This window comes from Fulvivirga lutea (assembly GCF_017068455.1).
Lineage (GTDB): Bacteria > Bacteroidota > Bacteroidia > Cytophagales > Cyclobacteriaceae > Fulvivirga > Fulvivirga lutea.
Genome location: NZ_CP070608.1, coordinates 3,842,501 through 3,900,171, shown reverse-complemented (window position 1 = coordinate 3,900,171; position 57,671 = coordinate 3,842,501). Strand labels below are relative to the sequence as shown.

Sequence of the window (57,671 nt, the reverse complement as noted above, 5' to 3'; positions counted from 1 at the left end):
GCTGAATGTAACGATACTGCCAGGTTGAATTTCACTTCATCATCGGCCATTTTCTTTATGAGCTTAGGTATACCCACAGTGGAAAGAGTAATTCGTTTAGCTGACATTCCCAATCCCTTATCGCCTGTAATTTTGTCAATGGCAGCAATCACATTATTATAATTCAATAATGGCTCGCCCATGCCCATGAAAACAATATTGGTCAACGGTCTTCCGAAGAATTGCTCGCCTTGCTCTTTAATGGCAACCACCTGATCATAAATCTCGTCAGGGTTAAGGTTGCGCATGCGTTTTAGTCTGGCTGTTGCACAAAAATGACAATCAAGGCTACAACCTACCTGGCTGGAAATGCAGGCCGTAATCCGTTTCTCAGTTGGAATTAATACAGATTCTACAGTCATTCCATCATATAGCTTAACTGCATTTTTGATGGTGCCATCAGAGCTGCGCTGCATCTGATCAACCGCAATATGGTTTATTACAAAGTCCTTTTTTAACTGCTCTCGAGTGGCCAACGAAAGGTTAGTCATCTGGTCAAAATCTTTGGCTGATTTCTTCCATAGCCATTCATCTACTTGCTTGGCGCGAAAGCGCTTTTCACCTATCGACTCGAAGTAATCGCCAATATCCTCTACGCTAAGTTGCCTGATGTCTTTTGCTGCCATAGCTGCAAAGATAGTATCTTAATTTCCTTGCTTTATTATTTGAAGAAATTTCGTTGGAATTGAGGCAATCTTCTTTTGCTCATAGTCGAAACAAACAATGCCGGTTTTGCCAAGCGCGGTTATTTTACCTGAGGTATGATTTTCGATAACATACAGCATGTCAAATCCAACTTTTGAGATGTTCTCAATGGCTATCTTAATCACCAGTTCATCTCTATAAAATGTTTCCGATTTATAGGTTATAGCTGCATTAGTTACAATAATACCAACATTATTTTCTATCGAAACTTCATCTTTATAGCCATGATGTTGAAAAAACTGCATCCGTGCCTCCTGCATAATGGTGAGTACTTTGTCATTACCTACATGACCGCCATAGTTAATGTCTGATATGGCAACCGTGTAAGAAGCTGTGTGAATGAACTCAGAAGGGGGGACTATTTTGTTATTACTCATATGCGATTTATTAAAGACATATTGACATATTTTAAGGTAATATTTAAATATAATATGCCATTATGACCTGATTTAATAGTTGGATTACTATTTGACAAATATCTATTGAAAGAATAATTAAAAGAAATATGAGGCAATTAATTGATCGAGATTGAGATAACTGATTGCCGACTACAAAAGTTATAAAAAAATGAATTTTGATAAGTACACAATAAAATCGCAGGAGGTTTTGCAAAAAGCAGCAGAAGTGGCTTTGGGCTTTGAGCAGCAGGCCATTGAGCCTGGCCACCTGTTAAGTGCTATTCTCAGCACTGATGAAAACTTGGTTTCATTTATTATTAAAAAGTTAAATGTAAATCAGGTCCATTTAAGCGCCAAACTGGAAGAAATTATTCAGAGCTACCCTAAAATAAGTGGTCAAAAACCTTACTTGTCTAACGATTCTGCCGCAGCACTTCAAAAGGCAGAAAAAGAACTAAAAACGTTCAATGACGAGTACATAGCCGTTGAGCATATAGTTATTGGATTATTACAAGGTAAAGATAAGGTGGCCTCCTTATTAAAGGATGTTGGTTTTGAGTACAAAACGTTGTTGGCTGCTATTAAAGAGCTAAGAGGTAATAGCAGGGTAACGGATCAGAATGCAGAATCTAAGTACAAATCATTGGAACGCTATTCTGTGAACTTGAATGAGCAAGCCAAGAAAGGTAAAATAGATCCGGTAATAGGTAGGGATGATGAGATCAGAAGAGTGCTTCAGATATTATCCAGACGAACAAAGAATAATCCTATACTACTCGGTGAACCGGGTGTGGGTAAAACGGCCATTGTGGAAGGTATGGCACAGCGTATTGTAGATGGCGATGTTCCGGAAAACTTAAAAGACAAGATTCTTATCTCATTAGATATGGGTCTTTTAGTAGCTGGCGCCAAATATAAAGGTGAGTTTGAAGAGCGTTTAAAGTCCGTAATTAAAGAAGTAGTAGATTCTGATGGGCAAATTATTTTGTTCATCGATGAGATTCACACTTTAATTGGAGCAGGTGGAGGAGAAGGAGCCATGGACGCTGCGAACCTCTTAAAACCTGCGCTGGCAAGAGGCGAGTTGCATGCAATTGGTGCAACTACCCTTAAGGAGTACCAAAAGTATGTTGAAAAAGATAAAGCGTTAGAGCGTAGGTTTCAATCAGTTACAGTTGATGAGCCATCAACACCTGATGCAATTTCTATACTCAGAGGTATTAAGGAGAAATACGAACTGCACCACGGTGTAAGAATAAAAGATGACGCTGTGATTGCATCCGTAGAGCTATCTAATAGATATATCTCAGATAGGTTTTTGCCCGATAAGGCCATTGACTTAATGGATGAGGCAGCTTCTAAACTCAGATTAGAAATGGACTCTATGCCTGAAGAGCTTGATGAGTTGAACAGACGAATTATGCAATTAGAAATTGAACGAGAGGCCATTAGAAGAGAAAAGGATAAAGACAAGGAAAGAGATCTTACCAAGGAAATTGCCGAACTCACTGACAAACGAAATGATCTGAAAGCCAAGTGGGAAAATGAGAAGGCAGTTGTTCAGGGTATCAGAAATGAAAAGGAAAAAATTGATAAGCTTAAGTTTGAGGCGGAGCAAGCAGAGAAGGCTGGCGATTTTGGTCTGGTAGCAGAGATTCGATACGGTAAGCTTGTAGAAGCGGAACAAAATCTTGAAAAATTCCAGGCTAAAATGAAGGAGCAACAAGGGTCTTCTATGCTAAAAGAAGAAGTAGACTCAGAAGATATTGCAGAAGTTGTTTCTCGCTGGACGGGCATACCACTCTCTAAAATGATTCAAAGTGAGCGTGAAAAGCTGTTGTATCTTGAAGAGGAATTAGGAAAACGAGTTGCCGGACAAGAGGAGGCCATTCAGGCTCTTTCAGATGCAGTGAGAAGGAGCAGAGCCGGATTACAAGACCCTAAAAGGCCAATCGGTTCGTTCATTTTCTTAGGTACTACAGGTGTTGGAAAAACCGAGCTTTCTAAAGCTTTGGCCGAATACCTGTTTAACGATGAAAATGCCATGGTACGCATTGACATGTCGGAGTATCAGGAAAGACATTCAGTGAGCCGTTTGGTAGGAGCGCCTCCGGGATATGTAGGGTATGATGAAGGCGGCCAGTTAACGGAAGCTGTAAGAAGAAAGCCTTACTCAGTTATTCTCTTAGATGAAATTGAAAAGGCGCACCCCGATGTGTTCAACATCTTGTTGCAGGTGTTAGATGAAGGTAGATTGACCGATAATAAAGGGCGCGTAGCCAACTTCAAGAATACGATCATCATCATGACAACCAATATGGGCTCGCACATTATTCAGGAGAATTTTGAAAATATGACGGATGATAACCATGAAGAAGTTCTTGAGACTACTAAAAATCAGGTATTTGAATTAATGAAAAAGTCGATGAGACCAGAGTTCTTGAACAGGATTGATGAAACCATTATGTTCAGACCACTCTCTAAAGCCGATATCCGAAAAATTGTGGATATACAGTTCAAGTCAATTCAGAAGATGTTGGAGGACAATGGAGTGAAGCTTGAAATTTCTGATAAGGCATTGGATTACTTAGCTAAGCAAGGTTTCGATCCTCAATTTGGTGCAAGACCATTGAAGAGAGTGTTGCAGAAAGAGATTTTAAATCAACTTTCTAAAGAAATTTTAGCAGGTAAAGTCAATAAAGAGAGCCTTGTTGGCGTTGATATAAATGACGATGGTCAAATTGAGTTTCTCAATTTAGATCAGGTTGAAATTTAGCACTAGTTTGATAAGTGTAGTTTGGTAGAGGCCCTGACCCTGAATAAGGTGTCAGGGTTTCTTATAAATAGCCTTCATCAACATTAAAGAATCGTTTTAGCTTTTTAACAGAGTTCTTATTAATGATCATTATCAAATAATCTTCCTCTGAGATTTTTACTGTTTCTTCCGGGTTCTTCATCAGAGTTCTTTTGCCATCTTCAATTTTCACTATTCCAATCAAAACAACATTAAACTCCTTTTTAATGTCATAGAAAACTTTGTCGTAAAATTGCCCATTGTAAGGGTTATCCTTTAAAACTTTATACTGCTTTATATCATAATGCTCGTCTGTTTGCGGGTAGGATAATATTTCTTCAGAATATTCAGCCACATCGGGCTCAAAAATATAGCTGGCCAACAAACGGGATGCTATTTCATGTTTACTTACAGCATAGGTTACCCCTGCACTTTGGAAAGTGGTTTTAAGGTTGGCATTGTCTAATGTTACCACATATTTTAAATCGCTAAACTGCTTCTTTAAATTAAGTATGTACACTAGTTTTTCTGTGTCATCATCCAAATTCACGAAAATAATGGAACATTCTTCTACATTCAATTTGGTGAGCATCTCCACATTACTGTAGTCAGAAAAGAGCGTAAATACATTTTTGTTAGGGTAGAACTCCCTTATAATATCGATGTTGTCTTTTTCCTTAGTAACAACGGCTACTTGCCTTCCTGCTGCTATTAGCTGATCAATAACGGCTTTTCCAAAATCTGACCAGCCTACCATCACTACATGATTCGTAAAGTTTGTTCCGTTCATACCCAGTTTGTTATTCTCTCTTATGGTGTTCATTATGCTACTTATTTGACCGATCATGACACCATAAAAACCAAGACTAGCCAACAAAAAAATAGAACCAAAAATGCGCCCCTCCTGCGTAACAGGAGTCAAATCTCCATAACCAACAGTGGTCAAGGTAACCATGGCAAACCAAATTGCATCACCATAATCTTTAATGGTAGCATTAGGGTCCTGCGACTCGAAATAGAACAAGATGGCAGTGAGCATGGCATAGCCAACCATAAAGCCTAAAATAATAATGCCTATTCTTAATACATTCGAGAGTTTAGCCATAATTCTAAACTTGAATATAAGAAAGAAAATCAATTAAAACCCATCTGTAGACATCTGTTTAACAGACTCTTATAAATAGTTACGTGAGTGGTATGAAACTATCTACGAAAAAATTCGTATTAAAATTTGTTTTCTAAAAATCAAAATTTACATTTGTCTACGAATAGTTTCGTATATGAAAATTAAACCCACTGATAAGGAATTAGAAATACTTCAAGTGCTTTGGAAGCAAGGCCCTTCAACGGTTAGGGAAGTAAATGAACAACTATCCACCGAAAAGGAGGTAGGTTACACCACCACTTTGAAGTTCATGCAAATCATGCACGAAAAGGGAATTGTGTCCAGAGAGTTGTTTGGTAAAACACATCGGTATACGGCAATTATTAATCAAGAGTCGATACAACAAACACTGGTTGAGCAGCTTATGGAAACCGCATTTCAGGGTTCAGCTATGAAAATGGTGATGCAGGTTTTAGGTAACAAAAAATCTGATGCTAAGGAGCTTAAAGAGATTAAGGAGTATATCGATAAACTAAATGATGAACAAAAATGACTGGAGTAATTGAAGCTATCGGGTACACACTTCTACATTCAATGTGGCAAGGTTTGTTCATGGTTTTGGTGCTGTTTGGTTTCAAGGCACTTTTTAGGGTCGAGTCTTCTTCCATTAAATATCTGTTGGCATGCATCGCACTATTGATGCTATCAATAAGTGCATTGGCCACATTCTGGTATTACCAAACCAGCTCAATTCAGTCTGGTGAGTTGAATCAAGTTTACTTTGTATTCTCAAGTAATCTGGTAGAAGATGTAAGTACGATAGCATTCATAAGTTGGATACAATCACATATTCAAAGTATTGTTTTTATTTGGCTTGCCGGTGTTGGCGCCATGCTTCTGCGGTTTACAGGCAGCATTGTGTATCTCAAATGGCTTGTGAGTAAATCTGTTTTGGTAACTAATGATAAATGGCATGAAATTACAAATACACTTAGTAGTAAATTGGGTATATCAAAACCTGTACAATTAAAATTTTCTACAAGGATTGATGTCCCGTGTGTAGTAGGAATTTTAAAACCGGTTATTTTATTTCCAATTTCCTATGCATCCAACCTAAGTTTGAGTCAGCTTGAATTGATCATTTCACACGAACTGGTTCATATCAAGCGATACGATTTTCTGGTTAATATTTTACAGCATTTAATTGAATCGATTTTCTTCTTTAATCCTTTTGTGTGGGTGATTTCAGGCATTATTCGAGCTGAAAGAGAGAATGCTGTGGATGACGAAGTAGTGTCAATTTTAGAAAATAAGAATGAATATATTAAAACTCTTGCAGCGGTAGAGGAGGTGAGATTACGTCCTCTATTGGCCACTCAATTTGCAACCAATAACAACTTAATAACACGAATAAAACGATTAACAGGTATGAAAACTCAAAACAAAATGGAAGTAAAATTAATAGCGCTATTGGTCATGGCGGCTATTATTATGAGCTTTAGTTGGTACTCCAAAAAAGACAAGCCAACTCGTTTACATCAGAATGATGTAATTAAAAATACAATTGTAGACGCTCAACAGAAGAAAGTCAAAGTGAAAAGTAATAATGATGTAGCGTTTGCTGACGATAGGGAGAATCCGAAAGAAGATGACGATAGAGTTGTGCAAACCAGAACCAACGTAAGGGTAGAAGAAAAAAGAGCTGTAAAAGAAACTCGAGTGGTAAAGAAGGATTCGTTAGAAGAAGATGATGACTGGAGAAATGATGATTGGCCGAGAAGAAACTCAATCCATTTTGACAGGTCTGAAGAACTGACAAGATGGTCGGAAGAATTTATGGAAGAGTTTTCTAAAAAGTTTGAAGATTTCTATGCAGAACACGGTGAAGAACTCAACAGAATGTCAGAAGAGCTGAGTATTAAAATGAGCAAGTTCGATGATAAGCGATTTGAGGACATGATTCAGGCTGAAGTATTACGTGCGAAGGAAATGGCTCAGCGGGTTTTAGTTGATGAGGAACGCATTCATGCAGAGCTTGAGCGAGCCAAAGAAGTAATGGAAAAGCAGCTAAAAGTAGAAGAATTGAGAGTGAGAGAAATTGAAGCCATGGCTCATAATATTCAAAAGAGAGTGGAGGAATTTGAAAACGAGCTAGTGGATGAAATTAGAAAGGATGGCTACCTCAAAGGCAGTGAAAGACTATCAGACTTAGAATTTGAGAGAAATGGAGATGTGCTGGTGAATGGAGATAAAGTTTCAGATTCTGATGCCAAAAAATATCGTGACATCTATGAAAAACACTTCGATAATGAGCCTGATGGGGTGATTTATAAAAGATAGTGGAAGGAGGCATTAGCCTCCTTTTTATTTCAACTCCAATACGGCAATGTTCTCAACATGATGCGTGTGCGGGAACATATCTACCGGCTGCACTTCAGTTACTCTGTACTTTTCATTGAGTAAAGCCAAATCCCTCGCTTGAGTGGCAGGGTTACAACTGATATAAACAATTCGTTTAGCATCACTCTTTAATAGCACATTGCACACATCGGGATGCATACCTGCACGAGGCGGATCGGTAATAATGATATCTGGTTTACCGTTGGCATTAATAAAATCAGCCGTTAGAATATCCTTCATATCACCCGCATAGAAGGTAGTATTTGCAATACCATTTATTTCAGAGTTGATTTTGGCATCTTCAATGGCAGCTTCTACATACTCAACGCCTACCACCTTTTTAGCAGATTTAGATACATAATTAGCTATTGTTCCGGTACCCGTATATAAGTCATAGACAGTATCTTCTGAACTTATTTTAGCCAACTCCCATGCACGCTTATACAATACTTCGGCTTGTTCTGAATTAGTTTGATAAAAAGACTTAGGACCAACTCTAAATGTTACTTTTTCATCAGAATGAGGGAAAGTCATTTGCTCTTCAATATAGGGCTTGCCACCAACGCATATTACTTCTAAATCATGAAATGTATCATTTCCTTTATTGTTCACCACATAATTGGTAGAAGAAACTTCATCAAACGATGCAATAAGGTCTGTGAAAAGCTGGATAGTTTTCTGGTCATCTTCAGTCACTTGAAGAATCACCATTACTTCACCCGTACTTGCCGTTCTAATTATCAGGTTTCTTAAAAAACCAACTTGTTTTACCAGATCAAAAAAAGATATCTCTTTCTCAAGCGCCAGATCTCTTACAGCCAATCTGATTTTGTTGGAGGGATCTTCCTGAAGGTAACAATGATTAATATCCAAAATCTTGTCAAATCGACCTGGAATATGGAATCCTAAGGCATTTTTTTCAAATTCTTTACCAGAGGCAATTTCTTCTCTGGTTAACCATCTTGAATTCGAAAAAGTGAACTCAAGCTTATTACGATAATACTGTGTTTTTTCACTCCCAATGATCGGATGTAGTTGGTCATACGCTACTTTTCCAATCCGTTGCAGTTGATCTACAACCTGCTGTTCCTTACTCTTGGTTTGAGTAGCATAACCAATGTGCTGCCATTTACAACCACCACACGTACCAAAATGCTCACAAAATGGCTCTTTACGTAACTCAGAATAAGAGTGAAAATGTGTAGGAACAGCCTGCAGAAAACTCTTCTTTCTCTTTGTAATTCTTAAGTCGCACACATCCCCCGGAGCCACATTGCCAATAAAAATGATTTGTCCATCCCATTTAGCGTAGCATTTTCCTTCAGCAGCTAACCCCTCAATTGTTATACTTTTTAGAATTTTATTTTTTATCTTCATGTTTCAATCAATTCGCAATTAATCAGACTTACCTTTGACTTTACTTCTATATTTAAGGTAGCTTATGCGAAAACTTCTACTTCTGTTTTTTCTATTGGTCGGCAAACTTACTGTTTTTGCTTCGCATATCGTAGGTGGCGAATTTGAATTGTTGCATGTCGAGGATTTCGACTACCAATTAAATATGGTACTCTACTTTGATGAATTAAATGGCACACCTGGTGCACGCCAAAATTCGATTACTGCCTACATCTATAGAAAGTCTGATAATGCTCAAATGCGGAGCATTTTACTTAATGTTACTGAAGATGTATTCGTTCCCTACAGTAATGTAGAGTGTGACGATGGACAATTGGTGACATCCAGAATATTTTACACTGCGCCATTAACATTATCTGCGGAAGAATATGATGACCCTGAAGGGTATTATGTTGCTTGGGAACGCTGCTGTAGAAATTACACAATCACTAATATTTTCAGCGATAACCCAGCAGGGGCAGGTACTAGTGCTGGTCAAACGTTCTATTTGGAATTTCCACCTGTCGTACGAGATGGCCAACAATTCATAAATTCTACACCTCGATTATTTCCTCCATTAAGGGATTATGGCTGCGTAGATAATTTTTATTTTGCTGATTTTGGCGGCATTGATGACGATGGAGATTCATTAGTATATTCGCTTGTAACGCCTTACAGCACTGTTGATACTCAAAATGCACTTCCAGTTACGCCCAACCCTGGCCCATACCCGGAAGTAATTTGGAAGCCAGGTTTCAGTTTAGAAAATATTGTAGGTGGTGATCCCGACTTGGCGATCTCTGACAAAGGTTTATTAACACTAACACCAAGATCAACAGGTTTATATGTTTTTGCTGTAGAGTGTAAAGAGTTTAGAGATGGTGAGCAGATAGGCGTGATGCGCAGAGATTTTCAAATGTTGGTGGTAAGCAATTGCATTAACGAGCCACCTGTGGTAAGAGCAAGAGAAAAAGGGGCGAGTGGCTTTTATTCTGAAGGAACTCAACTGTTTTTTCCTTTTGGAGCAGCAGAGCGTTGTATTGAAATTTTGGTCAATGATATTCCAGTAAGTGGAGATGTTTCTGAAGATGTAAATATTCAGCCTATTCCTATCAACTTTGATGCAGATCTTGAAGGAATAACCATTGATGTTTCTCAAAACGTTTCAATTGTCAATGAACTGGATACTGCACGTTTTGAAATTTGCTTTCCAGAATGCCCTTATGTGCGAAATAAACCTTACCAAATTGGTATAATCGCATTAGACGATGCTTGTCCGCAACCAGCATTAGATACGGTTATTGTTACCCTCAATATTGAGCCACCGCCCAATACTACTGCCTACTATGCAGAAAGCAGAAATGGGACACGTATCAATTCATACAACAGGACTGTCATTTCTCAGGCTAATGGTTCTCTGACATTTGATATTAACGGTTACGATGCAGAAGACCCTGTAACTTTTGAAATAACACCACTAGGTTTTGATTTAGAAGAGGTAGGTATGTCATTCACTGAACCCGTATTTGGCGATAGAGAAGTTACTACTACTTTTAGCTGGAATTATGATTGTAATGCAAATAATATTAATCTGTCCGCAGGTAGGGATGTTGAAGTCCCAACAGGCATAAGAAAGGCCTTTGATATTTTATTGAGTTTGGATGATGAAGATCAGTGTTTGTATGAAGATCCAAGAAATACAATCATGACGCTCAATATTGATTTTCCTGATCAAACCAAGCCACGAGTATTTGAATCGCAACGACCGGCAGATTCCTACCTAAAACTCAATTATAATTATGGCCAAACTGTAGACTTAGATATTAGGGGTAGGGATAATGATAATGATCAGATCAACCTCTTTGGAAGAGGAGCCAACTTCAATTTTGGAGATGTGGGCGCATCATTCGAAAATAAGGAAGGTTCCGGCAATCCTGGCCTTACCAGTAAGTTCCTTTGGGAAATTCCATGCCAATATGAAGCTGAACTGGACTCTTTCAGGCTGGAATTCTTTGTAGAAGATTTGGACGATTGCCAGTTAACAAATATCGATACATTGGAAATTGATATATTACTGAGTCCGCCAACAAATGCACCGCCAGATATTTTTATCAACAGTTTAAACAGTGTGCCAATCATTGGTGACAGTATTGGAGTAATTGTAAATACTGAAATTGAATTGAACATTCGTGCCTTGGATGCCGAGGGTGATACAATCTTATTGGATTTGTTTGAGCGTTCATCAACAGACCCTTTTGAATTTGCCGCAGCCAGGGAAAAAGGTACTGCCCAGTCTGTGTTTAGATGGACACCGGATTGCACTGACTTAACAGGTGCTAACCTAACCAGAACAATTGACCTTACGTTCATTGCAAGGGATTTGAATTGTTATAACCCTCAAGGAATTAGTAAAGACTTTACAATACATGTGATAGATCAGAACGCAGGAGAAACCGATATTCTTCCACCGAACTTGTTCACTCCTAACGGTGATGGCCTCAATGAGTATTTTGGAATGTATAACATGAATGAGGCTACCAATGAGTTAGAAAATATTTTACCTATCGATAACTGTGCAGGGCAGTTTGAGGAGGTAGTGATATTCAATCGATGGGGAAGAAAAGTATTCAGTAGTACGGACAGAGATTTCAAATGGACAGGCGATGGTGTACCATCAGGTGTTTACTTCTATCAAATTAATTATACCAATAGAGAATACCGAGGTTCTGTAAGTGTGATGTACTAATGTTAAAGTTCTACTTCTTTTAACTTTTCTGTTTTGATATAACCCACTTTGGAGTTGGACTCAATTTTAGTCCAGATGTCAGTAGTTCCTTTGGTTTCTACTCGGTTGCCTTTTTTAATGATGGTTAACACCTCTGCTGCAGATGAAGGGCCACTCATTAAATAGGCATTAGATTTTGTTACAACAGCTCTGTTATATTGCTTTCCAAAGTTGATCAGAACAAAGGTAAGGGCTAATACAAATACCATAAAAATAGATGGTACGGCCGGACTTACACCCTTTCTGAATTTTAAATAGAACGAAATTGCAAGTAACAGTATTCCAATGGAGATAAGGGTTAATACAATTGTGTTAAAATATTTAAAGAATACCGTTTGAATGAATTCGAAATCATTGTACTCATAACCATCTGCACCAGCCTTTTGAGCCAGTTCTTCCATTTTAAATAGAACCTTTTTATCGGCTGTTTTCAAATAATACAGATTTAAATAATACAGGGCGTCTGAGGTTCCTCCAAGTCCTTCTTTAATGTAGGCCATTTTAAGTAGCATGGAAGGGCTTACAACTTTCTCCTCTTCCAGAAGGGTTTTATAAATTTCGAATGACTCGGTATACTTACCTTCATTAAATAGTGAGTCGGCAGTGGCTAAACTTTGCGAGTAAGCGCCAGTGCTGCACAGTAAAACAATGATTAAACCCAGGATTCTTTTCATGGAACAAATATATGGTTGTGAAAAAACATTTACCAAGTAGTTTAAATCAATTACACGAAAGGTGGGTAAGAAAGTTTTTGCTAAAAAATGTTAGGAATGTTTGCAGTTATAATCCGACCTATTATCTTTGCAACTCCATTGAAAAAACGGTGTCAAAAAAGAGCCAATTTCAATGGATTTTTAATGAAAGATTCCGTAGCTCAGTTGGTAGAGCATCTCCCTTTTAAGGAGAGGGTCCTGGGTTCGAGCCCCAGCGGGATCACAACATAAAAGCTATCTTCGGATAGCTTTTTGCATTTATAGAAGTTGGGGCGAGAAGTCTATCCTGACTTTGCATAAGCAAACGTCAGGAAGCCCCAGCGGGATCACAAAGAAAGCCTCTGAATTTCAGAGGCTTTCTTTGTTTTACTTCACTTAGCATATTGAAGATCAATCGCTAAAAAAATTTAACAAATGCGATACTATATGCTAATTGTAAATAGTGAGGAACTAATCTTGACTGCTCCATGAAATGTTAATATCATCTAGTTTTTTCCAGATTGTCCTTAGTAAATGGTTTAGAATGACGGTAGAATACTCAATCACTGTGAGAGTTGAATTTGAATTACATTTCAATTTTGTCAATAATGGATTTTAATAGCTTATTATTCATTTGATACCACCTGTTCCATACTTCTTGATTAACAATTGTATCCTTCTTGTTAATCATAGCATCAAAATTAATAGAAGCGCTGGTTGAGCTAAATTCTTGCTTATAAATTTCAATTTCATTTAGCTGATCAACCAAACCTTGATCATAGTCATATGTGCTTAGAGCTTCAAGTAATTGTTTATCATACAATCTCTTCTTTGCTTTTGCAGTTGAATCATATAACTCAAGAGGCAATTTTATGCTTAATGTATAATCAATTCCTTCTACCTTAATTACATGAATAAACTCTGACAAATTCAGGCCAATCAGGTTTATAAAGGGTTTATACTTTTTATTGTTATGTGCTATTGTTGATTTGGCTTTCAGTTGTCCATTTGGAAAATTAGATAAAAAGGAATTATTTGCATTAAATAATATTAGCTCTCTGGCTATAGATGAAGAATCCAGTGACACACTTCTTACAAACTCAATTGATTCGGACTTAAATTTTACATCACTAGATTTGCTTTTTAGGTATGCTACATAGTGATAATTATAAAGGATTGCGGATCTATATCTTTTCCCAAACTTTTCGTAGTCAATGATGGCAACAAATGGATATGAATCTTCCTCACGGCATACTTGACATTTGTAAGTGTCTAAATTGAAATAATAGTTATAAACATTGTTGAGCTCATTTTTTAATTCATATGATCCAATCGAATTTGAGCTATATTCATAAACTGACAATCTTTCTGCACCAAAAAGACAAATGGTAACTTTTTGAATGTTGTAAAGGTCATTTAATGCAGTGAATTTTAATTCATCTTGTAAAGGATTGGAATCCGCTCGAATTACATCAGTACGCCACATTGGGTTGTCTTCTAATTTGTCTGTTGAATTTATTTCCAAGTAATTAAAATATAATCCTACTAGAATCAATATAATTCCCACTGCATTTATGATAGGAGAGTATTTTCGAAGTGATTTATTGATTTTTTTTAGCATTCTTAAATTTATCAAAAAAGGAAGATCAACGTCTTCTTCTAAATGTTATTATTTGAACAGTGCTAAATTGACATTGGGGCGTAAAGCTTGTTGGTGAAGAATAATATTTCTTTGCTAGATTTCAATAAATGTATTTAATTGTGCTTTTAAACATCTATTTTGACTCCTATGCTCTTTAATGACGATGCCAAGAAAAATGCATTCCTCTTATATTGCTACTTTCAGTTTTTGTTAGGGCTCTTTATAGTTGCGCTCACATTTCGTCATCCTGAAAGTGAGGTATATCTCATCCCTTCAATAATAATTAACCTCTGCGTTCCTGCTATACTCATGTATATCTCCAGATTTCGATTTAAAGAGGCTGTAATGGCTTTAATAGGAATCAGCTTCGTCTGCACTACAGCTTATGTGGTTACTACCGCTATTGATAATCAAAATGCCTTAGCGGCAATGTTGTTTATTACTTATTTTATTCATGCCTGTGTGCTAAGTATTGTATTTGGGCAAAAAGTAGGGCTCATTTATTTCTTTGTAGGCTTTCTGTGTGTGCTACTTAAGCAGCTGAATGTATTCAAGGCTTATGAATTTGAATTTATTTACAGCTACTCAAAAATGGAATACATGCTATTTCTCACGTTGTATCTGGGTACATTGATGAAGTTCCTGCACATTGCCCAGAATAGTAAGCAATAAAAAAACCGCTCTGATTGCTCAAAGCGGTTTCCTGTATAATCTTCGTACAGATTAAAGACTGTTAACCAACTTAGTTAATTTAGACTTGTTGTTCGCAGCTTTATTTCTGTGAATAATATTTTTCTTTGCAAGCTTGTCGATCATTGAAACCACTGTTTTCAATAAACCTTGAGCTTCAGCTTTGTCAGTCGTTTCTCTCAATTTCTTGATAAACGTTCTGGTAGTTTTGTGCTGATACTTGTTTCTTAATCTTTTTGCGTTGTTTGATCTAATTCTTTTTAACGCTGACTTATGATTTGCCATATGCTCTTATTTCAACTACTCTATTTAATTTTGAGTGTGCAAAGGTAATGTTATTTTATTTTTATACAAAACAACACTTTAATATTATTTAAATATTTATCGTTACCAGAAATTAGAATTATAATTGTCATCCATGAAAAAAACCGTCCTCATACTTCTTTTTACATGCATTTTCACCTGTTCTAATGCGATATGGGGCTTTTTTGCGCATCAGAAAATTAATAGACTAGCGGTTTTTACTCTTCCTATAGAAATGGTTGGCTTTTATAAGTTTAATATCCAATACATTACTGAAAATGCGGTAAATCCTGACAAAAGACGGTATGCAGTGGAAAATGAAGCCCCAAGGCACTATTTAGATGCGGATGTCTATGGTGACAGTGCGGTATACAAACTTCCACGCTATTGGAATGAGGCAGTTGAAAAATATACAGAAGATACTTTACAGGCCTATGGCATTGTTCCATGGCATATTTACAGAGTAAAGCAATGGCTCACAGATGCTATGCGTATACAGGATGCAGAAGCTATTCTCAGGTTATCTGCCGATTTAGGCCATTACATTGGGGATGCTAATGTGCCGCTACATACTACTGAGAATTATAATGGGCAATTGACCAATCAACACGGTATTCACGGGTTTTGGGAATCGAGGTTACCCGAACTGTATTCCAATGACTACAATTATTTTGTAGGAAATGCACAGTATATCACCAACACTCAAATTGCAGCCTGGGATGCACTGATTCAGGCTCATGAAGCCTTAGATTCAGTATTGTTTTTCGAAAAACAGCTCAGTGAGAAAATGGGCGCTGATAAGAAGTCTTCATTTGAAACGCGAGGCGCGAGCACGGTGCGAGTATATTCAAAAGATTTTTCAAGGGCCTACCACAAAGAATTAGATGGTATGGTGGAAAGACAAATGACCAGGGCTATAAAAATGATTGGTGATTTTTGGTACACCTGCTGGATTGATGCCGGTCAGCCCGATTTAGATCAATTAATTGATTTTGAATTCAGTGATCAGGAACTACAAAAACGAAAGCAGGAATTGGAAGAGTGGAAAGAAAAGCGCTATCAAGCCAGAGATCATGAATCTGGGTAATAAAATGAGTCTGAAAAGTAGAACGTCATTGCGAACAAAGTGAAGCAATCTTTACAAATGTGTCGAATCCATTATAAGATTGCTTCGATTCCTCGCAATGACGAAATTAATTTAATTTTAAGACGTCTCTATTTTCGTATAGATCATCCTAATACTTATTCCCCTTCAGCCATCTCTTCTTCCATAGCTGTAGAGTCAGATTCCATCATTTCCTCTTCAACTTCAGGCTTAGGCATAGGCTGAGATTCTACATATTCCTTTAGTTGCTTTAAACCAGTCACGTATTGATCGCCCACCATACCCTCAGCATCCATAGCAGAGGCAAAAAAGGCGCCCATCAAGTCTAAATCCTTATATCTGTATGTCCAGGTAACCTCAGTTCCATTTTCAACTGGTTTTAAAAACATGTCAGAATAATATTCACCAGCAAAACCGAAATCTAATTGAAGCGTAACACTTTTATTTTCATCTGCCTCAATGATCCATTGAGAACCTGCACCTACCTCAGGGTGGTCGCTTTCCCACGCCATTTTTGCTCCCACACCACTTTCCGGGCCCTCATAGGTATACTTTGTTTCTGGGTCAATCGTAAACCAAGGAGACCATTCATTGAAACTTTTCATAGTGGTAATTACAGGGTAAATAGCCTCGGGGCTCCTCTCAATTACAATAGATCTTTCGGTTTGCCCTTCTTTGGGTTGAAATGCAGCATAGATAACTGCTAAAACGACAATAGCTAATAAGCCGAGTCCAATAAATTTTAAAACTTTCATGTTGGTTTGATTTTAATGATTTCAACACAAGTTAAAAATAATTCCTAAATGTTGCTAGATACTATTTAGCTAGTTTTGCACCCATGAATTACTTGTCAGTTGATAGCATTTCCAAATCGTTTGGTGAAAGGGTACTTTTCGAGAACGTAACCTTTGGGATAGGCCAGGGCCAAAAAGTGGCGCTTGTAGGTGTAAATGGTAGTGGAAAAACTACTTTACTAAAAATTTTGGCCGGAGTAGATGTACCTGATAAGGGTGAAGTAGTAGTGAATAACGAAGTAAGTATTGCTTACCTGGAACAGCAACCTGAGTTTGAAACAGACCATGTAATTGAGGCCGTTTTGTCAGGAAATAAGGAGTTGGCCAAACTTATAGAGGAATACGAATACCATCTTTCCAAAGCCGAGAGTGATCCTAAATCCATGGAAAGGCTTACGGAGTTAATGAGCAAAATGGATGAAGCGGACGCCTGGACGTTTGAATCTCAGATTAAAGAGATTCTGGGTAAGTTAGGCATTGAGGACCTATCTCAGAATATCTCCAGCATGTCGGGCGGACAGAAGAAGAGAGTAGGGTTAGCAAAGGCCTTGATGGAAAAGCCTGATTTAGTAATTCTTGATGAACCCACTAACCACCTTGACTTGGAAGCTATCGAATGGCTGGAAAAGTATCTGGCTTCAAGCCAAATGGCCATTGTAATGGTAACTCACGATCGTTATTTCTTGGAAAATGTAACCAATGAGATTATTGAATTAGATAACCAGCAGGTATATTCTTATTCTGGTAACTATTCTTATTTCCTCGATAAAAAAGCGGAACGCGAGACGATTGCCCAATCGGAAAAGGAAAAAGCCAGAAATCTATATAAAACTGAGCTGGAGTGGATACGCAGACAGCCGAAGGCAAGAGGTACGAAAGCCAAATATAGAATCGATGCTTTTGAAGATACAAAGAAGAAGGCGCATGTAAACCTCTCTAAAAGTGAGGTTAATTTAGATATCGAGCAAAGAAGGCAAGGCGGAAAAGTGTTGGAACTGGAGCATTTAAATAAATCTTTTGGCGATAAAAAGCTCATTAATGATTTCAGCTATACATTTAAAAAAGGCGATAGAATTGGGATTATTGGTCATAATGGTTCGGGGAAATCTACATTTCTGAAAATAATCACAGGTAAATTAGCTGCAGATAGCGGCAAAGTGGATAAAGGGCAATCAACAGTATTTGGCTATTATGAGCAAGCAGAGCCCAACTTTAAGTCGGGTATGAAGGTGATTGAAGTAGTTCAGGAAGTAGCTGAATTTATATCTATCGGGAAAGAGGAAGTATCTGCTTCAAGGCTCTTAACCCAGTTTAATTTTGCACCAAAAGCCCAGTACGATTACGTAGATAACCTTAGTGGAGGAGAAAAACGCAGATTGCAATTGCTAAAAGTACTGATGGGCAGGCCTAATTTTTTAATTCTCGATGAGCCAACTAATGACCTGGATTTAATTACTCTGAGAACATTAGAAGAGTTTTTGCATCAATTTCAGGGATGTTTAGTGATTGTTTCACACGATCGTTATTTCATGGACAGGCTTGTGCAGCACCTGTTTGTTTTTGAAGAAGGTAAGGCCATTAAAGATTTCCCTGGCAATTATTCAGTTTATCGTGAGTCTAAGGCTGTAGAAAGAAAGGAAAACAAACCTGACGTTATCGAAAACAAAGATAAAACGGAGAAAGTAAAGGACGCTACTAGAAAGCTCACCTACAATGAGAAACGGGAATTTGAGCAGTTAGAAAGTGAAATTGAAAAACTAAATGAGAAAATAGCAGAAATGGAGCAGTTGCTAATATCCGGAGAAACCGATCATGCCAAGTTAATTAGCTGGGGTGAGGAGCTGGACAAGGCTAAGAGTGATTTAGATGCAAAAGAACTAAGGTGGTTAGAGCTGTCTGAACTGAACTAAGAAAAATTTCCAACAAATTTGGAAAAATTTCCGTACCTTAGAATAAACACTGGGAAATATGGAAGCTAATGAACCACAAGTTATTTATGGAAGGTACAGGTCAAAAATTGCCGATCCTACAACTATCGTTCTATCTGCTCAAAAAGGCGTTTCAGCTGATATTTTTACAGATGTCGTAAAACTTTTTGGCCATAATGATTACATGGCGGAAGTGATTGAATTAACACACAAAACCATTAATAAGTACCAGGTCAATAATATTAAGTTCAGCCCGATTAGAAGTGAACTTATGCTCAAACTGGTTGCACTTTATCACAAAGGAGTATCTGTTTTTGGTGATAGGTCTTCATTTATAAATTGGATGTCAAAATCTGCTTATGGGCTCGGGGGTTATATTCCGTTTGATTTGATAAAAACATCTGATGGTATAGATCTAATATCAGATGAGTTAGATCGTATCAAATATGGAGATACTGCATGATCGTATATCGCATTGTTCATGCAGAATTTGCCAATAAAATTGTAGCATCAGGCAGGCCTGCCAGATGGAATTCTGCAGGAACGTTTGTCGTTTATACAGCCTCATCAAGGTCGTTGGCTTGTTTAGAAAACTTAGTGCATAGGAGCAGTGAAGGACTTAATGCTCAATTTAGAACGTTAGTGATTGAAATTCCAGAGACTATAGTCATTGAAGAGGTTACAGTAAATGATCTACCGAAAAACTGGCCTAGTTTCAAATCGCAATTACAAACTCGGCACATGGGTGATAAATGGGCTGTTACGCAAGAAACATGCGTTTTACGGGTACCTTCTGTAATTATACCCGAAGAATCTAACTACCTCATTAATCCCCAGCATTTGGATTTTAAGAAGATCAAATTATTGGCAACAGAGGAATTCTTATTTGACAATCGCTTTAAAAGCATCTAATCCACCCATTCAATCTCCCAGACTTTATTACCGTTTGTTACTGTAGTAAACTTTGCACCTTCAAATTGCTCCACAGTAACCTTATTGTCTCGCCAACGAAGTTTTTCTTGTTTTAAAACTATGTAGCTATTTTTCTTATGAAAAGACATGATATTATAACTCTTTGGCAGTTCAATTGTAAGCGTATCCGTTGCTTGAATTTGCTCGCTTCCCCATACCTTTTGATCATTATCTGCCATTAAATGGAGCAGTTTATTTACATCAGGCACACCATATCCAAGGTAATTATTGGGATGCGGATATAAATGTGATGACTTGGCCAATAAATTTATTATCTCGCTATTTGTTATTCCAGGCTTGAGCTGCTTCATGCAGGCAATTAATCCGGTAATAATTGGGGCTGAGAAGGAAGTGCCACCAGAAGCATAACAAGAAAAGTCAGGCTTAACCATTTTCAAATGCTCCGGACCAATGGAGCTATAATCCAATCGATCCCAGTACCTATATCCGGTAGATCCAACAGCAATTGAGCCTTTAGCATCAGCGGGTATTGAAATGATTTTGAAGTCTTTGTTACCGTCATTTCCGGCTGATAGCACAATGGTCATCCCTTTGTCATTAATAGCAATATCTGTAGCGCGTGTAATTGCACTGAACTTCCCATCAACATTTTCAGGTAAATAATCGGTATCTGGGGTATCAAAACCATCGCTATAGCCCAATGAAGAGTTAACAAGGCGCACACCTTCGCTGTACATCCATTCCAGGGCTGCTATCCAATAGTCTTCCTCCGCATGATACTCAGATTCTGAGCGATCAGTTCGGGCTAAGTAATAAGTAGCTTCTGTAGCTAGCCCGGTCGTCATTTCAATACTATTACCCGCAATAAACTGAAACACTTCGGTGCCATGATTATCATTGTTCAAAGAGGTGCCCTCAAAAGGGTTTACGAGTTCAGGGTCGATATAATTTTTATAGCCTTTTACCTGTCCTTGTTCAATGGCCTTTTTTAGATATCTATTTTTATCTGCATTGAGGAAGCCGGCATCAATAATTCCAATTTTTATACCCTTACCATTAATACCCATTTGTATGAGTGTATCGGCTTTAATCTGATCGAGCGACTTGTGTATCTGGAAAGGCTCGATAATACTACCATGAGTAATAATATGACTGCGCACGGCACTAATCCCAGCGATAGCAGCATTTAATTTTAAACTATTGATTTGCTCATAAGATAAATTGCTGGAATAGGCCTTTAACCAGTCAGAAATAACAATTGGGGTAGTACCAAACGCATTGGCGGTATTTCTGATATCCTCAACTGAGGCCGTTTTGTCTTTTAGATATATCCAGTACTTTTGCTGCGCCCGCAAAGTGCCTGCAAATAGCATGAGGGCATAAATCAAAAGTTTAAATTTATTCATAACATTAAATTTAGCAGAATTTAACTTCTACTGAAATTAGACTAATTAGCCATTATGAAATATACACCTCTTAATAAAGAACTATACATAAAAAACAGAAAGCAGTTTGTGGAGCAAATGAAGCCCAACTCAATAGCTGTTTTTAATTCTAATGATATCATGCCAACGAATGCTGATGGAACGATGGTTTTTCGTCAAAATAACGATTTGTTGAGCCTTTCAGGCATAGACCAAGAGGAAAGTATGTTGGTGTTATTCCCTGATTTTTACGATAAAACCTTCTCTGAAGTGTTGTTCTTAAAAGAGACGAATGAAAATATCGCAATCTGGGAGGGTCATAAATTCACCAAAGAAGAAGCTGAGGAAATTTCAGGAATAAAAAATATCCTTTGGGTATCGAGCTTCGAAGGTGTGTTTAACACACTTATGGCTGAGGCAGAGCATGTTTACCTGAATACAAATGAGCATATAAGAGCAGTTGTTGAGGTTCAGACTAGGGATAGAAGATTTTTAAATTGGTGTAAGGATAAGTACCCCATTCATAAGTATGAACGTTCTGCACCATTAATGCATAACGTTCGTACCTCTAAGTCTCAATACGAGATTGATGCCATGCAAATTGCATGTGATATCACTGAAAAAGGCTTTAGAAGGGTAGCAAAGTTTGTGAAGCCAGGCGTAATGGAATACGAGATTGAAGCCGAATATCTTCATGAATTTGTGAGAAACCGTTCTAGAGGTTTTGCATATACGCCAATAGTAGCCTCAGGATACAGCGCATGTGTGCTACATTATATTGATAATAATCAGGAGTGTAAAGATGGCGACCTGCTGCTCATGGATGTAGGCGCTGAATATGCCAATTATAATGCCGACATGACTCGTACAATACCTGTTAATGGTAGGTTCACGGAGCGTCAAAAAGCGGTTTATAATGCCGTATTAAAAGTAAAAAGAGAGGCCACCAAAATGTTGAGGCCAGGAAATGTAATTCCTGAATACCATAAAGAGGTGGGCAAGTTGATGGAGAGCGAATTGATAGGTTTAGGTCTGATCGATAAAACGGATGTAAAAAACCAGGATCCATCAAACCCAGTTTACAAAAAATACTTTATGCATGGCACTTCGCACCATATAGGTTTAGATGTGCATGATGTGCCTAATATTTATCAGGAGATGAAGGAAGGCATGGTATTTACTGTGGAGCCTGGAATTTATATTAGAGAAGAAAGTCTCGGGGTAAGACTTGAAAATGACATTGTAATTACCAAAGATGGCACATTCGACCTGATGCGCAATATCCCTATTGAAGCCGAAGAGATTGAAGATTTGATGAATTCTTAAGTATGAGCGATAGCATTAAAAACTCGGACAAAGCACCAGAACCGGTAGGTTTATACCCTCACGCACGTAAAGTGGGTAACTTATTGTTTCTGTCAGGAGTTGGGCCCAGAAAAAAAGGAACAAAAGAAATACCAGGTGTTACACTAGACGCTGATGGTAATATAACTGACTATGATATTGAAGCCCAGTGCCATTCTGTATTTGAAAATGTACGGTTAGTTTTAGAGGCTTCAGGTAGTAGTTGGGATAAACTAGTAGATGTTACGGTGTTTCTCACGAATATTAAGGTAGATTTCAAGAAGTACAATGCTATTTACGCAGAGTATTTCAAGGATAATCAGCCGTGCAGAACTACCGTAGAAATAAACTCACTGCCAACCCCTATTGCTATTGAGTTGAAGTGTATTGCAACTATAGATTAGTGGAATGCATATTCCCCTCTCGGGAGGGGCTAGGGGTGGGTAAAATAAAAAACCTTTCCTAAGCTTTCAAAGCTTAATATGATTCACTTTTAAAATAATGTAGTTTTACTTATCTTAAATTGTCATATTTAAATTTAATATTGACTTTATTTAAAGATAAGCATCATGAAATTAGAGAAAATTCTCGATCGCCTAAATTCTTTTGAAAAGAACTCTTTCCTTAAAATTATTGATGGCATTCTCTCAGAAAACCCGGCTAATTATTCAAAAGTTGATAAGATAATTTCAGAATACAGTGGAGACTTAAAGAATATAGATAGTCAGAATATCTCTAATGTATTTTCTCTCCTTGAGAACGAATTTGCGAGTTTCATAAAAACAGAATTTGTTAATGTGACATCTCAACTCGATATACTAATTGATATTATAATTAGAGATGGCAATTGTATTATGAAACAAGATTGGCTTTCTAGACTATATGAGCAGGAAATAAAGCAAATCAAAAAGAAAATAAAACAGTTAGAAAATGATCTGAAAGAACACGACTCTTCAGAGTCGAGAATACGAGATTATCTTATTTATAAAGCATGTGTCCATACTGCATATTATAATGATGAGGATAATAATCAAGAACCAAAAATTACCGCAGATGAGCAATCAATCTTGATCACATTATCACAACAATTAGAGCTTTCGCAAGAAGAAATTAAGCTCATAAATTACATGGTTGTGCCCATTGATAAAATGGAGGTTCAAAGTGTAATTGACCAACTAAAAAATACGGGTATAGTCTTCTATTCTAAGAAGAATAACATGGTTTATGTAGCTGATGAAATGGTAAGGGTTCTCCGGAAAATTAGAGGAAAAGAGGTAGCCGATAAGTTCTTTAGAAGAGTTTTAAAGCAGATAAGAGAGCCTCAAATTAATCTCGTATGTAAAAAACATAACATTGATTGGAAGCAACCGCTTGATATTAAGATCAAAAATATAATCAACGAAGGTATTTCCTTTAGTACAATACTTTCAAATGATATCTACAAAGACGATACGAAATTAACAGAGAAGAAAAAATTTATATCAGAGTTATGTGATAAAGGTCTTTCAATAGAACCGTCATTAAAAGGAGCAACTGTTGAGGAAAAGATTCAAAATCTCATTGATTATTTTGACCATATCGAAAAGGACACTAAAGTTGGCATCTCTCATGAAGGATATGAGAAGATGCTGAATGAAATTAATGAATTGATACCCAAAGTCAATGCTATCCTAAAACAGGAGTTTGAATTACAAGAAGAAAAAGTTCTTAGCAGTGAGTACCTTTTAGATTACAATATAAAACCTCGCGATGTATTAGAGGTAATTCCAGAAAAAGAACTATCGAAATTTGCCTCAAAACAAGGAGCCAAAACCAGAGGAAATTTAATTTCTAATGTATTGGAAGTCTTTAAAGATTCTGAAAATATGTATTTAGAGAATTACTCAGCTTTTGGCTACAGGGATATCAAAACGTTAAAAGAAAATGGAATAAGAATAAAAGAAAGTGAAATAGGCCTGAAATTCGAGTCATTAACAATGAAGATTTTTCAAAACCTTGGCTTTAAAGTTGATGATTCAATTAGAAAAACATTAAACACTAAAAAAGATAAGATTGATCTGGTGATTGATTTGGGCAAAAATCAATTGATAATTGTTGAATGTAAAACTAACAAGGATAGTGGGTATAATAAATTCAGTGCTGTAAAAAGACAGTTAAAGGCATATTCAGACTTGGCTAAATCAAAAGGCTATACTGTGATTAAATCATTATTGATTGGACCGGAATTCAGTGATGACTTTATAAAGGATGTTGGTCTTGAATATGAACTTAATTTATCATTGATTACAGCTGATTCATTAATTCAAATTATGCACGGGTTTAAAAAATCTAAATTAAAGGTGTTTCCACATAATCTCCTCATGCGTGATGTTCTTATACAGGAGGATCGAGTAATAAAAGCAATGGGTAAATAAAAAAGGCTTCCGATCGGAAGCCTTTTTAAATATTGTAATTCGATACTTAAACCGCAAAACTCTCTCCACAACCACAAGTTCTTGTGGCATTTGGGTTAATAAACTGAAAGCCTTTGCCATTTAGTCCGTCTGAAAAGTCTAATGTAGTGCCTAATAAGTAAAGCAAACTTTTCTTGTCAACAAGAATTTTTACGCCTTTATCTTCAAACACTTCATCGCTATCTTCAACAGCAGAATCAAATTTTAGGTCGTACATCAAACCTGAGCAACCACCACCTTGTACCAACACACGGATGTTGTGGTCATCAGACTTACCTTCCTGATTCCTCAATTCTATAATTCTATCTTTCGCCTTATCTGTTACACTTATCATAATTGCAAAATTAAGCCACTGGATTCAATACTACACTAAAAACGGTAATTGTATTACTATCTCTACCGTAATACAACTTATCTAGCGCATCGTAAATGCTACTTGCTCTAAAGTAAGAAGTGTGCAACTCCTTATTTTCATTATTAGCTATCCACTGAATAGTATAAGAGCTTTCTTTCTCCTTATAATTCTCAACGTAAGTAAGCATTTTCTTTAATGCATCTACTTTGTCGAAACCTAATTCAGAATGAAATAAAAAAGATTGATTGTGCCTCGGATTGATAGTTATCAAATCCAATTTAATCTTTCCTTCAAATTTACTGTATTCAAAAATCAGGGCATTACTTCTTAGCCCTAAATAGCTTTTTATATCTTTTTGAATCCGGGCCGCCTCTACATGTATGTCGTTTGCTGTCTCCATCATAATTATATTTCTTTCTGCTTTGGAGAAATAAATTTAAACTAAAACTTTTCACAAGGGCAAAAAGTTTCAAACTTTAACGTTCTATTGTCAGCACAAAGATAAAAACTACTCATGAACAAAATAGAACATATTGGAATAGCCGTTAAAAGCCTTGAAACGTCAAATAAATTATTTTCTTCATTATTAAATACAGAGCCCTACAAAACGGAAGAAGTTGTATCAGAAAATGTAAACACTTCTTTCTTCCAAATGGGCGAATCTAAAATAGAATTACTGGAAGCAACTGATCCGGCAAGCCCTATAGCTAAGTTTATTGAAAAGAAGGGCGAGGGTATTCATCATATTGCCTACGATGTAACTGATATTGAAGCGGAAATGAAGCGTCTGCAAGATGAGGGTTTTATTTTGCTTAATGAGAAGCCAAAAAAAGGTGCAGATAACAAATTGGTTTGCTTTCTACACCCTAAATCTACTAATGGTGTTCTTGTAGAACTATGCCAGGAGATTAATTCCTGATTTTCTTATAATCTGCCACATCAACACGGTCGTATTGTACCGAATTATAGTATTTTAATTTCTTTTTTCCCTTTGCGGTTTTGTACTGAGGCCTCGGGCCACATGATGCAAAAAGAACTAACATAAGCGCAACTACCAATATTTCTGCAATTATTCCTTTCATCTTCTTATAGGTTGTTGTTTTGTTACTAAATACGCCTGAGAAGCATTTTAGTCACCAAGACAATGGCCGATACTAGATTAAGTATAACTTTGCAACGCTGAACTGCGGTTTTAACCGTTGAGTTACATCTAAATTTTAATAGAAAATGGCTGAAAAAAGGACTGAATTAAGTGATTTAGGAGAATTTGGAATTATTGAGCGTATCAAAAATAGCACTAAAAATAAGCATAAATCTACCCTTGAAGGGATAGGTGATGATGCCGCAATAATAGATGTAAAGGATAAGCAGCTTTTGGTTTCCACCGATATGCTTTTGGAAGGCGTGCACTTCGATTTATCCTATATGCCATTGGCACACTTGGGTTACAAAGCAGTAGCTGTAAATGTATCAGACATAGCGGCTATGAATGGCGTTCCCACTCAAATTACTGTAAATATTGGTTTAAGTAATAGGTTTTCCTTAGAAGCTGTGGATACGCTTTATCAAGGAATTTTAAAGGCGTGTGAAGATTTTAAGGTTGACCTTGTTGGAGGTGACACAAGTTCTTCTGCCAGCGGATTAGTGTTGTCGATTACTGCATTGGGTCAGGTGGATAAGAAATCAGTGGTTAAACGTTCAGGAGCAAAGAAAGGCGATATAATTTGTGTTACCGGAGATTTAGGAGCTGCCTACCTAGGTCTGCAGGTGTTGGAGCGCGAAAAACAAGTGTTCTTGTCTAATCCGGAAATGCAGCCCCAATTGGATAAATATGATTACATAGTACAAAGGCAACTTAAACCGTCTGCAAGAATGGATATAATTCATGAGCTGGCAGAATTAAAACTGGTACCTTCTTCTATGATCGACATTTCAGACGGCCTGGCTTCAGAACTCATGCACCTTGCTAAAAGCTCCAAAATTGGTGTTCAGATCTATGAAGATAAATTGCCTATTGACAAACAGACTTACGATACTGGCTATGAGTTAGGTATAGACTCAACAACTGCAGCATTGAATGGCGGTGAAGATTATGAGCTTCTTTTTACCATCAATCAAGATGATTATGAAAAGCTCAAGAATCATTCTGACATCCACTTTATTGGCTATGTAAAAGAATTTTCAGAAGGCTGTAAAATGGTAACCAAACAAGAAAACCTGATTGATATTAAGGCGCAAGGCTGGAATCACTACAAAAAAGATTAATCTTCTGGATAAGGTATAAATACGAATTTTGTAAAGTCATCGTCTATTACGAATAGGCAGCAAAATTCGTCAGGGTCTTTATAGTTCGCCTTAAATTCATCTACTTTATCAGCCGCCACAATTTCACGCTGTACAAATTCATCCAAAAAAGAAGCATTGTAATTCCAGTTAACGGCAAGGTCTTCTTTGGCTATGAGCAACTGCCCAATAGGCTGTTCAAACTTAGCGATTGCAAATACTGGATGATCTGAGAAGCCTCTTTTTCTTATTTGGTAGGATGCTTCTTTAAGCGTGTCAGAAACTACTGCAAAATCTTGCGTTATTGAGCCTAAATATTTGCCGTTTAATTCTGGATCGTTATTCATAACAAAAATTGTTTCTGCAAAATTAGGCCAATTCCTTAGCTATCCAATCGGAACAGAATTCTTTTAGGTCCTCAAAAAAGAGTTTGAATTCACTTTCAAATTCAGTGTAATGGTCATTCAAATCATTCACAGCTTCATCCATTTTAGAGTTAAATTTGGTTCTTCTTGCCATACCTGAAAGTGATCTGTGAATACCCTCTGTTTTTGCATAGTGGTAAAGCCAATTTCCATCCATCATATATGGTAAAACGTATTGAGCTTTAGCCGGCATAATGTTCTTAAAGTTGGATAATATTGAGTAGGCGTTTTGAGTGAATGTCAGCAAATCTGTAGTATGATAATCTGACCAATTTTTGGCAAGAAAATGATCGTAAAAAACATCTACAATCACCCCTGAGTAATGCCTGTATTTTGCTCTCAACCGATCCTTACTTTTGTGCACAACTTCATGCTGATCTGTGTATTCATCAATAGCTCTATGCAGCCATATACCTTTTACAAGCAGATCGTCATAATGATCAAAACTGCTGCCTTTCACGAAGTCACCCATAAAGTTTCCAACCATTAGTTTTTGGTTATCGCCAGATAGGTATATGTGAGCGAGAAAGTTCATTCAGTATAGATCAACTTAAAACTAAAGGTTTATTTATCAGGATTTATTAAATTGCTTTATTAATGTCATAAAATCAGATCTATGCCCTTAAAAGAAAATCCGCATTTAAATATTTTGGTAATGATGGCCAAAATTGATGGTGAAACCGATCAGGCTGAGTTGGAATTAATCAGACAAATTGGGGCTTCTTCAAATGTTTCTTCTGAAGACATTGAGGCAATAATAGATCAGACAAGAGCTGAACATAACATTCCATCTATTGAACATTTCACCAGAGAGCAAAAAGTCGAACTAATGACCAACCTTGTGATGGTGATGAAAATTGACGGCAGAATTGATAAAGAAGAAATGAAATTTTGTTGGCAAGTCATCAAAAAATTAGGTTACAATGAAGAAGCACTGTTTGATTTAGTTTCTACAACCTATTTGGATCCATCCAAGGCGGTAGACAAGAGTGACATCAAGAAAAGAGCAGAAAAATACTTATCCTGATTTGACTCCCTTTGATGCTGCACTTCATGACCTGTACTATAACGGCAAGTGCTCAGAATTAACGCTTCATAATAACTATGGAAATCCTGAAATTATGCCGGTTGAGGTGTTTTTCAGAGAGGAATATGACTTTACAGAACTTGAGAAAAAAGCCTTGAGTTTATGTAAGGGCAAAATCTTAGATATTGGTGCAGGAGCCGGAGCTTTAACACTAAACCTAAATAATAACGGACATGATGTCACAGCGGTGGAGACATCTGAAGTAGGCTGTTACATTATGGCTCATGAAGGTGCTAAAAACATCATTTGCGATGATTATCGAAACATCGAAGAAAAATTCGACACGCTACTGTTAATGATGAACGGGTTTGGATTGTGCGAAAAGTTAGAGAATATTCCTATTTTCTTCAGCAGCCTAAAATCACTTTTAAATAGCGGAGGTCGGGTAATTGTAGATTCTAGTGATGTAAAATATATGGCCGATGAAATGCCTAAGGATAGGTATTACGGTGAGGTAGAGTTCTGCTATGAGTACGAAAGTATTCTTGGGGAATGGTTTAATTGGTTATACATTGATCCAATTCTGCTACAATCAGAGGCCAAGAAGAATGACTGGCATTGCGAAATAGTTTTTACTGATGAGCATGATCAATACTTAGCAATTTTAAAACCCAATAATTACAACTAGTTATTGCTTAAAAAGTGCTTCTGCTTGTATTTATAGCTTAAGTAGGAGAGTACATTTCCAAACTCCTCAATTGATTCTCTAAACTCATCCGGAATATCTCTACCGTTAATTTTAGCAATTAATAAACCATATACCCCATTGAGGCAAATTTGCACTTCACTGTTAATTTTACCTTCGGCCAGTTGGAGCATTTGTTGAATATGGCTTTCTGCTTTTGTGTATATCGATTTAAATTCTTCGTCATTATGAACTAACTCTTGTTTGAGCTCATCTAATTGCGCCACAATTTCATGAGTTTCTTTAAGGTGCCCACTGCTGAGTATATTCTCATGCTGCATTCTCTCCAATAGTTGCTGATACCAATGCTCTAACTCTTTCTTGGTAGTACCTTCTGTTGGAATGTGTTTTAGTACATATTCTTTCACTTTATCGATATCACATTCAAAGGCTCTTATTAAGTCTTCAGACTGATACATGTGAATGATGTATTCGGCAATATTATTCTGTCTTTTCTTCTCAGCAATGTTCATTTCAGTCGTAAAATATATGTTCGTTCTCGTTGTTCTTTTCCAGCTAATTATTAGCTACTTTTGCAGGTCAAAATTAGAGGATAAGGGATTAGTCTAACATGAAATGAGGACAATTTTATTCATTAAAGCTTCTTTTAATTTTAATGAATAAGATTATTACGAATTCCATGTGACCGTTGAACATTCAACTATACACATGAAAAACATTAGAAATTTTTGCATCATAGCACACATCGACCATGGCAAGAGCACGTTGGCAGATAGGCTATTGCAGGCGACAGGTACCGTGAGTGATAGGGATATGCAAGAGCAGTTGCTGGATGATATGGACTTGGAGCGTGAGCGAGGGATAACCATTAAGTCGCATGCCATTCAAATGGATTACAAATTTAATGGTGAAGATTATACTCTAAATTTGATTGACACCCCGGGACACGTAGATTTTTCTTATGAGGTCTCTCGTTCCATCGCAGCATGCGAAGGAGCACTACTAATTGTAGATGCAGCTCAGGGTATCGAGGCTCAAACAATCTCCAATTTATATTTAGCATTAGAGCACGATCTGGAGATTATTCCAGTCTTAAATAAAATTGATTTACCTAGTGCCATGCCGGAGGAGGTTACAGACCAGATTGTTGAATTAATTGGCTGTGCCCCTGAATCAGTTATCCATGCCAGTGCGAAAGAGGGTATAGGTATCGATAACATTCTTTCTGCAATTATAGAAAGAATCCCTGCTCCAAAAGGTGATCCTGAAGAACCATTACAGGCTATGATCTTTGATTCTGTGTTTAATCCTTTCAGAGGCATTGAGGTTTATTTCCGAGTGTTTAATGGAACACTGAAGAAAGGAGAGAAGGTAAAGTTTGTAAATACCAATAAAACCTATGAAGCCGATGAGATTGGGGTATTAAAATTGAAGCAACAACCAAAGAATTCAATTAGTGCCGGGAATGTGGGTTATATCATATCAGGTATTAAAGTCGCCAAAGAAGTTAAGGTGGGTGATACGATAACACACGTAGATCGTCCCTGTAAGGCAGTGAAAGGTTTTGAGAATGTGAAGCCGATGGTTTTTGCCGGAATCTATCCTGTGGATACTAGTGAATTTGAGGAGTTGAGAGCCTCTATGGAGAAGCTTCAATTAAATGATGCTTCGTTAATATGGGAACCTGAAACTTCAGCGGCATTAGGGTTTGGATTCAGGTGTGGATTCCTTGGAATGCTGCACATGGAAATTGTTCAGGAAAGACTCGAGCGTGAGTTTGATATGACAGTGATCACTACCGTTCCCTCAGTTCAATTTCATGCTGTAAAAACGGATGGTTCAGTGTATAATATTAATGCACCATCAGAAATGCCTGAGCCAAATACGGTTTCTCATATTGAAGAGCCATTTATTAGAGCTCAAATCATAAGTAAGGCAGATTACATCGGTAATATAATAAGCCTGTGTATCGATAAGCGAGGTATTATTAAGAATCAGGTTTATCTCACTTCCAATAGAGTTGAATTAACATTTGAATTGCCATTGGCTGAGATCGTTTTTGATTTCTTCGATAAATTGAAAACATTATCTCGTGGTTATGCCTCATTGGATTATGAGCTTATCGGATACAGGCAGTCATCGATGGTTAAACTGGATATCATGTTAAATAGTGAGAAAGTGGATGCACTTTCTGCTATCGTTCATAGAGATAAAGCCTACGAGTGGGGAAAACGCCTGTGTGAAAAACTAAAGGATTTGATTCCTCGTCAAATGTTTGAAATAGCAATACAGGCTTCTATCGGTACCAAAATTATCGCCAGAGAAACTGTAAAGGCAATGCGAAAAAACGTTTTGGCAAAATGTTATGGGGGTGATATTTCAAGGAAGCGTAAATTATTAGAGAAGCAAAAGAAAGGTAAAAAAAGAATGCGTCAGGTAGGAAATGTTGAAATTCCTCAAGAGGCATTCATGGCAGTACTTAAATTAGATTGATAAATTATGTCGGCTACAATACTAGACGGAAGAAAGGTTTCCAGAGAAATTGAAGAAGAAATCAAATCGGAAGTTGATGCGTTAAAAGCAAAAAATAAAAAAGCTCCACACCTGGCCGCAATTCTAGTAGGTGATGACGGTGCCAGCCAGACATATGTAAACAATAAAATTAAAGCGTGTAAACGGGTAGGTTTCGAATATACCCTACTTAATTTTCCTACTACAATTTCAGAATCAAAACTGATGACTGAGATTGAACGGATAAATGCCGATGAAGATATTGATGGTCTGATTGTGCAACTTCCACTCCCTGATCATATTTCGGCATCAAAAGTGACGGATAGAATACTACCACATAAAGATGTTGATGGCTTTACGAACGAAAACTATGGTCGTATTACTTCCAAGCATCCGGGATTGCTTCCGGCCACACCTTTCGGTATTGTGGAACTGCTTAAAAGGTATAAGGTAGATATTAAAGGAAAACATTGCGTGATGGTAGGCAACAGCCGAACTGTTGGCGCACCCATGAGTTCTATAATGGCCTACCACGAAAATGCCACCGTAACAGTTTGTCATATACATACGGTCGACTTAGCACATTACACTAAGCAGGCCGATATATTAATAGTAGCTACTGGCAAGCCGGCACTAATAACAGGCGACATGGTTAAAGAAGGCGTAGCAGTAGTGGATGTGGGCATCACACGAATTCCTACAGAAGATAATGAAAGAGGCTATATACTTAGTGGTGATGTTAATTTTGAAGAAGTGGAAAAGAAAGCGTCTTTTATTACTCCAGTTCCTGGTGGCGTTGGACCGATGACAATCGCCTCACTTCTTATGAATACCCTAAAGGCAGCAACAACAAAAAGCACTATTACTACAGAAATATAAATTCGGTATTTTCGTTTTGGATGCATAGATTTAAAAATCTATGTGGAAAATACACCTTATTATATGTTGTCTATTTTTTTGTGCTTATCAGTCAATAGCTCAATCACGTCTTAGTACAAAATCAAAGAAAGCAGCTGAGCTATATTACGAAGCTGATAATTATAGGGTTAGAGGTCAGTATAATCAAGCGATTAGCCTTTTAGAGCAATCCATTCAAAAAGACAAAAAATTTCATGAGGCTTACTTTAGGCTTGCCACCATATATAAGGCTCAAGGGGATCTTACAAAAGCCGAATCTCTTTTTCTCAATGTCATTGAATTAAAAGGAGAAAATAATGGGCCCTCTTATTTCGAATTAGGAGAACTGTATTTAAGAAAGAATGACTATAAGCAAGCCATTGATTACATAAATAAGTATCTGGCATATAATCCAAGAAACTCTCAAAGAGTTATGGAAGCAAATACGATTCTATCCAATGCACAGTTTGCAATTGAAAATAATAAAAGGGAGGTGTCATTTAACCCGAAGCCCTTATCAGATACGGTCAACGCTTTTGCAATGCAGTATTTTCCTGTAGTTACTGTTGATGGTCAGTCCTTAATATTTACTAGAAGATTAGGAGATACTCCAAATGATGACGAGGACTTGGTTATTTGTAAACTAGACTCTAATGGCCAATGGTCTGCCCCTGAATCAATTTCATCCAACATAAATTCTCAGTTCAATGAAGGTACTTGTACGATTTCTGCAGATGGCCGAGTATTAATTTTTACTTCGTGCTACGGCAGAAATGGATATGGAAGCTGTGATTTATATATAAGTGAAAAGGAAGGTGGCGTTTGGTCAGTGCCAGAAAATTTGGGGCCTAATATAAATTCCAGGTATTGGGAATCCCAACCGAGCCTTTCGGCTGATGGTAGAACCCTTTATTTTATATCTAACAGACCAAACGGATTAGGGGGTCGCGACATTTGGGTTTCATATAAAGATGATTCGGAGGTTTGGTCCAAGCCCAAGAACATGGGCCCACTCGTTAATACAGTACAAGAAGAGGTTTCTCCTTTTATTCATCCTAACGGACTCATATTATATTATGCAACTAACGGCCTGCCTGGTTTTGGTGGGTTCGACCTATATAGTTCACAAAGAGATAATGACAGTTGGTCGAAACCTGTTAATATAGGCTCACCTATTAATAATGGTGAAGATCAGGTTTCCCTATTTATTACTTCGAGAGGTGACAAAGGTTATTACTCTAATGAATCATTAAACTCTGAGAAGAAAGGCGTTCTCTATGAATTTGAATTGTCTGAAATTTATGAATTAGAGAATAAGGCCTCTTATGTACAAGGAATTGTGCGCGATGCAGAAACAAAATCCCCACTTAAAGCAAAAATTGAATTATTTGATTTGTCACAAGATGAAAGGTTGTCAGTCGTGTATTCAGATTCTGTTACTGGTGAATACTTGATGGTCCTTACCGAGGGCTCCGAATATGCATTATATGCAAACGCAAAATCATACCTATTTAATACATATACATTTAAGATGGAGTTGAATAACGACTCCGAGCCAGTAGCAATGGATATATACTTGAGCCCAATTAAGGAAAATGTTTCTACCAGATTGAATAATATATTTTTCGACACCGATAGTTATAGCCTTAAGGATAACTCTAAGACAGAATTAAAGAAGATAATTTCCTTTTTAAAGGATAATCCAAAGGTTAGGATTGAAATAGTCGGCCATACTGATAACGATGGCAATGATTCTTACAATCAAGAATTGTCGTTGAAAAGAGCTGAAAGCGTTGTTGAATATTTAAAAAATGCAGGAATAGATCAATCCAGGCTATATTTTAAAGGTAAGGGAGCCTCTAACCCATTGGTTCCTAATACTACAGAAGAGAACAAATCTCTTAATAGAAGAATAGAATTTAAAATAGTTGAATTTTAATCATTTTTAGGGTATCACCCAATCTGGGGGAGTCTATTACGTAGTGACTTATATTTTGTTTCCCTTTTCCCGTAAAACGCATTATTTTTTTATTTGAATTGTTTATCGTTTCCGAATTTTATTCTAAGTTTAAGGCAAACTATTTTTAATTTTTAACCTAAACATTACAATATGAAGAAGTTTTTACTGCTTAGTTTCATGTTGATGTTCGCATTCGCGTTCAGCGATTCGTGGGCTCAAGAGCGCACTGTGTCGGGAAAAGTCACCTCTATCGAGGATGGTTCATCTCTACCCGGTGTTAACGTTGTACTAAAAGGTACAACCACAGGTACTGTTACCGACATTGATGGTAACTTCAAGTTAAGTGTACCTTCTGATGGTGGTACATTAGTATTTTCATTTATTGGATTGGCGACTGAAGAAGTAGCTATCGGTTCGCGATCTGTAATTGATATTCAGATGTCACCGGATGTTCAGCAGCTTTCAGAAGTTGTAGTAACAGCGGTAGGTATCCAAAGAGAAGCAAAAGCACTGGGTTATGGTGTAGAAAGAGTAGGAGGCGATAAAGTATCAGGTGTATCAGAACCAGATGCTTTGAGAGCGATGCAAGGAAAAGTAGCCGGTGTTAATATTGGAGGATCTAGTAGTGCACCAGGTAGTGCTACACGTATTACTATTAGAGGTAACTCCTCTTTATTAGGTAATAACCAACCTTTGTTCGTAGTGGATGGTATCCCATATAATAATGATACTAATGGATCAGGTCCGGGGTTCAATAGTGACCAGTTAACGGGAGGAGGAGCTTTTGGTAGCCGTTTCCAGGATTTAGATCCTAATAACATTGAGTCAGTAAACGTTCTAAAGGGAGCAGCGGCAGCTGCCTTATATGGTACCAGAGCTGCGAATGGAGTAATCGTAATTACTACTAAGACAGGATCTTCAGGTGCTAGTAAAAAAGGACTAGAGATTTCTTACACAGGTAACTTTGCCATGGAAGAGGTTGCAAACCTTCCTGATTACCAAAATTCGTATGGAACGGGAACGAACTTCAACTATCAGCAAGTGAATGGATCATGGGGAGCACCATTTGTTGGAGCGAAGCCTTATGCGACTACTACTGAGATTCCACACTGGTATGATGGAGTGATAGGTCTTGAGGAGTTTTGGGGTACAACAGTACCATACAGAGCTTATCCCGATAACGTGAAAGATTTCTTTCAGACAGGAACATTTCTTGAGAACTCATTAAGAGTATCGGGAGGTAATGAGAAAGCTCAAAGTACATTAGTTGTATCGAGAGCGAAGCAGGAGGGTATAGTGCCCAACACTCAGTTTAATCGTACAAACGTTAGTTTAGGAGGTCAGACTCAGTTGGACAACGGACTTAACGTAGGTGGTAATTTACAATATACTTCTTCCGTTCAAGAGTCGTTCCAGGGAGGAGCCAACAATGCGATTGGTAATGGTTCTGCTTTTGCCAGAACGTTGTATTTAGGACGTAACTGGGATTTACACGGCCAGCCTTTCCAGAACCCATTAACAAATGCATCTGTATTTATGGTTGGTCCAGGTCAGGCTGATAACCCTTTATGGTCTGTTGAGAATGCAGGTATTGAGTCAGAAACAGATCGTTACGTAGCTTCCTTCAACTTGAGCTATGATGTATTGGATTGGTTAAACCTTACTTACCGACTGGGAGTGAATGGCTATAACCAAACCACGACAGATTACTTCCGACCAGGATCAAGAGGAGCTGGTGGATCGGGTCAGATCATCAATGCGTATGATCGATTCCAGGAGATAGAGTCGAACTTTATTGTGACGGTGACTAAGGATATCACTGAAGATATTAGCTTCAGAGGTATATTAGGACATAACATCAACCAGAGAACAGGTGAAGGCCAGCGTTACACGGGTATAGGTTATGTGGATTTCTTTATTAATGATATAGATAACACAAACTCAGTCATTCCATCAGGAGGTACTTTCTTCCAACGAAGATTGATCGGAGCTTATACTGATATGAACTTTGGTTACCGAGACTTTTTGTTCTTGAACTTAACGGCAAGAAATGACTGGTCCTCTACCTTACCTGAGGATAACAGAAGTTTCTTCTACCCAGCGGTGAGTACTTCATTTATCTTCACTGATGCGTTTGATTTACAGTCGAATGTGTTGTCTTTTGGTAAGATCAGAGCAAGTTGGGCCCAGGTGGGTAATGATACAGCGCCTTACCAGATTGTACCGGTATTTTTGTTGAATGCCAATGGTTTGGCCCAGGCAGGAGCTACTGCTTTACCATTTAATGGTACTTCAGGTTCTACGTTATCAAATATTGCAAGAGACCCCAACTTGAAACCGGAGCAAACTTCTGAGTTTGAGTTAGGATTGGAGACTAAGTTCTTCAACAATCGATTAGGTCTTGATGTGGCTGTGTACGAGCGAACATCTACGGATCAGATTGTACAGGTAGCCATTCCAGCTGAGACAGGATTTACTTCGTTGTTAACGAATGGTGGTGAGTTGAGTAACACGGGTATTGAGCTTACGTTAACGGCTACTCCATTGAAGTTGAGTAATGGATTCCAGTGGGATTTTGTAGGTACGTTTACTCATAATAAGAACGTGATTGAGTCATTACGACCAGGTTCTGATGAATTGGTATTAGGTAATACTTTTGCAGGATCTGTGCAATCAGTACATCTTCCTGGTGAAGAGTATGGTTTGATCCGAGGAAGTGTGAACTCACGTGACGATGAAGGTAATTTATTAATTGATCCGGCTAACGGGCAGTTGATTCCGGCATTGAATCCTGAGATTATAGGCAACCCGAACCCTGATTTCATTGTGGGTATAACGAACTCATTCAGCTGGAAAGGGCTATCGTTGTCAGCAGTACTTGACTGGAGACAAGGAGGAGATTTGTATTCGGTAACGAACCTTTCTTTATTGGGTAGAGGTGTAACCAAGGACACTGAGGACAGGGAAGTTAATAAGATCATCCCAGGAGTTTATGGTGATCCTAACACGAATGAACCTATCCGTGATGAGAATGGTGACAAGATACCAAACACCACGATGGTGGAAGTAAACACCCTTTACTTCGGTCAGTCATTTGCGATTAATGGTCAGGATGAGTGGTCTATTTGGGATGCGACCGTAGTTCGCTTGAGAGAGGTAACATTGGGCTATACGCTTCCAAAATCTTTATTGGAGAAGACTCCATTTGGATCGGCTAAGGTGACTTTATCAGGTAGAAACTTATGGTATAATGCCCCTAATTTCCCAGAGGCGTCAAATTTTGATCCAGAGGTAAGCCAGTTTGGAAACACCAACTTGCAAGGATACGAGTTTACTTCAGCGCCTTCGACAAGAAGATATGGTGTAACAGTTAACTTAACTTTTTAAGAAATAGTTATGAGAAATTTATTTAAACTAAAGATATATACACTAGCATTATCAGTAATGGTACTTGCTGGATGTGAAGAGAACTTTTTGGACATCAATGATGATCCGAATAACCCTTTGTCTGTGCCTACTGGTCAGTTAATGACGGCAGCGCAGACGAATATGTCCTATACTTTCGCTAATGGTAGTGGTGGTTTAGGGTTGTATACGGGTACGATTGTGAAGCACTGGGTTCAAAGAGGTACCTTGAATGATTATTCATTACAAGGGACAGACTTTGCAGTGACGACAGGCTGGCAGAGTATTTATGCAGGAGCGATGACTGATCTTCAGGTTGCTATAGAGCAAGCGACAGAAGAGGAGGACTTTGCTACTCTTGGTGCGGCACAATTAATGAGAGTTTACATTATGTCCCATGTTGTTGACTTATGGGGAGATGTACCTTACTTTGAGATTGGTCAGGGTGCAGGGAACGAATCACCAACCTTTGATGATGGTTTAGCAGTATACAATGATCTGTTTACTTTACTGGAAACAGGGTTAAGTAATTTAGAGGCTGGAGTCGATGGTTCAGTAAAGGGAGATTTAATCTATAGTGGTAGCGCAGATAGTTGGATAACGTTTGGTAACAGTCTTAAGCTGAGAATGTTGAATAACGTAAGGCTTCAGCGAGATGTGACAGCGGATGCTCAAGCAGCGATTACTGACGGGGTCATAGAGGCGATAGCTGATGATTTTGAATTAGACTATGGAACGAGTTTCAACCCTGAGAACAGGAATCCAGGATTCTCATTTGAGTGGACAGCAGGTAATGGTAATTACATAGACCCATTCTTTTTTGAGACATTGAGAGGGCAAGATACGTTTGCCCATGGCGGGTTGTTACCAGCAGGAGCAGGAGTAAGGGATCCACGAATTCCATACTACATTTTTAACCAGCTTCCAGCAGGTTCAGGTGATGCAGATGCAGAGAATCCATGTGCCTACTGCCCTTCAAGAAGTGGTTCAGCATTCTTATCGATTTTTTCTCATTCATTCAATATAGACCCTAATGAAGGCTTTGATCAAAGTAATTCACAGTCTTTAGCAGGGTTATACCCGCTGGGTGGAAGATATGATGATGGAGATGGTGGAACAGCTTCGAATGCTGCTACTTTAAATGCAGGTCAGGTGACTGGCCCGGGTAACACTCCTCAGCGATTGTTAGATGCGAGTGAAGTGTATTTCATACGAGCGGAGTTAGCTCAGGTAGGTGTGACAAATGAGACAGCTCGGGATTTATTTTTATCAGCGCTGAACACTTCATTTGCCAAGGTAAATGCGGTAGCTAATTCAGCAGGAGCACCTACCATGTCAGCAACAGCAATCTCAACATATGTGAACGCTGTAATGGCTAACTATGATGCGGCTTCACCAGCAGGGCAATTGGAGTTGATCATGGTTTCTAAGTGGTTGGCCCAATTTGGTAACTCTACTATCAGCTACAACGATATTCGTAGAACGGGCTTCCCTCGATTGCACGATGGTAATACAGATAACTTGAACGTAACCGTTCAGACAAGACAATTTCCTGTTTCATTACCTTATGACATCAATAACTTACAACTCAACGCAGCAGCGCCAAGCCAAAGAGTTATTGCTACAGACAGGGTATTTTGGGATGTTAATTAATCTAAAAGATTTTAAGAATGAAAAATATATTTAAATATTCATTGATACTTTTCTCGCTGGTGTTCTTTGCATCATGTGAGGACGAGGATACACAAAGGATTCCTACTGATGATCTCGGTACGGGTCCAAATGTAAGAATAGTGTTAGACCAGGACTTCTTGTTTATCAACCTGGATGATTTATCTTCAGCCAAGTCGGTTTTCGAGATTTTTTCAGAGAATCCGAATGATATAGCTCAGGTAGATATATCAGTGTCGTACACATCACAAGATGGGACAGTAACGACAGGTTCAGTGGTATTGGAGACCGTAACCGGAGCTGAGATTGCTGCTGCTGGTGGTAACTTGACAGGTTTGGAGATTACTGCTACTGAAATTGTAAATGGGTTAGCAGAGCTAACTTCCCTGAATGATATCGGTGGTGGTGATTTATTTACGTTCACCAATACTACCACAATGGTTGACGGTAGGGTATACCCTGAAGCGACAATAGGTGGTAACTCGAATGTAACGCCCAATATTGTGAATTCAGCGGGTACAACTAGTTTTACGTCTAACTGGCAGTTATATGTAGGTTGTGCTTCACCGGTTGAGGATATCGTAGGTGAGTACACCAGTGAAATTGTAGACACCAATTATGGAGGATTTCTAGGAGACCGCAATGAAGATGTGACGATTACGTTTAAAGGCCCTGAGCCATTCAGATATGAGATATCAGATATTTCATCGTTGGCGTATGTTCCTTTTGGAGGTACTGCTTACCCTGCAGATATCTATGATATTTGTGGTGCACCGGTTATGTTCCCTACAAATACTTTTGGTGGTACAACTCAGGTGGGTCCTGGATCATGGGATCAGGAGAATGGTGTTTTGACTTTACCACTATTTGAAGCATTTAATGGTTTAGGTTGGACAGTTGTTTTAACTAAAAAGTAATTAAAAGATAGAGAACATGAAGAACTTAATATATATACTCATGATAGTAGCTGCAGGTCAGCTACTATCATCATGCGTGGATGACTATCAGGATATTCAGGAACCACCGTTACTGGATGCTCCGGCTGTTTTTAGTTTTACAGTCTCGGATGAAACAGTTCCAACAGGCGGTTCTACTACCATTACATTATCAGTAGTAGATGCACCGGCAGGTTTGGCAGAGGTGACATTAACAGATGTTGATCAGTTTGGTGTAGGTGTAGGAGGAAGCTTTTCAGTTACATCTGCTTTTGCAGGGATTACTGAAGGGGACGTTGTAGTGGAATACACGGCACCAAGTGATTTCTCCCAAGGCATCATTACGCTAATTGTTACAGTTACTGATTCACAGATTAGAAATGGAGAAGATGTTAGTAAGAGTGCATCGATAGAGACAGATGTACTTATTACTTGTGCTCCATTAGATAATAACTATGCAGTGAACACAGTAATTGGTTTTGATGACTTTGATTCAGGTCCGTATAATTTTTCTGAATTATTATTGGCAGTAGACTGTGGTGACAGTTATTTCGTTAATGATATATCAGGAGGCCTTTGGAGTAATGATTACAATGAAGAATATGGCACATCGGCAAGAAATGCTCTTATAACAGTTGATGAAGATACCAATGTTGTAACTTGGACTAACATGGACGGCATGCCTGTCAGTGATCAGTTTGGAGGGACTATAATTCAAGACCCGGATCAACCTGATAGTAATTATGATCCTGCTACAGGAGTTATTACCATTTATTGGTTAGCAACTCGCTGGGGTGAAAATGGAGTTACAACCTATACACCTACCTCAGTAAATTAGTATTAATTTGAACTAGAACAAAAAAGAGACCCACTTCGGGTCTCTTTTTTTTTGAGATAAATACTATTACTAAATGATGTCTATAGTACCATAGATAATCGTTTATATTGAAAGCTTCAAATTTACGCTATTATTAATCCTGTTAAATACATAATTAATAGTACTCTTATTTGTAAAAGGAGGATACAATTTCAGTAGCGATAGTAACTATTTTAAGATGAAGAATTACATCTTATTAAAGGGATTCTTTATTTATTTTTACGATCTTATTGGGAACTTTATTTATCACTTCTTAATTTAAGGGATTAACATTATATGTAATGAAAATAAAATATACCACCTCGATTCTTTTCTTATTTATTGGAACACTAGTTTTAATTGGCATTAATAAATTATTTGATAGTAGACCAGAACGTATTTACTATGAGGAACAGCTTAGTAAACTTCATACCTTGAATAAGAGGGGGGTTACTAATTTTGAATCATTACCTAAAAGAGACAGACCAGATTTGGCATATATCCAAGAGTTTGAAATGACTATGGACCCTAAGCTGGGCTATCCACCAGTCCAAAGACAATTAGAAGCCTTTAGTAAAAAACAATCCATATTAGCGAATAAAATGGATCAATTGACTGCAATACCAGGTGTTCAGTGGAATGAGCGTGGACCCAATAATGTAGCAGGTCGCACAAGGGCTTTAATGTTTGACCCAAATGATAATGAAAGTAAGAAAGTTTGGGCTGGTGCCATTGGTGGTGGTCTGTGGTACAATGATGATATTACTGACCCAACAAAGAAGTGGGTCGCTGTTGATGATATGCTCGATAATTTAGCCATAAGTAGCTTAGCATATGATCCAAATAATTCTCAAATATTTTATATGGGTACAGGCCTGGGTTATACAAGTGACATTCAAGGTCTCGGAATTTGGAAAACTACGGACGGAGGTAATACATGGTCCCAATTAGCAAATACAGATAAATTCAATTTTCATTTTGTACAAAAAATAGAAGTGACAGATGAATCAACGGTTATTGCTTCAACGCTTGAAGGTTTATACAGGTCAACGGACGGAGGTAGCTCATGGAATAAAGTTATAGATGGAAGGTTCGGAGATGTTGAAATAGCATCTAATGGAATGATCATTGCTACACAAGGAGTTAACTCCAGTGGAGCAATATTTAAGTCAACAGATGATGGCTTAACTTGGTCAAACGTTACTCCTCAGGGGGCATCTGCTACTAGAATTGAGGTTGCGATATCACCTTCAAATCCAAATATAATATATGCAGTAGCAGATGGAGGCCGTGACGATCAAGATGTTGCTTGGTTCAAGAAATCAGTGAATTCAGGAGAAAATTGGGAAGATGTAACGATTCCTCTTTACATGGAACAAGATTGTTCAATGGGTGCAAGCCATTTTACTCGAGGACAAGCTTTTTTTGATTTAATACTCGCTGTACACCCAAATAATCCATCAATAGTAATTGCCGGTGGTATAGACTTACATAAATCGTCTGATGGAGGCATAAGCTGGCAACCCATTTCTTACTGGACTGGATCATTTTGTGATGATTACGTACATGCAGACCAACATGAAATTACATTTAGGCCAGGCTACCCAAATGAAGCTATTTTTGGAAGTGATGGCGGAGTATCGTATTCTGCAAATGTTGGTAATTCAAATAATCCAGAGTTTGATGATAGGAATTTAGGATATAATGTTACAACATTTTATTCGGTAGCTATTGAAAATAGCGTTGGCTCTAATTATATGCTTGCGGGCGCTCAAGATAATGGTACACAAAAGTTTACAAGAGCTGGTGTAGGATCTACTTTAGAGGCAACAGGTGGCGATGGTGGATTTTGTTTCATTGATCAAGATAATCCAAATTATCAGATTACTAGTTTTGTTTTTAATTCTTACCGTTGGTCTTCAGATGGAGGTAGGACATTTACGAATATTTCAGATGATCAAAGTTTAGGCAGATTTATAAACCCTTCGGAATATGATAGCGAGTCGGATATTCTGTATGGAGCAGGTGGTCTTAATCAATTTACAAGAATTACCGATATCACTTCTTCTCCTTCAGAATTAGAAACGATAGAAATTGAATTATCTTCAAGACAGATAACAACCATAAAAGCATCTCCTTACACATCAAATAGACTTTTCGTTGGTGTTCGAGTTAGCGGAGGAGAGGGGCTAATTTTTTCAATAGATAATGCTCATACCAGTACGCCTAGTGTAACAGAAATTACTGGCAATTTTGAAGCTAACCCTGGAGGTTGGGTTTCAAGTATTGACGTAGGTGCAACTGATGATCAACTACTTGTAACATTCTCGAATTATGGGGTTTCTTCTGTATATGAAACCACAGATGGAGGAACCAATTGGATTAGTAAGGAAGATAACTTACCTGATATGCCCGTAAGATGGGGTCTATATAATCCAGAGAATTATGATCAAGTTATGCTGGCTACTGAGCTAGGAGTTTGGTCAACCAATTCGTTTTCTGGAACACCTGATTGGGAACCGACTAATTCAGGGTTGGCTAATGTGAGGTGTGATATGTTAAGATATAGAGAGTCTGATGGAATAGTATCGGTGGCCACATACGGTAGAGGAGTTTTTACTACCAATATTTTTGCGAAAGATGCAAATGCTGATTTTCAAACAGATCAGGTAGTAGCATATGTTGGTGTCCCTGTTCAATTTTCAGATAATTCTCTACTACCTAACAATGATTGGACGTGGAATTTTGGTGACGGAACTAATTCCAGTGATCAGAATCCGACACACACATATAATACTCCTGGACATTATACAATTTCTTTGTCTATCGATGGAGGAGTTAGTATTGAAGAAAAGATTAACTATGTTACAATTCTACCAGTAAAATCCACCCCCTATCTGGCTGCAGATGGAGGGGGTTTCGAGTCTAACCCGGACGATTTTACTTCAAAGTCTTTATTAAATGGTATTGATCATTGGGAAAGAGGTGCTCCAGGAAACAGGTTAACAACTGTTAATTCAGGAACAAATACTTGGAAGACAGGACTTACTACTGACATCTCGGATGAAGGTTTTGACTATATATGTGCACTATATTCACCTGCATTTGATATGTCTGATAATACTAAGGAATACAAATTGTCATTTTATAAGAGTATGGAAAATGGTTATTGTAATGCTCCACATGGTTTGCAATTACAGTATAGTATAGATGGTGGTATTAATTGGTTTACTTTAGGTACTTCACAAGGTGAGCTAGAAGGTACTAACTGGTATAATAGGGGTGATAACACAGGATGTTCTATAGAACAGTCCGTGTTTTTTAATAAAGTTGGCTGGAATGCTACAAGCTTAACAACCGATAACGGAACAATAGATAATTCGGTCGATAACGAAATTACTCAATATCTACTAAATAATTTGGCTGGTCAAGCTAACGTCTCTTTCAGGTTTGTTAGTTCAGTTAATACAGGTTCGGGTAATGATAATGAAGGAAGTGTCTATGATCGAGATGGATTCATGATTGATGATTTCGAGATTATTGTATCTGAAGCTAGTGCAGAATTCACAGCAAATCAGACTATTGTATCAGTTGATCAACAAGTTGAATTTACTTATTTATCAAATGGAGCTCAATCCTTTGCTTGGGACTTTGGTGATGGAACGGCTTCAGATGTTGAAAACCCTATTCATTTGTATAGTAGCCCGGGTATTTATACAGTAAGTTTAGAAATTGTTAATAATGTAGAAACTTTGGTTAATACTAAAACGGATTATATAATTGTTCTTCCCAAAAGAGAAGTACCTTATTTGCTTGATGATGGAGGTGATTTTGAAACGAATACCACTGATTTTGGAGCTCAAAATATAACAGGTACTGGCTTTGAATTGGGTAATTCACCAATTGATGGAAAAGATGGAACAGCAAGTGGATCAAATGCGTGGGTTATAGGCCTAAATGACTCAGAGTATGTTGATGATTCAGAAGCCAGACTTATTTCACCTACATTTGCTTTTAATACACTGGGTAATTATACTCTTGAATTCAAGTCTAAACATAAATTTGAAGATAATTGGGACGGGTTTATAGTGGAATATTCTGTTGATTTAGGAGATAGCTGGGTAAAACTTAACAATGTTGAAGAGGAAGGTTGGTATAATCAAATAAGTGATCCTTTATCTGTGTTTGGTGCCAATCAACCAATTTTTAGTGGTGATACACAAGGTGAGTTTGTGACTTTCAGTACTGATGTATCTTTTTTATATCCGAACAATAATGTGATCTTTAGATTTTTATTTTTAAGTGATGCAGCGACAGTCGATGTTGGAATGGCACTAGATGACTTTCAGTTGTTAGGTCCAGAACCTGGCCCTGCTGTCGCTGATTTTTCAATTAGCGGTGATACAGGATGTGATGGGCAAGTGCTGAATTTTATAAATTTGTCGAATGGTACAATTGAAAGCCTTACATGGGATTTTGGATTAAATGCTACGCCACAGATGGCAGAGGGTATTGGACCACATACTGTAACTTATGAGAGTGATGTTTTAACTACAAATACGGTGGTTTTAACAGCCGTGGGTACAATTAACGGTGAAGTAATAAAGGAAGAAGAGATATCAATTGCACCATTACACCAACCAGAACCATTTGTAATTGATTATCTTCCCGGAAATTCTGCAACTCTTACGGCTTCCACTGGTGATGAATTCCAATGGCTCAAAAATGGTGAAGAGATACTTGGTGAGACTGACCAAACTATTACTATTAATGAGTTTAATGTCGACTATTCAGTGTTGGTAGGTATTGATGGGTGTTTTGTGGAAAGTGATGTACAAACTGTTATTTCAAGCATATATAGGGATTCAGACAATGTAAATTTTAATCTTTATCCTAACCCAATTAGATCAAATGTTTTAAAAGTAACATTGGATAGTAGAAGTTTTGGAAATTCTGTTGACTGTGAAATTTATAATCTTTTTGGTACGAGAGTAAGAGTGTACAGAAATAATCAATTGACTAATAACATAATCACTTTAGATATTACTGGATTGTCTTCGGGTTCTTATTTGTTGAAAGTGATCAATGGAAATAATGTGTTGTCTAGACAAATAATAGTAAATAGGTAGTAAATGAAAAAAATAATATTATTTTGTTCTTTGTTACTGGTATTCTCCTGTAATTCGTCTAATACATCTAGTTCTGGTATGCAGGACAACTCAGAGACGAGGAGTAAAATCATTTTAAGTCCTGATAAAGAATATACTTTAGTTATTAATCCAGCAACTTACGGAGTAAACCACTTTTCAGTAGTAAAAGATAAATTGAAAGTGTATGAAGATTCGTACGAGAGTGGTTATGTAAAATGGTATGATTCTCACAGGCTTGAAATATTCAAGACTCCAGGTATTATACCTCCTAGTAAGAATAAGAATGACTTTATTATTATTTATGATGTTGAATCTAAAAAGAGTAAGACCAAAACGGAAATAGAAGGGCCAGATAATAATTGATTTTTTGTTTCAGAAATTGGTAAATGCTCTTTGATAATTACAAGAGCATTTTTTATAAAGAGTCAATTAGTATTCTTAATTGAAAGAATAGTTAATATTAATGTTTATTCAATTAATTATTAATCTAACTACACGACCATTTGGAGAATGTATGTGATAAAGCCCATCTGGTAATTGTTCAATATTTATTACTTGACTTTTTTGAGTGAGTTCTATACTCATCAATTCTTGTCCCGCAACATTTTTTATAGTAATTATATTACCTATACTTCCTTTGATTACTAACTGTCTTGATGCGGGATTAGGATATATCTCCAATGTTGTGGTATTGATATCTTTATTTAGATCGTTAGAAGTAACTTGATCATATAATTCTATAAATCCTTTAGGAGATAAGTCTTTACCATTGAAGCCGTTGAATTCAATTGAGTATTTATGAGCCATAAATACTGTATTTCCGACAGCAATGTCACCTTGCTTGTAAACTTGCTCAGGATTAACAGGATTGACATATAACCAAACTCTTTCACCAGATGAATTAACTTCAAACAAGTTTCCTTTCGCTCCCTCACATATTAATATATTACCGTTAGGTAATTGCTGGGCAGATGAAAATCGCAACGAGAAGAAATCCTCCTGAGGATTACTAGTATATGAAGAGGTAAATGCAAGCGGTTCGAAAAGGCCTGTGTTATTATATGTAAATGTTCCAGGATCAAAAATATCAATACTAGAATAATTACTCTCTCTAAATTCTCCATTATTAAAGAGCATAATTTCACCTGCATTAGGGAGCCCTTCAGGTATCCAATGTGTAAAATGTTGACTGAAAAGTTTTCGGTCTTGATCATCGCCTTTCTTATATGCTTGTGGGTTACCCCATCGGTAAAGTAAATCGCCACCTCTGCCGTAAAACCCGCCAGAATGACTCGCTGCTTCTTCTGAAGATGTACTATGATCGATAATCCAAACCTCACTATAAGCATGAGCACTGAGCATAATCAAATCTTGTTCAGCGTTATAGTCAACATAATTTATATGATTCCACGATTTTCTAACAGAAGTAAAATAATTAATATCTATTAGCTCGGGATGTTCTGATACAGAGCCATAATTCCTTTTGGAAGGATCATTGTCTTGAATTAAGTGATCCCATACATACCATTCCCAAACTATATCTCCACCAGTTGCACCTGAAGGTTTAACTTCAACTAGATGGCAAGCAAAAAGTTCACCTTCATCTAAAGTTCCCGGAAGTCGTCCATTTTCAACGCTCTCTGTTTCACTTTTTAATTCCCAACCTATTATAATTATATTCCCATTGGGAAGAACCTCAAAATCATGATGATGCCTTTTTTCAGAATCAGAATAAAAATATTGCCAAAGTAAATTGTTGTCCCAATCAAATTTTTCAATTACACCACCCCCACCTGGACCGTTGATTGCTCCTTCGGGACCATATTGACCACCCCTAAATAAATTACCTTCCTCATCAAGATAAACCGTGAAGCCAGTGACGAACTCACTTTGCCAGGAATTCACTATTTGACCATCATTGTTTATTAAAAATGTTTTTAGCTGTCCCATCGGTGAAAATAGGGTATAACCATCACTTACATTATCGGGGGAGCTCTCAATTAAACCAACAGTATTTTGGCAATAGGAATTGTTAAAAAAGAAAAGAGAAAGGAAAATTAATAATAATCTCATTGTTAATATGTTTAACCAAAGTTGAAAGTTAATAATTCAGGTTAAAATTGAATAATAATCTTTGATAAAGCTATATTAAAAATTTACTTATATAATCGTCCACACCTTCTTCCAAGGTGTGGAATTTTTTATTGTAACCTATTGAAACTAATTTACTCATATTAGCCTCTGTAAAGTACTGATACTTGTCCCTAATATCTTCTGGAGTATCTATAAATGAAATATCTTCTGGTTTGTCCATCGCCTTAAAAACAGCTTTCGTTAAATCAAGAAATGTTCTTGCCTTTCCACTACCTAAATTATAAATCCCAGAATCCTTTCTATGATGCATTAGCCAAAGACAAACGTCTACCACATCTTTCACATAAACAAAGTCTCTCATTTGTTCACCGTCTTTAAATTCAGGATTATGCGATCGAAACAACTTCATTGCATCAGTATTTTTAATTTGGTTGTAAGCATGCCAAACTACTGAAGCCATTCTTCCTTTGTGGTATTCATTAGGCCCGTAGACATTAAAGAATTTTAAACCAACCCAAAACAGCGGTTTTTTATCCTGTTCAAGTGCCCAAACATCAAAATCTTGCTTCGATTGTCCATAGGGGTTCAAAGGCTTTAGCTTAGGTATTTCCTCTTCGTTGTCATCGTAACCAAATTCACCGAGACCATAAGTAGCAGCAGATGATGCATAAACCAGCGGTATTTGGTGTTTAATACATAACTTCCAAACTGACTTGGTATATTCAGTATTCATTTTTGTTAGTAGCTCAACATCAAAAAGAGTAGTATCCGTTTTTGCACCTATATGAAAGATGAATTCAACTTTCTGGCCGTTGAGATCTAGCCAATTAATGAATTGGTCTCTATCAATCCTCTTACTTATTTTGAGCCCTGCAATATTTTTGTTTTTATCCTCTCTGTCGAAATTATCAACTGCTATAATGTCATTGAAATTCTCATTATTTAGCTTTTCAATAAGCTGACTCCCAATAAATCCTACGGCTCCTGTTACTACTATCATTATGTTCTGGTTTTTGACAAAATAACCTAATTACATTCAATTATGTAAAAGGTTTATTAAAATGTTGCCTTTAGTATCTTTGCATCATATTTAATGGATATGGTTTTCGTAAGTAGACATGAACATTTTAATGCAGCACATAAGCTGTATAATCCAAACTGGTCAGAGGAGAAAAATGAGGAAGTTTTTGGTCCCTGCGCCAACTCGAATTGGCATGGGCATAATTTTGAGATAATTGTAACCGTAAAGGGCGAGCCTGACAAAGAAACAGGATTCGTGATTGATTTGAAGAAACTAAGTTCACTTATTAGAAAAGAAATCATTGCCAAAGTTGATCATAAAAATTTGAATCTTGATGTGGATTTTATGATTGGGAAGATGGCCAGCACAGAAAACCTTGTCATTGAATTTTGGAAAATTCTAAAGCCTCAAATTGAACTCATTGCACCTAATGCTCAATTGTACAGCATCAAATTGTATGAGACACCTCGAAATTTTGTAGAATATTATGGTTAAATCAATATGAGATATTACCTGGTTGCTGGTGAAAGGTCTGGAGATCTTCACGGCAGTAATTTAATAAAGGAAATATCTAAGCTTGATAAATCAGCAAACTTTAGGGGCGTTGGTGGTGATGAGATGATAAGTGCAGGACTTGATGCTAATATACATTACAAGGAATTAGCTTTCATGGGGTTTTTAGAGGTGTTGCTGAACCTCAGAACAATAAGGTCATTCCTTATTAAAACCAAAGAGGATATAATATCTTATCGGCCTGATGTCGTTATTCTAATCGATTATGGTGGATTTAATTTAAAGTTAGCTTCCTTCTTACATAAAAAAGGAATCAAGGTTTTCTACTACATTACGCCTAAAGTATGGGCATGGAATCAAGGAAGGGCGTATAAAATTAAACGTCTAGTTGATAGAATGTTTGTTATTCTTCCTTTTGAAAAAGAATTCTACAAAAAATTCGATTGGGATGTTGATTATGTCGGAAACCCTGTCTTGGATGCTATTAAAAACCACAATTATAAGGAAGTAAGTTTCTCTAATAACGATAAACCTATCATTGCCATTCTACCTGGGAGTAGGTCTCAGGAATTAAAAACTACATTGCCTGAGGTTAAAAAAGTTATCATCAATAATCCTCAGTTGTATTTTGTGATTGCGAAGGTTAATAACCTTGAACTATCTCAATATTTTGGATTAGAGGATTTTGAAAACGTTGAGCTCACAGAAGGAAATACTTACGATTTGTTGAAACAAAGTAAAGCCGCTATTGTAACTTCTGGTACAGCAACTTTAGAGACGGCACTACTAAAAGTACCACAAGTTGTCATTTATAAAACAAGTTTTACTTCATACGTAATAGGAAAGAGGTTGATTAAAGTAGGCTATATCTCTCTTGTAAATTTAATCGCAGATAAACCCGTTGTGAAAGAGCTTATTCAAAATGATTTAAATAAAAACCAACTCGAAAACGAACTCTATTTATTGATTAAAGATGACAACAAGAGAGCACAAATAATTGAAGACTATAATAAAATAGAACGTACGTTAGACATAGGTTCTGCCTCTAAGAATACCGCTGAATTAATAATAAAATATTTAAACTAGGCAACCTTCAACTTACTGTATCGAGACTTGTTAAATTTCTCTTCAGCATAGGCCCTTGTTACTATAAGTTTAGATGAATCTTTTGTAGATGGCATTTCGAACATCGCATCATTAACAATAGCCTCACAGATAGACCTCAATCCACGAGCACCGAGTTTGTATTCCATCGCTTTAGTTACTATAAAATCAATAGCACCTTTTTTAAACTCTACTTCTATATCCTCCATTTTAAACAATTTTTCATATTGCTTAATTAGAGCATTTTTAGGCTCAGTCAATATCTTAGTTAATGCCTCTTCATCAAGAGGGTTCAGGTATGTCAATACCGGCAAACGACCAATAAGTTCAGGTATTAACCCGAAACTTTTTAAATCCTGTGCAGTTACAAATTGAAGTAAATTATCATTTTCAACATCTAAAGGTTTTAAAGCATCCTCTTTAGAAGCAAATCCCAACGGTCTTGTATTAATTCTTTTTGCAATATTTCTAGATATACCATCAAAAGCACCACCGCAAATAAATAGAATGTTTTCGGTGTTTACTGAAATCATTTTTTGATCAGGGTGCTTTCTGCCCCCTTGGGGAGGCACATTAACTGTTGTACCTTCTAATAGTTTTAGCAATGCTTGCTGAACGCCCTCTCCACTTACATCTCTTGTTATTGAAGGGTTGTCCGACTTTCGTGCAATCTTATCTAACTCGTCAATGTAAACGATACCGCGCTCCGCAGCATCGGTATCGTAATCAGCTGACTGTAGAAGTCTGGTAAGTATGCTCTCTACATCTTCACCAACATAACCCGCCTCAGTAAGTACAGTAGCATCAGCGATGCAAAACGGCACTTGTAATATTTTAGCGAGAGTCCTGGCTAAATATGTTTTGCCAGTTCCTGTTTCTCCAACCATAATAATGTTAGATTTTTCAATCGTCACATCATCATCAGTTGGTTTCTGCATTAATCGCTTATAGTGATTATAAACAGCAACTGACATCACCTTCTTTGCTTCATCTTGACCAATAACGAATTCGTCAAGAAATTTTTTCATTTCAACAGGCTTTACCAAGTTAAAACTAGGAGCACCTGTAGAACCGCTACCTGTTTTCTTTTCGTCACTAAGAATTTGATTGGCCTGAGTAATACACTTATCACAAATGTGCGCGTGTATACCCGAGATCATTAAATCAACATCTTTTTTATTTCTACCGCAAAATGAACAAGTAACTTCTGACATAATTTTATTTTTTCTCTAATACCTCATCGATCAAGCCATATGCTTTGGCCTCGCTTGCCCTCATCCAATAATCTCTATCAGAATCTTTCTCTATTTTATCGTATTTCTGACCGCTGTGTTTAGCTAGTATGTTATAAAGATCTTTTTTAACTTCTAATGTTTGCTTTAACGATATCTCCATATCTGATGCCTGCCCCTGCATACCACTCATTGGTTGGTGAATCATGATTCTTGCATGTGGTAGTGCAGATCGTTTTTTATCATGCCCTGAAGCAAGAAGTACCGCACCCATTGAAGCTGCAAGACCAGTACAAATTGTAGCAACGTCAGGATTCACATATTGCATTGTATCATAAATACCCAACCCGGCATATACAGAGCCTCCTGGGCTGTTGATATACATAATAATATCTTTTTTCGGGTCGCTAGACTCTAAAAAGAGCAACTGAGCCGTAATAATGTTCGCAATCTGATCATCAATTCCCATTCCTAGAAATATGATTCTGTCAGAAATCAGTCGGGTAAAAACATCTATAGCACGGAAGTTTCCAGGTCGTTCTTCAATAACGTATTGAGTCATATTTTCGATAGCACTTGAGTAATCATCAAATGCATGACCGCTTATACCTTGACCTTTAACAGCAAATTTTCTAAGTTCTTCTTTATTTATCATCGTATTTTATCTCTTTTAAAGTACTCAATGTTAGTAAGAAAATCTAGATTTATATAAAAAAAGCCCATCCATTTAAGGTGAGCTTCTTCATAACATTAATCGTTATTAATTAGTTTTCGGCTGCTTTTTTAAACTCTTCCAAGTTTACCTTTTTATCGCTAACCGATATTTTTTCTTTAACTAAGTCCATGATTTTGTCTTCACGAAGCTCATTGTAAACTTTCATATAGTTCTGTCCATTTTCAGCTTGAAGGTAATTGTCTGCAAATGAATCTAAATGATCCTTCAATTGCTCAGCAGCAGCAGGACCACCTAATTGACTTAAAATCATCCCTTTTGCTCGGTCTTTTACATCAGCGTGCTCAACTTTAATTTCGTTGTCTTCACTTATTTTGTTTCGCAATAAGTCCCACTTCAATGACCTAACATATTCATCAAACTCCTTCTCAATATCTTCCTCGGTAACTTTACCTTCATTAGTTACAAGAAGCCATTTTTTTAAGAATTTTTCAGGTACTTCAATTTTGGTACTCTTAATTAAAGTATCTCTTATATCTCTGTTTAATAAAAGGTTAGATTCTCTCTTATAATTTTCTTCAACAGTCTGTTTTACCTTTTCAGTAAACTCACTTTCAGATTTTACTACATCTTTACCAAAAACCTTATCGAACAAGTCTTGATTCAATGTTGCTGGTACCGTTCTGTTAACATTTTTTACAGTAAACGTGAATTTTCCTTTTATATCGTGAGCCTTATCATGACCAATATCTAATAAGCTCATTAAATCATGGATGTCATTTACCAATTTATGGATTTCAATTTCAACAGAATCTCCGGACTTAAGCCCCTTGAATTTCTTCTGCTCTTTCTTATTAATGTTATCCCATTTCAATAATGATTCATTGGATAAATCACCATCAACTTCTTGAAACGTTCCAAAGAGATCATCACCTTCTTCACTTACTTCAGGGTTGGTGACTTCACCAAATTGTTTCTTAACATTGTCAAGGGTTTCATTCAGCCCTTTCTTATCAAGCTCTATGGTGTATGATTTAACTTTCACTTTAGATGAGATATCATATTTAAAGTCATCAACCATTCCAATCTCGTATTCAAACTCAAATTCCTTTTGAGTGTCCCAATCTATGTTTTTAGATTTTTCCTGATCGGGTAGAGGCTCACCAATGAGTTGGATATTGTTCTCTTTTACATAATTGTTGATCGACTGAGATAAAGTATTATTTACTTCTTCTACTAAGATAGATTTGCCATACATCTTTTTGATGAGACCCGTAGGTACTTTGCCCGGTCTGAAGCCTTTAATGTTGGCTTTCTTGGCATAATCTTTCACTTTTTCCTCAACCTTAGGTTGATAATCAGTTTCGTTTAACTTAACTTTAATAATAGCTTCTGTTGAACTTTTTTTGTCTAATGAGATGTCCAAAGTAATAGAGGTTTAGTTCGGTGATATTGTAAATTAAAAACCCTCAATCTCGATTTTTATTCATCGTGATCGAGGGTATTTCTTTGTGCGGATGGAGGGACTCGAACCCCCATGCCGTGAGGCGCTAGATCCTAAGTCTAGTGCGTCTACCAATTTCGCCACATCCGCTTATTTCAAAATGGAGTGCAAATGTATTTATAAATTCTGATTGTGCAAATATAAAATTTTAGTTTTTTTGTTTTTAAATGAACCCGGTTTTGTATGATTGAAATTGACGTTGAAGAAGAAAATAAGGAGATTGTAAAAAGATATCGTCAGCTTCTCAGAAATGCGAAGCCGTTTTTAAAGGACAACGATTCCAAGTTAATAAGGAAGGCCTTTAATACAGCCTTAGAAGCACACAGTGGTACAAGAAGAAAATCAGGTGAACCATATATATTTCACCCTATTGCTGTAGCAAGAATCTGCGTTACAGAAATTGGCCTGGGTACAACCTCAATAATATCAGCACTACTTCACGATGTTGTTGAAGATACTGAATGGACAATCAAAGATATTGAAAGAGATTTCGGTAGAAAGATTGCTCGAATAATAGATGGCTTAACTAAAATCTCTGGCGTATTTGAGCATGGTAGTTCACAACAGGCCGAGAATTTTAGAAAAATGCTTCTTACACTTTCAGAGGATGTCAGGGTAATTCTTGTAAAACTGGCTGATCGGTTGCACAACATGCGTACTCTGGAAAGTATGCCGGTTAATAAGCAATATAAAATCGCATCAGAAACAATATTCTTATATGCTCCTTTAGCTCACAGGCTTGGTCTCTATACGATTAAGTCTGAAATGGAGGATTTATATCTTCGGTATACTGAAGCTGAAGTATACGAAGATTTAGTACGAAAAATTGATGCTACTAAAGAAGCCCGCACCAGGTTTATTAAGAGTTTTATAAGGCCAATTCAAAGAAATTTGAATGATCTTAGTTTGGACTATGTAATCAAGGGCAGGCCGAAGTCAGTATACTCCATTTGGAATAAAATGAAGAAACAGGATATTCCTTTTGAGGAAGTTTATGACCTTTTTGCGATTCGTATCATTTTAGATGTGCCGCCAGAAGCTGATAAAGCTGCTTGCTGGCAAGTGTATTCCATAGTAACTGATTTCTATAAACCCAATCCTGATCGGTTGCGCGACTGGATAAGTACACCAAAGGCCAATGGATACGAATCTTTGCACACTACCGTAATGGCGAAAAACGGTCAGTGGGTGGAAGTTCAAATTAGAACCAAGCGCATGGACGATATTGCTGAAAAAGGATATGCTGCCCATTGGAAGTATAAAGAGAGTGATGCCGGAAGCTCCGGTCTTGAGCAGTGGATATCAAAAGTTCGAGACATGCTGGAACAAAATGATTCATCAGCATTAGAATTTGTTGATGACTTTAGAGGTAACCTATTTAGTGATGAGGTTTTTGCCTTTACTCCTAAAGGTGAACTAAAAACATTACCGAGGGGCGCCACAGCTCTGGATTTTGCATTTGAAATTCATACAGAAGTTGGAGCAAAATGTATAGGAGCAAAAGTTAATCAAAAACTAGTGCCTATTAACTATACCCTTAAAAATGGCGATCAGGTTGAAATTCTAACTTCCAATAAGCAAAAGCCAAATGAAGATTGGCTACGTTTTGTAGTAACTTCAAAGGCTAAGAGTAAGATAAAGGATGGTCTAAAAGAAGATAAAAAACTGCTGGCTGAAGAAGGTAAAGAGTTACTCTTCAGAAAGCTAAGACAGTTTAAAATCGATAACAACCATGAAACAGTGGATAAGCTCAGAGCTTATTTCAACATGGGAAGTATTTTCGATCTGTATTTACGCGCAGGGAAAGGTCTTATAGATAATAAAGATCTAAGGAGGTTTAAAGACTTTAAGCCCTCGGGTACAATAAAATCGCGTCCTACCTCAAAAATTTCAGACGCTCGCTCCTTTGAGAAAGAGATTGTAAAGGTAAAGTCCAATGATGTCCTATTAATAGGCGAAGATATGGATGTGATTGACTACAAGTTAGCGAAATGCTGTAATCCAATTCCAGGAGACAATGTATTTGGCTTTGTAACTGTTACCGAAGGGATTAAAATACATAGAGTCTCATGCCCTAATTCCCCAGAGTTACTTGCAAATCATGGACATAGAGTTGTCAAGGCTAAATGGGCCAGCGAGCACGAAGCAGCTTTCTTAGTTAGTATGAAGATAATCGGAACAGATAGAGTAGGCCTTATTAATGATGTTACCAAAATAATTTCTGATGAACTTAAAGTGAATATGAGGTCAATGTCTATCGACACCGATTCAGGAATCTTTGAGGGAGAAATAATGCTTTATGTGAACGATACTAGACATTTAGATTTATTAATAACCAAGCTTGAAAAAGTAGAAGGGGTAGTCAAGGTTTCAAGACTAGAAGCCTGATAACATTCTCTTGTTCTAAGAGGCTATCTTCT

General features: G+C 37.2%; 48 protein-coding genes and 2 tRNA genes (1 of these 50 cut by a window edge). 29 read left to right on the top strand and 21 right to left on the bottom strand.

Annotation, left to right across the window (positions count from 1 at the left end; all coding sequences use genetic code 11):
- Both rlmN and JR347_RS17345 read right to left on the bottom strand, forming a co-directional pair.
- Positions 1 to 665 carry the 5' portion of a 23S rRNA (adenine(2503)-C(2))-methyltransferase RlmN gene (rlmN, locus tag JR347_RS17350; protein ID WP_205721837.1) on the bottom strand. 376 nt of this gene lie to the left of the window's left edge, so the window shows 665 of its 1,041 coding nt (coding positions 1–665); its start codon is at positions 663 to 665; its stop codon lies beyond the left edge, outside the window.
- 18 nt (positions 666 to 683) lie between these two features.
- Positions 684 to 1,121, bottom strand: a complete 438-nt coding sequence (locus tag JR347_RS17345) for an acyl-CoA thioesterase (RefSeq protein ID WP_205721836.1) — start codon at positions 1,119 to 1,121, stop codon at positions 684 to 686.
- Positions 1,122 to 1,311: 190 nt separating this feature from the next.
- Here JR347_RS17345 and clpB point away from each other — a divergent pair, with 190 nt between their 5' ends.
- Positions 1,312 to 3,918 (top strand): ATP-dependent chaperone ClpB, encoded by a 2,607-nt coding sequence (gene clpB / locus JR347_RS17340; protein ID WP_205721835.1) that lies wholly within the window; start codon positions 1,312 to 1,314, stop codon positions 3,916 to 3,918.
- Positions 3,919 to 3,979: 61 nt separating this feature from the next.
- Here clpB and JR347_RS17335 read toward each other — a convergent pair whose 3' ends face one another.
- Entirely contained in the window at positions 3,980 to 5,041 is a 1,062-nt protein-coding gene (locus tag JR347_RS17335) for a potassium channel family protein (RefSeq protein ID WP_205721834.1), read from the bottom strand.
- A 175-nt stretch (positions 5,042 to 5,216) separates the two neighbouring features.
- Here JR347_RS17335 and JR347_RS17330 point away from each other — a divergent pair, with 175 nt between their 5' ends.
- Both JR347_RS17330 and JR347_RS17325 read left to right on the top strand, forming a co-directional pair.
- Entirely contained in the window at positions 5,217 to 5,594 is a 378-nt protein-coding gene (locus JR347_RS17330; RefSeq protein WP_205721833.1) for a BlaI/MecI/CopY family transcriptional regulator, read from the top strand.
- Positions 5,591 to 7,381 (top strand): M56 family metallopeptidase, encoded by a 1,791-nt coding sequence (locus JR347_RS17325; RefSeq protein WP_205721832.1) that lies wholly within the window; start codon positions 5,591 to 5,593, stop codon positions 7,379 to 7,381. The genes JR347_RS17330 and JR347_RS17325 overlap by 4 nt, the downstream gene beginning before the upstream one ends.
- Before the next feature lie 24 nt (positions 7,382 to 7,405).
- On the opposite strand, the gene rlmD is transcribed toward JR347_RS17325, so the two are convergent.
- Positions 7,406 to 8,818: a 23S rRNA (uracil(1939)-C(5))-methyltransferase RlmD gene (gene rlmD / locus JR347_RS17320; protein ID WP_205721831.1), complete on the bottom strand. Its 1,413-nt coding sequence runs from the start codon at positions 8,816 to 8,818 to the stop codon at positions 7,406 to 7,408.
- Positions 8,819 to 8,882: 64 nt separating this feature from the next.
- Between rlmD and JR347_RS17315 the strand changes: the two genes are divergently transcribed.
- Positions 8,883 to 11,582 (top strand): T9SS type B sorting domain-containing protein, encoded by a 2,700-nt coding sequence (locus JR347_RS17315; RefSeq protein WP_205721830.1) that lies wholly within the window; start codon positions 8,883 to 8,885, stop codon positions 11,580 to 11,582.
- Positions 11,583 to 11,584: 2 nt separating this feature from the next.
- Here the strand turns inward: JR347_RS17315 and JR347_RS17310 are convergent, their stop codons facing one another.
- Complete coding sequence (locus JR347_RS17310; protein ID WP_205721829.1) at positions 11,585 to 12,295, bottom strand: SH3 domain-containing protein; 711 nt, start codon at positions 12,293 to 12,295, stop codon at positions 11,585 to 11,587.
- A 189-nt stretch (positions 12,296 to 12,484) separates the two neighbouring features.
- Here JR347_RS17310 and JR347_RS17305 point away from each other — a divergent pair.
- Positions 12,485 to 12,557, top strand: a tRNA-Lys gene (locus JR347_RS17305).
- Between the two features lie 342 nt (positions 12,558 to 12,899).
- Here the strand turns inward: JR347_RS17305 and JR347_RS17300 are convergent.
- The gene (locus JR347_RS17300; RefSeq protein ID WP_205721828.1) at positions 12,900 to 13,934 is read right to left on the bottom strand and encodes a hypothetical protein; all 1,035 of its coding nucleotides are present in this window, start codon (positions 13,932 to 13,934) and stop codon (positions 12,900 to 12,902) included.
- Positions 13,935 to 14,102: 168 nt separating this feature from the next.
- Here JR347_RS17300 and JR347_RS17295 point away from each other — a divergent pair, with 168 nt between their 5' ends.
- Positions 14,103 to 14,627, top strand: a complete 525-nt coding sequence (locus JR347_RS17295; RefSeq protein ID WP_205721827.1) for a hypothetical protein — start codon at positions 14,103 to 14,105, stop codon at positions 14,625 to 14,627.
- Positions 14,628 to 14,678: 51 nt separating this feature from the next.
- On the opposite strand, the gene rpsT is transcribed toward JR347_RS17295, so the two are convergent.
- Positions 14,679 to 14,930, bottom strand: a complete 252-nt coding sequence (rpsT, locus tag JR347_RS17290; protein ID WP_205721826.1) for a 30S ribosomal protein S20 — start codon at positions 14,928 to 14,930, stop codon at positions 14,679 to 14,681.
- A gap of 133 nt (positions 14,931 to 15,063) precedes the next feature.
- Between rpsT and JR347_RS17285 the strand changes: the two genes are divergently transcribed.
- Entirely contained in the window at positions 15,064 to 16,035 is a 972-nt protein-coding gene (locus tag JR347_RS17285; RefSeq protein WP_205721825.1) for a zinc dependent phospholipase C family protein, read from the top strand.
- A gap of 155 nt (positions 16,036 to 16,190) precedes the next feature.
- On the opposite strand, the gene JR347_RS17280 is transcribed toward JR347_RS17285, so the two are convergent.
- Positions 16,191 to 16,808 (bottom strand): SRPBCC family protein, encoded by a 618-nt coding sequence (locus tag JR347_RS17280; RefSeq protein WP_205721824.1) that lies wholly within the window; start codon positions 16,806 to 16,808, stop codon positions 16,191 to 16,193.
- An 83-nt stretch (positions 16,809 to 16,891) separates the two neighbouring features.
- Between JR347_RS17280 and JR347_RS17275 the strand changes: the two genes are divergently transcribed.
- From JR347_RS17275 to JR347_RS17265, 3 genes are read left to right on the top strand one after another with little or no spacing between them, the layout of a single operon-like run.
- Positions 16,892 to 18,757 (top strand): ABC-F family ATP-binding cassette domain-containing protein, encoded by a 1,866-nt coding sequence (locus tag JR347_RS17275; protein ID WP_205721823.1) that lies wholly within the window; start codon positions 16,892 to 16,894, stop codon positions 18,755 to 18,757.
- A 58-nt stretch (positions 18,758 to 18,815) separates the two neighbouring features.
- The gene (locus tag JR347_RS17270) at positions 18,816 to 19,238 is read left to right on the top strand and encodes an antitoxin Xre/MbcA/ParS toxin-binding domain-containing protein (RefSeq protein ID WP_205721822.1); all 423 of its coding nucleotides are present in this window, start codon (positions 18,816 to 18,818) and stop codon (positions 19,236 to 19,238) included.
- Positions 19,235 to 19,687, top strand: a complete 453-nt coding sequence (locus JR347_RS17265) for an RES family NAD+ phosphorylase (RefSeq protein WP_205721821.1) — start codon at positions 19,235 to 19,237, stop codon at positions 19,685 to 19,687. Before JR347_RS17270 ends, JR347_RS17265 begins: the two co-directional genes overlap by 4 nt.
- Here the strand turns inward: JR347_RS17265 and JR347_RS17260 are convergent.
- On the bottom strand, positions 19,684 to 21,114 hold the full coding sequence (locus JR347_RS17260; protein ID WP_205721820.1) for a S8 family serine peptidase: 1,431 nt from the start codon (positions 21,112 to 21,114) through the stop codon (positions 19,684 to 19,686). The genes JR347_RS17265 and JR347_RS17260 overlap by 4 nt on opposite strands.
- A gap of 54 nt (positions 21,115 to 21,168) precedes the next feature.
- Here JR347_RS17260 and JR347_RS17255 point away from each other — a divergent pair, with 54 nt between their 5' ends.
- From JR347_RS17255 to JR347_RS17245, 3 genes are all read left to right on the top strand, one after another.
- The gene (locus JR347_RS17255; protein WP_205721819.1) at positions 21,169 to 22,458 is read left to right on the top strand and encodes an aminopeptidase P family protein; all 1,290 of its coding nucleotides are present in this window, start codon (positions 21,169 to 21,171) and stop codon (positions 22,456 to 22,458) included.
- Positions 22,459 to 22,460: 2 nt separating this feature from the next.
- Positions 22,461 to 22,880: a RidA family protein gene (locus JR347_RS17250; protein ID WP_205721818.1), complete on the top strand. Its 420-nt coding sequence runs from the start codon at positions 22,461 to 22,463 to the stop codon at positions 22,878 to 22,880.
- 165 nt (positions 22,881 to 23,045) lie between these two features.
- On the top strand, positions 23,046 to 24,890 hold the full coding sequence (locus tag JR347_RS17245; RefSeq protein WP_205721817.1) for a restriction endonuclease: 1,845 nt from the start codon (positions 23,046 to 23,048) through the stop codon (positions 24,888 to 24,890).
- A 46-nt stretch (positions 24,891 to 24,936) separates the two neighbouring features.
- On the opposite strand, the gene JR347_RS17240 is transcribed toward JR347_RS17245, so the two are convergent.
- Positions 24,937 to 25,263 (bottom strand): HesB/IscA family protein, encoded by a 327-nt coding sequence (locus JR347_RS17240; RefSeq protein ID WP_205721816.1) that lies wholly within the window; start codon positions 25,261 to 25,263, stop codon positions 24,937 to 24,939.
- Positions 25,264 to 25,273: 10 nt separating this feature from the next.
- On the bottom strand, positions 25,274 to 25,687 hold the full coding sequence (locus JR347_RS17235; RefSeq protein ID WP_235689708.1) for a hypothetical protein: 414 nt from the start codon (positions 25,685 to 25,687) through the stop codon (positions 25,274 to 25,276).
- Between the two features lie 111 nt (positions 25,688 to 25,798).
- Here JR347_RS17235 and mce point away from each other — a divergent pair, with 111 nt between their 5' ends.
- On the top strand, positions 25,799 to 26,203 hold the full coding sequence (gene mce, locus JR347_RS17230) for a methylmalonyl-CoA epimerase (protein WP_205721815.1): 405 nt from the start codon (positions 25,799 to 25,801) through the stop codon (positions 26,201 to 26,203).
- Here the strand turns inward: mce and JR347_RS17225 are convergent.
- The gene (locus JR347_RS17225; RefSeq protein ID WP_205721814.1) at positions 26,193 to 26,366 is read right to left on the bottom strand and encodes a hypothetical protein; all 174 of its coding nucleotides are present in this window, start codon (positions 26,364 to 26,366) and stop codon (positions 26,193 to 26,195) included. The genes mce and JR347_RS17225 overlap by 11 nt on opposite strands.
- 145 nt (positions 26,367 to 26,511) lie before the next feature.
- Between JR347_RS17225 and thiL the strand changes: the two genes are divergently transcribed.
- Positions 26,512 to 27,549 carry a thiamine-phosphate kinase gene (thiL, locus tag JR347_RS17220; protein WP_205721813.1) on the top strand — a complete coding sequence of 346 codons (1,038 nt, stop codon included), beginning with the start codon at positions 26,512 to 26,514 and terminating at the stop codon, positions 27,547 to 27,549.
- Here thiL and JR347_RS17215 read toward each other — a convergent pair.
- Positions 27,546 to 27,914 (bottom strand): hypothetical protein, encoded by a 369-nt coding sequence (locus JR347_RS17215; protein WP_205721812.1) that lies wholly within the window; start codon positions 27,912 to 27,914, stop codon positions 27,546 to 27,548. The two genes, thiL and JR347_RS17215, sit on opposite strands and share 4 nt — an antisense overlap.
- Positions 27,915 to 27,936: 22 nt before the next feature.
- Positions 27,937 to 28,527: an acyl carrier protein phosphodiesterase gene (locus JR347_RS17210; protein ID WP_205721811.1), complete on the bottom strand. Its 591-nt coding sequence runs from the start codon at positions 28,525 to 28,527 to the stop codon at positions 27,937 to 27,939.
- An 81-nt stretch (positions 28,528 to 28,608) separates the two neighbouring features.
- On the opposite strand from JR347_RS17210, the gene JR347_RS17205 reads away from it, so the two are divergent.
- Both JR347_RS17205 and JR347_RS17200 read left to right on the top strand, forming a co-directional pair.
- Complete coding sequence (locus JR347_RS17205) at positions 28,609 to 29,019, top strand: TerB family tellurite resistance protein (protein WP_205721810.1); 411 nt, start codon at positions 28,609 to 28,611, stop codon at positions 29,017 to 29,019.
- Complete coding sequence (locus tag JR347_RS17200) at positions 28,982 to 29,707, top strand: class I SAM-dependent methyltransferase (protein WP_205721809.1); 726 nt, start codon at positions 28,982 to 28,984, stop codon at positions 29,705 to 29,707. The genes JR347_RS17205 and JR347_RS17200 overlap by 38 nt, the downstream gene beginning before the upstream one ends.
- On the opposite strand, the gene JR347_RS17195 is transcribed toward JR347_RS17200, so the two are convergent.
- A complete protein-coding gene (locus tag JR347_RS17195; protein WP_205721808.1) occupies positions 29,704 to 30,237 on the bottom strand; it encodes a DUF4924 family protein in 534 nt (177 codons plus the stop codon). The two genes, JR347_RS17200 and JR347_RS17195, sit on opposite strands and share 4 nt — an antisense overlap.
- Positions 30,238 to 30,433: 196 nt before the next feature.
- Between JR347_RS17195 and lepA the strand changes: the two genes are divergently transcribed.
- The 9 genes from lepA (at position 30,434) to JR347_RS17150 (ending at position 47,473) form a co-directional block, all read left to right on the top strand.
- Positions 30,434 to 32,218, top strand: coding sequence for a translation elongation factor 4 (lepA, locus tag JR347_RS17190; RefSeq protein WP_205721807.1), 1,785 nt, complete (start codon positions 30,434 to 30,436; stop codon positions 32,216 to 32,218).
- A gap of 6 nt (positions 32,219 to 32,224) precedes the next feature.
- Positions 32,225 to 33,115, top strand: coding sequence for a bifunctional 5,10-methylenetetrahydrofolate dehydrogenase/5,10-methenyltetrahydrofolate cyclohydrolase (locus JR347_RS17185; RefSeq protein WP_205721806.1), 891 nt, complete (start codon positions 32,225 to 32,227; stop codon positions 33,113 to 33,115).
- Between the two features lie 40 nt (positions 33,116 to 33,155).
- Positions 33,156 to 35,072, top strand: a complete 1,917-nt coding sequence (locus JR347_RS17180; RefSeq protein WP_205721805.1) for an OmpA family protein — start codon at positions 33,156 to 33,158, stop codon at positions 35,070 to 35,072.
- 171 nt (positions 35,073 to 35,243) lie between these two features.
- On the top strand, positions 35,244 to 38,480 hold the full coding sequence (locus tag JR347_RS17175) for a SusC/RagA family TonB-linked outer membrane protein (protein WP_205721804.1): 3,237 nt from the start codon (positions 35,244 to 35,246) through the stop codon (positions 38,478 to 38,480).
- Between the two features lie 9 nt (positions 38,481 to 38,489).
- Positions 38,490 to 40,151: a SusD/RagB family nutrient-binding outer membrane lipoprotein gene (locus tag JR347_RS17170; RefSeq protein ID WP_205721803.1), complete on the top strand. Its 1,662-nt coding sequence runs from the start codon at positions 38,490 to 38,492 to the stop codon at positions 40,149 to 40,151.
- 17 nt (positions 40,152 to 40,168) lie between these two features.
- The gene (locus tag JR347_RS17165; RefSeq protein WP_205721802.1) at positions 40,169 to 41,086 is read left to right on the top strand and encodes a hypothetical protein; all 918 of its coding nucleotides are present in this window, start codon (positions 40,169 to 40,171) and stop codon (positions 41,084 to 41,086) included.
- Positions 41,087 to 41,102: 16 nt separating this feature from the next.
- Complete coding sequence (locus JR347_RS17160) at positions 41,103 to 41,942, top strand: hypothetical protein (protein WP_205721801.1); 840 nt, start codon at positions 41,103 to 41,105, stop codon at positions 41,940 to 41,942.
- A gap of 320 nt (positions 41,943 to 42,262) precedes the next feature.
- A complete protein-coding gene (locus tag JR347_RS17155; protein ID WP_205721800.1) occupies positions 42,263 to 47,089 on the top strand; it encodes a PKD domain-containing protein in 4,827 nt (1,608 codons plus the stop codon).
- A gap of 3 nt (positions 47,090 to 47,092) precedes the next feature.
- Entirely contained in the window at positions 47,093 to 47,473 is a 381-nt protein-coding gene (locus JR347_RS17150; protein WP_205721799.1) for a hypothetical protein, read from the top strand.
- Between the two features lie 108 nt (positions 47,474 to 47,581).
- On the opposite strand, the gene JR347_RS17145 is transcribed toward JR347_RS17150, so the two are convergent.
- Positions 47,582 to 49,183, bottom strand: coding sequence for an aryl-sulfate sulfotransferase (locus JR347_RS17145; protein ID WP_205721798.1), 1,602 nt, complete (start codon positions 49,181 to 49,183; stop codon positions 47,582 to 47,584).
- 70 nt (positions 49,184 to 49,253) lie between these two features.
- The gene (rfaD, locus tag JR347_RS17140) at positions 49,254 to 50,204 is read right to left on the bottom strand and encodes an ADP-glyceromanno-heptose 6-epimerase (RefSeq protein WP_205721797.1); all 951 of its coding nucleotides are present in this window, start codon (positions 50,202 to 50,204) and stop codon (positions 49,254 to 49,256) included.
- Positions 50,205 to 50,303: 99 nt separating this feature from the next.
- Here rfaD and JR347_RS17135 point away from each other — a divergent pair, with 99 nt between their 5' ends.
- A complete protein-coding gene (locus tag JR347_RS17135; protein WP_205723950.1) occupies positions 50,304 to 50,720 on the top strand; it encodes a 6-pyruvoyl trahydropterin synthase family protein in 417 nt (138 codons plus the stop codon).
- A 6-nt stretch (positions 50,721 to 50,726) separates the two neighbouring features.
- Positions 50,727 to 51,824 (top strand): lipid-A-disaccharide synthase, encoded by a 1,098-nt coding sequence (gene lpxB, locus JR347_RS17130; RefSeq protein WP_205721796.1) that lies wholly within the window; start codon positions 50,727 to 50,729, stop codon positions 51,822 to 51,824.
- Here lpxB and clpX read toward each other — a convergent pair.
- From clpX to JR347_RS17110, 4 genes are all read right to left on the bottom strand, one after another.
- On the bottom strand, positions 51,821 to 53,056 hold the full coding sequence (gene clpX, locus JR347_RS17125; protein WP_205721795.1) for an ATP-dependent Clp protease ATP-binding subunit ClpX: 1,236 nt from the start codon (positions 53,054 to 53,056) through the stop codon (positions 51,821 to 51,823). The two genes, lpxB and clpX, sit on opposite strands and share 4 nt — an antisense overlap.
- 4 nt (positions 53,057 to 53,060) lie before the next feature.
- On the bottom strand, positions 53,061 to 53,729 hold the full coding sequence (locus JR347_RS17120) for a ClpP family protease (RefSeq protein ID WP_205721794.1): 669 nt from the start codon (positions 53,727 to 53,729) through the stop codon (positions 53,061 to 53,063).
- Positions 53,730 to 53,838: 109 nt separating this feature from the next.
- On the bottom strand, positions 53,839 to 55,173 hold the full coding sequence (gene tig / locus JR347_RS17115) for a trigger factor (RefSeq protein WP_205721793.1): 1,335 nt from the start codon (positions 55,171 to 55,173) through the stop codon (positions 53,839 to 53,841).
- Between the two features lie 86 nt (positions 55,174 to 55,259).
- A tRNA-Leu gene (locus tag JR347_RS17110) sits at positions 55,260 to 55,341 on the bottom strand.
- A 93-nt stretch (positions 55,342 to 55,434) separates the two neighbouring features.
- Here JR347_RS17110 and JR347_RS17105 point away from each other — a divergent pair.
- Positions 55,435 to 57,639 carry a RelA/SpoT family protein gene (locus tag JR347_RS17105; RefSeq protein WP_205721792.1) on the top strand — a complete coding sequence of 735 codons (2,205 nt, stop codon included), beginning with the start codon at positions 55,435 to 55,437 and terminating at the stop codon, positions 57,637 to 57,639.
- Positions 57,640 to 57,671: the final 32 nt, after the last annotated feature.

Bases quoted from the DNA above. Each gene is read 5' to 3' on its own strand.
- mce (WP_205721815.1), top strand. From the start codon at position 25,799: ATGAACAAAATAGAACATATTGGAATAGCCGTTAAAAGCCTTGAAACG.
- JR347_RS17255 (WP_205721819.1), top strand. From the start codon at position 21,169: ATGAAATATACACCTCTTAATAAAGAACTATACATAAAAAACAGAAAG.
- JR347_RS17260 (WP_205721820.1), bottom strand. From the start codon at position 21,114: ATGAATAAATTTAAACTTTTGATTTATGCCCTCATGCTATTTGCAGGC.
- JR347_RS17155 (WP_205721800.1), top strand. From the start codon at position 42,263: ATGAAAATAAAATATACCACCTCGATTCTTTTCTTATTTATTGGAACA.
- JR347_RS17330 (WP_205721833.1), top strand. From the start codon at position 5,217: ATGAAAATTAAACCCACTGATAAGGAATTAGAAATACTTCAAGTGCTT.
- JR347_RS17245 (WP_205721817.1), top strand. From the start codon at position 23,046: ATGAAATTAGAGAAAATTCTCGATCGCCTAAATTCTTTTGAAAAGAAC.
- lpxB (WP_205721796.1), top strand. From the start codon at position 50,727: ATGAGATATTACCTGGTTGCTGGTGAAAGGTCTGGAGATCTTCACGGC.
- JR347_RS17345 (WP_205721836.1), bottom strand. From the start codon at position 1,121: ATGAGTAATAACAAAATAGTCCCCCCTTCTGAGTTCATTCACACAGCT.
- JR347_RS17325 (WP_205721832.1), top strand. From the start codon at position 5,591: ATGACTGGAGTAATTGAAGCTATCGGGTACACACTTCTACATTCAATG.
- rlmD (WP_205721831.1), bottom strand. From the start codon at position 8,818: ATGAAGATAAAAAATAAAATTCTAAAAAGTATAACAATTGAGGGGTTA.
- JR347_RS17280 (WP_205721824.1), bottom strand. From the start codon at position 16,808: ATGAAAGTTTTAAAATTTATTGGACTCGGCTTATTAGCTATTGTCGTT.
- JR347_RS17165 (WP_205721802.1), top strand. From the start codon at position 40,169: ATGAAAAATATATTTAAATATTCATTGATACTTTTCTCGCTGGTGTTC.
- JR347_RS17210 (WP_205721811.1), bottom strand. From the start codon at position 28,527: ATGAACTTTCTCGCTCACATATACCTATCTGGCGATAACCAAAAACTA.
- JR347_RS17235 (WP_235689708.1), bottom strand. From the start codon at position 25,687: ATGATGGAGACAGCAAACGACATACATGTAGAGGCGGCCCGGATTCAA.
- JR347_RS17185 (WP_205721806.1), top strand. From the start codon at position 32,225: ATGTCGGCTACAATACTAGACGGAAGAAAGGTTTCCAGAGAAATTGAA.
- JR347_RS17180 (WP_205721805.1), top strand. From the start codon at position 33,156: ATGTGGAAAATACACCTTATTATATGTTGTCTATTTTTTTGTGCTTAT.
- JR347_RS17315 (WP_205721830.1), top strand. From the start codon at position 8,883: ATGCGAAAACTTCTACTTCTGTTTTTTCTATTGGTCGGCAAACTTACT.
- clpX (WP_205721795.1), bottom strand. From the start codon at position 53,056: ATGTCAGAAGTTACTTGTTCATTTTGCGGTAGAAATAAAAAAGATGTT.
- rpsT (WP_205721826.1), bottom strand. From the start codon at position 14,930: ATGGCAAATCATAAGTCAGCGTTAAAAAGAATTAGATCAAACAACGCA.
- JR347_RS17205 (WP_205721810.1), top strand. From the start codon at position 28,609: ATGCCCTTAAAAGAAAATCCGCATTTAAATATTTTGGTAATGATGGCC.
- JR347_RS17270 (WP_205721822.1), top strand. From the start codon at position 18,816: ATGGAAGCTAATGAACCACAAGTTATTTATGGAAGGTACAGGTCAAAA.
- rfaD (WP_205721797.1), bottom strand. From the start codon at position 50,204: ATGATAGTAGTAACAGGAGCCGTAGGATTTATTGGGAGTCAGCTTATT.
- JR347_RS17240 (WP_205721816.1), bottom strand. From the start codon at position 25,263: ATGATAAGTGTAACAGATAAGGCGAAAGATAGAATTATAGAATTGAGG.
- JR347_RS17295 (WP_205721827.1), top strand. From the start codon at position 14,103: ATGCTCTTTAATGACGATGCCAAGAAAAATGCATTCCTCTTATATTGC.
- JR347_RS17250 (WP_205721818.1), top strand. From the start codon at position 22,461: ATGAGCGATAGCATTAAAAACTCGGACAAAGCACCAGAACCGGTAGGT.
- clpB (WP_205721835.1), top strand. From the start codon at position 1,312: ATGAATTTTGATAAGTACACAATAAAATCGCAGGAGGTTTTGCAAAAA.
- JR347_RS17160 (WP_205721801.1), top strand. From the start codon at position 41,103: ATGAAGAACTTAATATATATACTCATGATAGTAGCTGCAGGTCAGCTA.
- JR347_RS17335 (WP_205721834.1), bottom strand. From the start codon at position 5,041: ATGGCTAAACTCTCGAATGTATTAAGAATAGGCATTATTATTTTAGGC.
- JR347_RS17225 (WP_205721814.1), bottom strand. From the start codon at position 26,366: ATGAAAGGAATAATTGCAGAAATATTGGTAGTTGCGCTTATGTTAGTT.
- lepA (WP_205721807.1), top strand. From the start codon at position 30,434: ATGAAAAACATTAGAAATTTTTGCATCATAGCACACATCGACCATGGC.
- JR347_RS17300 (WP_205721828.1), bottom strand. From the start codon at position 13,934: ATGCTAAAAAAAATCAATAAATCACTTCGAAAATACTCTCCTATCATA.
- JR347_RS17195 (WP_205721808.1), bottom strand. From the start codon at position 30,237: ATGAACATTGCTGAGAAGAAAAGACAGAATAATATTGCCGAATACATC.
- JR347_RS17275 (WP_205721823.1), top strand. From the start codon at position 16,892: ATGAATTACTTGTCAGTTGATAGCATTTCCAAATCGTTTGGTGAAAGG.
- JR347_RS17120 (WP_205721794.1), bottom strand. From the start codon at position 53,729: ATGATAAATAAAGAAGAACTTAGAAAATTTGCTGTTAAAGGTCAAGGT.
- JR347_RS17265 (WP_205721821.1), top strand. From the start codon at position 19,235: ATGATCGTATATCGCATTGTTCATGCAGAATTTGCCAATAAAATTGTA.
- JR347_RS17215 (WP_205721812.1), bottom strand. From the start codon at position 27,914: ATGAATAACGATCCAGAATTAAACGGCAAATATTTAGGCTCAATAACG.
- JR347_RS17285 (WP_205721825.1), top strand. From the start codon at position 15,064: ATGAAAAAAACCGTCCTCATACTTCTTTTTACATGCATTTTCACCTGT.
- JR347_RS17170 (WP_205721803.1), top strand. From the start codon at position 38,490: ATGAGAAATTTATTTAAACTAAAGATATATACACTAGCATTATCAGTA.
- JR347_RS17145 (WP_205721798.1), bottom strand. From the start codon at position 49,183: ATGAGATTATTATTAATTTTCCTTTCTCTTTTCTTTTTTAACAATTCC.
- JR347_RS17175 (WP_205721804.1), top strand. From the start codon at position 35,244: ATGAAGAAGTTTTTACTGCTTAGTTTCATGTTGATGTTCGCATTCGCG.
- thiL (WP_205721813.1), top strand. From the start codon at position 26,512: ATGGCTGAAAAAAGGACTGAATTAAGTGATTTAGGAGAATTTGGAATT.
- JR347_RS17310 (WP_205721829.1), bottom strand. From the start codon at position 12,295: ATGAAAAGAATCCTGGGTTTAATCATTGTTTTACTGTGCAGCACTGGC.
- JR347_RS17150 (WP_205721799.1), top strand. From the start codon at position 47,093: ATGAAAAAAATAATATTATTTTGTTCTTTGTTACTGGTATTCTCCTGT.
- JR347_RS17135 (WP_205723950.1), top strand. From the start codon at position 50,304: ATGGTTTTCGTAAGTAGACATGAACATTTTAATGCAGCACATAAGCTG.
- JR347_RS17105 (WP_205721792.1), top strand. From the start codon at position 55,435: ATGATTGAAATTGACGTTGAAGAAGAAAATAAGGAGATTGTAAAAAGA.